The organism is Caballeronia sp. 11_S32, assembly GCF_056930355.1.
Window position 1 is genome coordinate 1,644,382 of record NZ_JBXOWH010000004.1, and the last position, 56,253, is coordinate 1,700,634.

52 protein-coding genes (2 of these 52 cut by a window edge) are annotated in these 56,253 nt (G+C 65.3%); 26 read left to right on the forward strand and 26 right to left on the reverse strand.

Annotated features, from left to right (window positions below; genetic code table 11):
- Both hpnN and AC1Z32_RS33760 read left to right on the forward strand, forming a co-directional pair.
- Positions 1-721: the 3' portion of a hopanoid transporter HpnN gene (gene hpnN / locus AC1Z32_RS33755; RefSeq protein ID WP_483483150.1), read on the forward strand. 1,940 nt of this gene lie to the left of the window's left edge; the window shows 721 of its 2,661 coding nt (coding positions 1,941-2,661); the start codon falls outside the window, past its left edge; the stop codon is at positions 719-721.
- A gap of 32 nt (positions 722-753) precedes the next feature.
- Positions 754-1,713 (forward strand): MlaA family lipoprotein, encoded by a 960-nt coding sequence (locus AC1Z32_RS33760; RefSeq protein WP_483483378.1) that lies wholly within the window; start codon positions 754-756, stop codon positions 1,711-1,713.
- 45 nt (positions 1,714-1,758) lie between these two features.
- Here AC1Z32_RS33760 and AC1Z32_RS33765 read toward each other — a convergent pair whose 3' ends face one another.
- From AC1Z32_RS33765 to AC1Z32_RS33800, 8 genes are all read right to left on the reverse strand, one after another.
- Positions 1,759-2,232: an acyl-CoA thioesterase gene (locus AC1Z32_RS33765; RefSeq protein ID WP_483483151.1), complete on the reverse strand. Its 474-nt coding sequence runs from the start codon at positions 2,230-2,232 to the stop codon at positions 1,759-1,761.
- A gap of 127 nt (positions 2,233-2,359) precedes the next feature.
- The gene (locus tag AC1Z32_RS33770; protein ID WP_483483379.1) at positions 2,360-3,016 is read right to left on the reverse strand and encodes a phosphorylase; all 657 of its coding nucleotides are present in this window, start codon (positions 3,014-3,016) and stop codon (positions 2,360-2,362) included.
- Between the two features lie 26 nt (positions 3,017-3,042).
- Positions 3,043-5,022 carry a squalene--hopene cyclase gene (gene shc / locus AC1Z32_RS33775; protein WP_483483152.1) on the reverse strand — a complete coding sequence of 660 codons (1,980 nt, stop codon included), beginning with the start codon at positions 5,020-5,022 and terminating at the stop codon, positions 3,043-3,045.
- Complete coding sequence (hpnE, locus tag AC1Z32_RS33780; RefSeq protein WP_483483153.1) at positions 5,022-6,296, reverse strand: hydroxysqualene dehydroxylase HpnE; 1,275 nt, start codon at positions 6,294-6,296, stop codon at positions 5,022-5,024. Before hpnE ends, shc begins: the two co-directional genes overlap by 1 nt.
- On the reverse strand, positions 6,296-7,144 hold the full coding sequence (hpnD, locus tag AC1Z32_RS33785; RefSeq protein ID WP_483483154.1) for a presqualene diphosphate synthase HpnD: 849 nt from the start codon (positions 7,142-7,144) through the stop codon (positions 6,296-6,298). Before hpnD ends, hpnE begins: the two co-directional genes overlap by 1 nt.
- A gap of 221 nt (positions 7,145-7,365) precedes the next feature.
- Complete coding sequence (locus AC1Z32_RS33790; RefSeq protein ID WP_483483380.1) at positions 7,366-8,307, reverse strand: GGDEF domain-containing protein; 942 nt, start codon at positions 8,305-8,307, stop codon at positions 7,366-7,368.
- A gap of 19 nt (positions 8,308-8,326) precedes the next feature.
- Positions 8,327-8,950 (reverse strand): chemotaxis protein CheC, encoded by a 624-nt coding sequence (locus tag AC1Z32_RS33795; protein WP_483483155.1) that lies wholly within the window; start codon positions 8,948-8,950, stop codon positions 8,327-8,329.
- Entirely contained in the window at positions 8,943-9,311 is a 369-nt protein-coding gene (locus tag AC1Z32_RS33800; RefSeq protein ID WP_062605125.1) for a response regulator, read from the reverse strand. Before AC1Z32_RS33800 ends, AC1Z32_RS33795 begins: the two co-directional genes overlap by 8 nt.
- Positions 9,312-10,112: 801 nt before the next feature.
- Here AC1Z32_RS33800 and AC1Z32_RS33805 point away from each other — a divergent pair.
- The gene (locus tag AC1Z32_RS33805) at positions 10,113-12,371 is read left to right on the forward strand and encodes a hybrid sensor histidine kinase/response regulator (RefSeq protein ID WP_483483156.1); all 2,259 of its coding nucleotides are present in this window, start codon (positions 10,113-10,115) and stop codon (positions 12,369-12,371) included.
- A 179-nt stretch (positions 12,372-12,550) separates the two neighbouring features.
- Positions 12,551-13,999, forward strand: coding sequence for a hypothetical protein (locus AC1Z32_RS33810; RefSeq protein WP_483483157.1), 1,449 nt, complete (start codon positions 12,551-12,553; stop codon positions 13,997-13,999).
- Between the two features lie 71 nt (positions 14,000-14,070).
- Here AC1Z32_RS33810 and AC1Z32_RS33815 read toward each other — a convergent pair whose 3' ends face one another.
- Positions 14,071-14,622, reverse strand: a complete 552-nt coding sequence (locus AC1Z32_RS33815; protein ID WP_483483158.1) for an NADPH-dependent FMN reductase — start codon at positions 14,620-14,622, stop codon at positions 14,071-14,073.
- 332 nt (positions 14,623-14,954) lie between these two features.
- Positions 14,955-15,089, reverse strand: coding sequence for a hypothetical protein (locus tag AC1Z32_RS33820; protein WP_483483159.1), 135 nt, complete (start codon positions 15,087-15,089; stop codon positions 14,955-14,957).
- 281 nt (positions 15,090-15,370) lie between these two features.
- Between AC1Z32_RS33820 and AC1Z32_RS33825 the strand changes: the two genes are divergently transcribed.
- Complete coding sequence (locus tag AC1Z32_RS33825) at positions 15,371-15,613, forward strand: DUF4148 domain-containing protein (RefSeq protein ID WP_483483160.1); 243 nt, start codon at positions 15,371-15,373, stop codon at positions 15,611-15,613.
- Positions 15,614-15,724: 111 nt separating this feature from the next.
- On the opposite strand, the gene AC1Z32_RS33830 is transcribed toward AC1Z32_RS33825, so the two are convergent.
- Positions 15,725-16,729, reverse strand: a complete 1,005-nt coding sequence (locus AC1Z32_RS33830; protein WP_483483161.1) for an AEC family transporter — start codon at positions 16,727-16,729, stop codon at positions 15,725-15,727.
- Between the two features lie 511 nt (positions 16,730-17,240).
- Here AC1Z32_RS33830 and AC1Z32_RS33835 point away from each other — a divergent pair.
- Positions 17,241-17,810, forward strand: coding sequence for a lipocalin family protein (locus tag AC1Z32_RS33835; RefSeq protein ID WP_483483162.1), 570 nt, complete (start codon positions 17,241-17,243; stop codon positions 17,808-17,810).
- Between the two features lie 8 nt (positions 17,811-17,818).
- Here AC1Z32_RS33835 and AC1Z32_RS33840 read toward each other — a convergent pair whose 3' ends face one another.
- On the reverse strand, positions 17,819-18,085 hold the full coding sequence (locus tag AC1Z32_RS33840) for a hypothetical protein (RefSeq protein WP_483483163.1): 267 nt from the start codon (positions 18,083-18,085) through the stop codon (positions 17,819-17,821).
- Between the two features lie 105 nt (positions 18,086-18,190).
- A complete protein-coding gene (locus tag AC1Z32_RS33845; protein WP_483483164.1) occupies positions 18,191-19,645 on the reverse strand; it encodes a sigma-54 interaction domain-containing protein in 1,455 nt (484 codons plus the stop codon).
- A gap of 308 nt (positions 19,646-19,953) precedes the next feature.
- On the opposite strand from AC1Z32_RS33845, the gene AC1Z32_RS33850 reads away from it, so the two are divergent.
- The 4 genes from AC1Z32_RS33850 to AC1Z32_RS33865 all read left to right on the forward strand — a co-directional run bounded on the left by AC1Z32_RS33850 (position 19,954) and on the right by AC1Z32_RS33865 (position 25,089).
- On the forward strand, positions 19,954-21,354 hold the full coding sequence (locus AC1Z32_RS33850) for a GntP family permease (protein WP_483483165.1): 1,401 nt from the start codon (positions 19,954-19,956) through the stop codon (positions 21,352-21,354).
- Between the two features lie 936 nt (positions 21,355-22,290).
- Positions 22,291-23,085, forward strand: coding sequence for a 3-hydroxybutyrate dehydrogenase (locus AC1Z32_RS33855; protein WP_483483166.1), 795 nt, complete (start codon positions 22,291-22,293; stop codon positions 23,083-23,085).
- A 153-nt stretch (positions 23,086-23,238) separates the two neighbouring features.
- Positions 23,239-24,801 (forward strand): methyl-accepting chemotaxis protein, encoded by a 1,563-nt coding sequence (locus tag AC1Z32_RS33860; protein ID WP_483483167.1) that lies wholly within the window; start codon positions 23,239-23,241, stop codon positions 24,799-24,801.
- 54 nt (positions 24,802-24,855) lie between these two features.
- The gene (locus tag AC1Z32_RS33865; protein WP_061120011.1) at positions 24,856-25,089 is read left to right on the forward strand and encodes a hypothetical protein; all 234 of its coding nucleotides are present in this window, start codon (positions 24,856-24,858) and stop codon (positions 25,087-25,089) included.
- Between the two features lie 26 nt (positions 25,090-25,115).
- On the opposite strand, the gene AC1Z32_RS33870 is transcribed toward AC1Z32_RS33865, so the two are convergent.
- Positions 25,116-27,116: an AI-2E family transporter gene (locus AC1Z32_RS33870; RefSeq protein WP_483483168.1), complete on the reverse strand. Its 2,001-nt coding sequence runs from the start codon at positions 27,114-27,116 to the stop codon at positions 25,116-25,118.
- A 317-nt stretch (positions 27,117-27,433) separates the two neighbouring features.
- Here AC1Z32_RS33870 and AC1Z32_RS33875 point away from each other — a divergent pair, with 317 nt between their 5' ends.
- The 6 genes from AC1Z32_RS33875 (at position 27,434) to zwf (ending at position 33,595) form a co-directional block, all read left to right on the forward strand.
- Positions 27,434-27,616, forward strand: coding sequence for a DUF1289 domain-containing protein (locus AC1Z32_RS33875; protein ID WP_483483169.1), 183 nt, complete (start codon positions 27,434-27,436; stop codon positions 27,614-27,616).
- A gap of 104 nt (positions 27,617-27,720) precedes the next feature.
- Entirely contained in the window at positions 27,721-28,017 is a 297-nt protein-coding gene (locus AC1Z32_RS33880) for a hypothetical protein (RefSeq protein ID WP_483483170.1), read from the forward strand.
- Positions 28,018-28,174: 157 nt separating this feature from the next.
- Complete coding sequence (locus tag AC1Z32_RS33885; RefSeq protein ID WP_483483171.1) at positions 28,175-28,795, forward strand: glutathione S-transferase family protein; 621 nt, start codon at positions 28,175-28,177, stop codon at positions 28,793-28,795.
- 71 nt (positions 28,796-28,866) lie between these two features.
- Positions 28,867-30,954, forward strand: coding sequence for a 2Fe-2S iron-sulfur cluster-binding protein (locus AC1Z32_RS33890; protein WP_483483172.1), 2,088 nt, complete (start codon positions 28,867-28,869; stop codon positions 30,952-30,954).
- A gap of 90 nt (positions 30,955-31,044) precedes the next feature.
- Positions 31,045-31,944 (forward strand): LysR family transcriptional regulator, encoded by a 900-nt coding sequence (locus tag AC1Z32_RS33895; RefSeq protein ID WP_483483173.1) that lies wholly within the window; start codon positions 31,045-31,047, stop codon positions 31,942-31,944.
- A 175-nt stretch (positions 31,945-32,119) separates the two neighbouring features.
- Positions 32,120-33,595 (forward strand): glucose-6-phosphate dehydrogenase, encoded by a 1,476-nt coding sequence (gene zwf, locus AC1Z32_RS33900; RefSeq protein ID WP_483483174.1) that lies wholly within the window; start codon positions 32,120-32,122, stop codon positions 33,593-33,595.
- A 14-nt stretch (positions 33,596-33,609) separates the two neighbouring features.
- On the opposite strand, the gene AC1Z32_RS33905 is transcribed toward zwf, so the two are convergent.
- Complete coding sequence (locus tag AC1Z32_RS33905) at positions 33,610-34,902, reverse strand: FUSC family protein (protein ID WP_483483175.1); 1,293 nt, start codon at positions 34,900-34,902, stop codon at positions 33,610-33,612.
- An 88-nt stretch (positions 34,903-34,990) separates the two neighbouring features.
- The gene (locus tag AC1Z32_RS33910) at positions 34,991-35,629 is read right to left on the reverse strand and encodes a LysE family translocator (RefSeq protein WP_483483176.1); all 639 of its coding nucleotides are present in this window, start codon (positions 35,627-35,629) and stop codon (positions 34,991-34,993) included.
- Between the two features lie 183 nt (positions 35,630-35,812).
- Here AC1Z32_RS33910 and wrbA point away from each other — a divergent pair, with 183 nt between their 5' ends.
- Positions 35,813-36,415, forward strand: a complete 603-nt coding sequence (gene wrbA, locus AC1Z32_RS33915; RefSeq protein WP_483483177.1) for an NAD(P)H:quinone oxidoreductase — start codon at positions 35,813-35,815, stop codon at positions 36,413-36,415.
- Between the two features lie 10 nt (positions 36,416-36,425).
- On the opposite strand, the gene AC1Z32_RS33920 is transcribed toward wrbA, so the two are convergent.
- The 3 genes from AC1Z32_RS33920 to AC1Z32_RS33930 are packed head-to-tail and all read right to left on the reverse strand — an operon-like array spanning position 36,426 to position 39,036.
- Complete coding sequence (locus tag AC1Z32_RS33920; RefSeq protein ID WP_483483178.1) at positions 36,426-38,042, reverse strand: alkaline phosphatase D family protein; 1,617 nt, start codon at positions 38,040-38,042, stop codon at positions 36,426-36,428.
- Positions 38,000-38,614 carry a universal stress protein gene (locus tag AC1Z32_RS33925; protein ID WP_483483179.1) on the reverse strand — a complete coding sequence of 205 codons (615 nt, stop codon included), beginning with the start codon at positions 38,612-38,614 and terminating at the stop codon, positions 38,000-38,002. The genes AC1Z32_RS33920 and AC1Z32_RS33925 overlap by 43 nt, the downstream gene beginning before the upstream one ends.
- 32 nt (positions 38,615-38,646) lie before the next feature.
- Positions 38,647-39,036: a TerB family tellurite resistance protein gene (locus AC1Z32_RS33930; protein WP_483483180.1), complete on the reverse strand. Its 390-nt coding sequence runs from the start codon at positions 39,034-39,036 to the stop codon at positions 38,647-38,649.
- A 212-nt stretch (positions 39,037-39,248) separates the two neighbouring features.
- On the opposite strand from AC1Z32_RS33930, the gene AC1Z32_RS33935 reads away from it, so the two are divergent.
- From AC1Z32_RS33935 to AC1Z32_RS33950, 4 genes are all read left to right on the forward strand, one after another.
- On the forward strand, positions 39,249-40,586 hold the full coding sequence (locus tag AC1Z32_RS33935) for an MFS transporter (protein ID WP_483483181.1): 1,338 nt from the start codon (positions 39,249-39,251) through the stop codon (positions 40,584-40,586).
- A gap of 287 nt (positions 40,587-40,873) precedes the next feature.
- Positions 40,874-41,356, forward strand: a complete 483-nt coding sequence (locus AC1Z32_RS33940; protein ID WP_483483182.1) for a glycoside hydrolase family 108 protein — start codon at positions 40,874-40,876, stop codon at positions 41,354-41,356.
- Entirely contained in the window at positions 41,356-42,045 is a 690-nt protein-coding gene (locus AC1Z32_RS33945) for a hypothetical protein (RefSeq protein WP_483483381.1), read from the forward strand. Before AC1Z32_RS33940 ends, AC1Z32_RS33945 begins: the two co-directional genes overlap by 1 nt.
- Before the next feature lie 278 nt (positions 42,046-42,323).
- Positions 42,324-42,857, forward strand: coding sequence for a nucleoside deaminase (locus tag AC1Z32_RS33950; RefSeq protein WP_483483183.1), 534 nt, complete (start codon positions 42,324-42,326; stop codon positions 42,855-42,857).
- Positions 42,858-42,860: 3 nt separating this feature from the next.
- Here AC1Z32_RS33950 and AC1Z32_RS33955 read toward each other — a convergent pair whose 3' ends face one another.
- Positions 42,861-43,628, reverse strand: coding sequence for an IclR family transcriptional regulator domain-containing protein (locus tag AC1Z32_RS33955; protein ID WP_483483184.1), 768 nt, complete (start codon positions 43,626-43,628; stop codon positions 42,861-42,863).
- A gap of 269 nt (positions 43,629-43,897) precedes the next feature.
- Between AC1Z32_RS33955 and AC1Z32_RS33960 the strand changes: the two genes are divergently transcribed.
- The gene (locus AC1Z32_RS33960) at positions 43,898-45,307 is read left to right on the forward strand and encodes an MFS transporter (protein WP_483483185.1); all 1,410 of its coding nucleotides are present in this window, start codon (positions 43,898-43,900) and stop codon (positions 45,305-45,307) included.
- Positions 45,308-45,366: 59 nt separating this feature from the next.
- Here the strand turns inward: AC1Z32_RS33960 and AC1Z32_RS33965 are convergent, their stop codons facing one another.
- Complete coding sequence (locus AC1Z32_RS33965; protein WP_483483186.1) at positions 45,367-46,140, reverse strand: SDR family NAD(P)-dependent oxidoreductase; 774 nt, start codon at positions 46,138-46,140, stop codon at positions 45,367-45,369.
- Between the two features lie 107 nt (positions 46,141-46,247).
- Here AC1Z32_RS33965 and AC1Z32_RS33970 point away from each other — a divergent pair, with 107 nt between their 5' ends.
- Positions 46,248-47,207: a LysR family transcriptional regulator gene (locus AC1Z32_RS33970; protein WP_483483187.1), complete on the forward strand. Its 960-nt coding sequence runs from the start codon at positions 46,248-46,250 to the stop codon at positions 47,205-47,207.
- On the opposite strand, the gene AC1Z32_RS33975 is transcribed toward AC1Z32_RS33970, so the two are convergent.
- Together AC1Z32_RS33975 and AC1Z32_RS33980 are read right to left on the reverse strand one after the other, a co-directional pair.
- Positions 47,158-48,042, reverse strand: a complete 885-nt coding sequence (locus AC1Z32_RS33975; RefSeq protein WP_483483188.1) for a bifunctional helix-turn-helix transcriptional regulator/GNAT family N-acetyltransferase — start codon at positions 48,040-48,042, stop codon at positions 47,158-47,160. The two genes, AC1Z32_RS33970 and AC1Z32_RS33975, sit on opposite strands and share 50 nt — an antisense overlap.
- Before the next feature lie 72 nt (positions 48,043-48,114).
- A complete protein-coding gene (locus tag AC1Z32_RS33980) occupies positions 48,115-49,128 on the reverse strand; it encodes an AraC family transcriptional regulator (RefSeq protein ID WP_483483189.1) in 1,014 nt (337 codons plus the stop codon).
- 180 nt (positions 49,129-49,308) lie between these two features.
- Between AC1Z32_RS33980 and AC1Z32_RS33985 the strand changes: the two genes are divergently transcribed.
- Positions 49,309-50,160 carry a class I SAM-dependent methyltransferase gene (locus tag AC1Z32_RS33985; protein ID WP_483483190.1) on the forward strand — a complete coding sequence of 284 codons (852 nt, stop codon included), beginning with the start codon at positions 49,309-49,311 and terminating at the stop codon, positions 50,158-50,160.
- A 60-nt stretch (positions 50,161-50,220) separates the two neighbouring features.
- Here AC1Z32_RS33985 and AC1Z32_RS33990 read toward each other — a convergent pair whose 3' ends face one another.
- The 3 genes from AC1Z32_RS33990 to AC1Z32_RS34000 all read right to left on the reverse strand — a co-directional run bounded on the left by AC1Z32_RS33990 (position 50,221) and on the right by AC1Z32_RS34000 (position 53,698).
- Complete coding sequence (locus AC1Z32_RS33990; protein WP_483483191.1) at positions 50,221-51,267, reverse strand: Gfo/Idh/MocA family protein; 1,047 nt, start codon at positions 51,265-51,267, stop codon at positions 50,221-50,223.
- A gap of 392 nt (positions 51,268-51,659) precedes the next feature.
- Positions 51,660-53,039: an ATP-binding protein gene (locus AC1Z32_RS33995; protein WP_483483192.1), complete on the reverse strand. Its 1,380-nt coding sequence runs from the start codon at positions 53,037-53,039 to the stop codon at positions 51,660-51,662.
- Positions 53,036-53,698, reverse strand: a complete 663-nt coding sequence (locus AC1Z32_RS34000) for a response regulator (protein WP_483483193.1) — start codon at positions 53,696-53,698, stop codon at positions 53,036-53,038. Before AC1Z32_RS34000 ends, AC1Z32_RS33995 begins: the two co-directional genes overlap by 4 nt.
- Before the next feature lie 565 nt (positions 53,699-54,263).
- Between AC1Z32_RS34000 and hpnI the strand changes: the two genes are divergently transcribed.
- Together hpnI and hpnJ are read left to right on the forward strand one after the other, a co-directional pair.
- Complete coding sequence (hpnI, locus tag AC1Z32_RS34005) at positions 54,264-55,466, forward strand: bacteriohopanetetrol glucosamine biosynthesis glycosyltransferase HpnI (RefSeq protein ID WP_483483194.1); 1,203 nt, start codon at positions 54,264-54,266, stop codon at positions 55,464-55,466.
- Positions 55,467-55,503: 37 nt separating this feature from the next.
- Positions 55,504-56,253, forward strand: the 5' portion of a protein-coding gene (gene hpnJ, locus AC1Z32_RS34010) for a hopanoid biosynthesis associated radical SAM protein HpnJ (RefSeq protein ID WP_483483195.1). The gene runs 675 nt beyond the window's last position; only the first 750 of its 1,425 coding nucleotides appear in the window; the start codon lies at positions 55,504-55,506; the stop codon falls past the right edge of the window.

Consider the following 56,253-nt stretch of genomic DNA (forward strand, 5'->3'; position numbering starts at 1 on the left):
GCGTGCGACGCTGCCGCCGCAGATGGTCGGGTCATTCGTGACGCCGCAGGGCCAGGCGCTCGTCGACGTATCGCCGAAAACGCCGCCGGGCGTCGATCCGAACGACGACACGCTGCTCGCCCGTTTCGCCGATGCCGTGCAGAAGGCCGAGCCCGATGCGATCGGCGGGCCGATTTCCGTGCGCCATTCGGCGGAGACCATCATCAAGGCGTTCGAGCAGGCCGCGCTCTACTCGCTCGTCGCGATCGCGGTGCTGTTGTGGATTGCGCTGCGTCGTTTTGGCGATGTTCTAAGAACTTTGGTACCGTTGCTCGTTTCCGCGATCGTCACGCTCGAGTTGTGCGTCGTCTTCAGAATGCCGCTCAACTTCGCGAACATCATCGCGCTGCCGCTCATGCTGGGCGTCGGCGTCGCGTTCAAGATCTATTTCGTGATGGCGTGGCGCTCGGGCCAGACACGGCTCCTGCAGTCGAGCCTCACGCACGCCGTCATGTTCAGCGCGGCCACCACCGCGACGGCATTCGGCAGCCTGTGGTTCTCGCATCATCCGGGCACATCCAGCATGGGACGCCTTCTGGCGCTGTCGCTCTTTTGCACGCTGATCGGCGCGGTGGTCTTCCAGCCCGTTCTGATGGGCAAGCCGCGCAAGGTGCGCGCGGCCGACCGGGCGAAACTGCGGGCGGCGCAACGACATGACAACCTAAGAGGAATTGAAGAATGAAGTGGGGATCGACGGCCATGACCGCTCGTGCAATGCGCAAACTGGGGATGAGTCTGGCGATCGCGGGCGCGCTCGCGACCGCGGGCTGCGCGACCGGCCCGGACCGCAATCCGAAAGACCCGCTCGAGCCGATGAACCGCAAGATCTTCATCTTCAACGACACGCTCGATACGTATGTCGCGAAGCCGGTTGCGCAGTTCTATGTCGATTACACGCCGAGTCCGTTTCGCACGGCCGTCAGCAACTTCTTCTCGAACCTGGGCGATTTCTCCAACTTCGCGAACAACCTGCTGCAGTTGAAGATCACCGACGCGACGCAAGACCTGATGCGGATCGCGATGAACTCGGTGTTCGGCATCGGCGGTCTGATCGATATCGCGTCGCCGGCGGGCCTGCCGAAGCATCATCAGGATTTCGGGCTGACGCTCGGGCACTACGGAATGCCGTCGGGACCGTATCTGGTGCTGCCGCTGCTCGGGCCGAGCTCGTTCCGCGATTCGACGACCTGGCTCGTCGACTGGCGCGTGAATCCGTTGAGCTATTCCGATGCCGAGATTCGCTGGCCGCTGTTCGGCCTGAACTTCGTGAGCGCGCGCGCGGATCTCATCGGTGCGACCGATCTTCTGTCGGCGGCCGCGCTCGACAAGTACGCGTTCGTGCGCGATGCGTACACGCAGCGTCGTCAATATCTGCTGACTGGCGGAGGCGCGGCCTCGCTGCCCGATTACGGCGACGAGGGCGCTGCGGCGCCCGAAGGTGCGAGCGCGCCCGAGGGTGCGAGCGCGCCGGGCGAAAGCGGCGGAAGCAGCAAGCAGCAAGGCCTGCCGACGTATGTCGATCCGGGCGCAGCGGCATCGCCTGCGGGCGGCGTCGGGGGGAAATCGCCCGCGCCGGAAGAGAAAGCGCCGAAGGGCCAGCCGTCGCCGAGCTCGAGCAAGGGGCAAGGGTTGCCGCAGTATGACGATCCGGCGGCGCAGCCTGCGGGGAAGTGAACTATTCCAGATTGAAAAACGGGCGCCGAGGCGCCCGTTTTGCTTTTAGTGTGCGGCTTCTTCGACCTCTTCCTCGACGAGATCATCGCCCGACAACTTCGGCGCCTCCACCGCGCGCTGATCGCGGCGATACGCTTCGAACAGCTCATCGGCATAACGGATCTGCGTGCGGCCATGCGGCGCCGGCTCGCCCTGCTCGTTCAGGTTCACGAACACCATCTTCTCGACGGTCAGAATGCTCTTGCGCGTGATCTTGTTGCGCACTTCCGCGCGCAGTGCGATCGACGTACGGCCGAAATGCGTCGCCGTGATGCCGAGTTCGATGATGTCGCCCTGACGCGCCGAGCTCGCGAAGTTGATCTCGGACATGAACTTGGTGACGACGCGCTGGTTGCCCAGTTGCGAAATGGCGTAGATCGCGGCTTCCTCGTCGATCCAGCGCAGCAGACTGCCGCCGAACAAGGTGCCGTTTGGATTCAGATCTTCCGGCTTGACCCACTTGCGGGTGTGAAAATTCATTTGCGGTACCTCACTTTCCTTGCTGCGCGCGTCGTGAGACCTGCAAGGACACGCGCGTTTGATTAGGGTTTTCCCTGATTATACCGAGGTGAGGGTTAACCCGCAGAAAGCAAGGCCCGAAGACAATTCAAGCCACCACCAGCGCCCGCGCCGTTTCAAGCGCATGCCGCGCCTGCACGAGCGTCGCGCGCGCTTCACGGGCGTCGGACGCGAGGCGCAGCAGCGCGCCCAGTTGCGACGGATCGCGCAGCAGTTCGCGCAGGATCGGACCGATCGCGGTCGTGCCGTCGTCGCGCAGGCCGGCCGTCGCGGCAGGCGGCAACGTCCGCCAGGCCGGATCGACCACCGCCCGGCACACCGCGAAGGGCAAACCGCGCGCAGTCGCGATGGCCCCGGCGATATGCGATTCCATATCGACGGCAAGCGCGCCCGTGGACGAATGCAGCGAGCGCTTTTCCGCCTCGCTCTTGACGGGCGCCATGACGCCCGCCATCTTGCCGCGCCGCGCGACGCGCTCGACGGGCGTGCCCGCGAACGCATCGACGATGCGCGCCGACCACGCCGCATCGGTGCGCAGTTCGCCGAACGGGCCGCACACGCTCTCGGCGACGATCAACGCGCCCGGCGCGAGATCCGGCGCCAGGCCGCCCGCAGTGCCGAAGCTGACGATGCCCGAACAGCCGCGCGCGATCGCGTCGGACAGCGCGCGCTCCAGCCAGTCGGCGCGGGCCGCGAATACGACATCGACGCCGCGCCCGCGCACGATCTTCGCCTCGAACGCCATGCCGGTCACGGCGACGACGGGCGCGTTCACATCGCCGCCGTCACGCGCGTAAGACCGTCGCGCGTCAGATTGCGGTAGCGCGCGAGCGCCCACAGCGGGAAGAACTTGCGATAGCCGTGATAGCGCAGATAAAACACGCGCGGAAAGCCGGTGGCGGTGAAGCGCGTTTCGTCCCACAAGCCGTCTTTCTGCTGCGCGCGAATCAGATAATCGACTCCGCGCGCAACCGCCGGATGCTCGACGAGCCCCGCCGCCATCAGCCCGAGCAGCGCCCACGCGGTCTGCGACGACGTGCTCGGCGCCTGCTCGTAACCGCGATAGTCGAGCTTGTAGCTCTCGCCGTCCTCGCCCCAGCCGCCGTCCGCGTTCTGAATGCCGACGAGCCAGTCCGCCGCGCGTTGCATGCGCGGATCGGTCGGCGCGACGCCGGCCGCGTTCAGCGCGGACATCGCCGACCAGGTGCCGTAGATGTAGTTCATGCCCCAGCGGCCATACCAGCTTCCATCGCGTTCCTGGCCCTTCACGATGTAATCGAACGCGCGGCGCGCCGGCTCGCTGTTGAGCGACGTCTCGCCGAGCTGCGCGAGCATCGAGAGGCAGCGCGCGGATACGTCGACAGTCGGCGGATCGAGCAGCGCGCCGTGATCCGAGAACGGAATGTTGTTGAGGTAGTACTGCGTGTTCTCCGGCTCGAACGCGCCCCAGCCGCCGTCGCTGCTCTGCATGCCGACGACCCATTCGCGCGCCCGCGCGATCGACTCGCCGTACATCGCGGTGCCGTTCTCGCGGTCGGCGCGCTCCATTGCCATCGCGACGACTGCGGTGTCGTCGACATCGGGGTAATGCGGGTTCGCGAACTGGAACGCCCAGCCGCCGGGCCGCACGTTCGGGCGGCGCGAGATCCAGTCGCCGCGCACGTCGAGAATCTGCAGCGGCAGCAGCCATTCGAGGCCGCGCGTCACCGCCGAGCGCGCCTTCGGCATGCCGGTTTCGAGCAGCGCGTGCGCCGCGAGCGACGTGTCCCACACCGGCGACAGACATGGCTGGCAATACGCTTCGCCGTCGTCGGCTTCGTCGATGATGAGCAGCTTGTCGAGCGATTTGCGCGCGATCGCGCGGTTCGGATGCTCGGGCGGGTAGCCGAGCACGTCGTACATCATGACGGAGTTGGCCATTGCCGGGAAAATCGCGCCGAGGCCGTCCTCGCCGTTCAGACGCTCGTCGACGAAGCGCACGGCTTCATCGATCGCGCGCTCGCGGCCGGCGTTCGGCAACAGCGGATCGGCGACGCGCAGGATCGCATCCACCACGCGGAAGAACGCGAACCAGCCGCGGCTCTGATGCCCGGAGCGCGACGGCATGCCCGTATTGACCGGCGGATTCGTGAACACTTCGTCGATGCGCACGCCGCGCGGATTGCGCGCGCGCGGGCGCTTCGCGTTGAGCACGAGCATCGGCACGATCACCGTGCGCGCCCAGTAGGACACCTTCGACAAGTGAAACGGGAACCACATCGGCAGACGCATGATCTCGACGGGCATCATCGGCACTGCGCGCCACGACACCACGCCGAACAGCGCGAGCAGGATGCGCGTGAACACGTTCACCTTCTCCGCGCCGCCGGCTGCGAGAATCGCGCGGCGGGCGCGCTGCATGTGCTCGGCTTCGGGCGAATCGCCGATCATCTTCAGCGCGAAGTACGCCTTCACGGTGGCGGAGACGTCCATCGCGCCGTCGGCGAAGAGCGGCCAGCCGCCGTCCTCGCGTTGAATGCGCCGCAGATAGCGGCCGATCTTCGCTTCGAGCTTTTCATCGGCGGTCTCGCCGAGATAGTGGACGAGCAGCACGTATTCAGCGGGAATGGTTGCGTCCGCTTCGAGTTCGTAAAGCCAGTAGCCTTCGGGATGCTGCGCCGCGAGCAGCGCGTCGGTGGCCCGGTTGACGGCGGAATCGAGCGAGGCGCCCGACACCTGCGCGCCCACGGCCGACAGGGATAAATCGTTCATCAGCGTTCCATCGATGGGTTCAACAGCACGTCCGCGGCCTTCTGGCCGGAGCGGATCGCGCCTTCGATCGTCGCGGGCAGACCGGTCGCCGTCCAGTCGCCCGCGAGCGTGAGGTTGTGCCAGCGCGTGCGCGTGGCGGCCCGCAAGCCTTCCTGCGCGGGCACGGCGGCAAACGTCGCGCGAGGCTCCGAGACGACTTGCCAGGGCGGCATCGGCATGGCGGGCAGGCGCACGGCCTTCGCCGCTTCCTGCCACACCCTCGCCGCGAGTTCCTCGTGCGGCGTCGCGAGCCAGGCGCCGGCATTCGCCAGCGTGACGGACAAACGCCCATCGGCCACGAAGATCCGGTCCGACATGCCGTTGACGAGACACGTCAGCGGTGCGAATGCGTCCGGCGCGTCGACGACGAAGTGCACGGTGACGATCGCGCGCCACTCGTCCGGCGCGCTCAGGTCCGGCACCAGACCGCGCGCCGCATCGGGCGGCACGGCGAGCACGATGCCATCGCCCGGTGCGAGCGAGACAGGCTCCGCACTCTCGAAAGCCAGCGAGCTTACACGCTCGTGCGAATCCGTGCCCGAAACCCCGATGCCCGCGACGCGCGAGCCGAGCCGGATCTCCGCGCCGCCGTATTGCAGAAGCCGCAGCGCGGGCTCGACGAACGCATGCGATAGCCCGCTTCTCGCGACGAGCGGACGGCATGCCTCACCACCCTGCGCCACGGTCTCGCGCAGCAGGCCGGCGGCGAGCGCCGCGCTCGCCTCGGCGGGATCGGCGTTGAGCATCGCGCGCAACAGCGGGCGCACGAGCAGGTTCCACACGCGATCCTTCCGCTGCACCGATTCCTCCACCGTGCGGCCCGGTTTCGCGAAGAAGAGCGGCAGGAACGGCAGGTAATCGGCCGGTTGCGTGCCGGGCACGCGCGCGTCGGCGTCGAAGATCCAGCGCGGCAGGCGTCCGGACGACATGCGGATCGTCCATGCGTCGCCGGCCGCGAGATCGAAGAACGGATACTCGGCCAGTGTCGGGCCGATCAGCGTGCCCGCCGCGCCGATCGTGCGCAGATAGGCCGTCGTCGATTGATTGCCGGACAGCAGCAGATGATTGCCGTTGTCGAGCGTGGCGCCGAGTCGGGCATCGAAGTAAGAGCGGCAGCGGCCGCCCGCGTGGGGCGCCGCCTCGTGCAGCACGACGCGCGCGCCGCGCCGTTGCGCTTCCACTGCGGCGGCGAGGCCGGCAATGCCCGCTCCGACGACGAAGACCCGCCGGGACATCAGATCAGATTGCGCGCCACGATCCACAGCAGGCGCGAACGCGGCGTGCGCACGCGCGTGCGCGGCAGGTCGAAGCCGCGTTTGAGATTGGCGTCGAGCACGGTGCGATACGCCGCCGACATGATGCGCGGCGCGCGCACCTGAGCGCGCGGCGACGCCGCCATGATCGCCTCGGACTGGGCGTAGTGGCCCTTCGCGCGCTCGGCGAGCACGGCGCACACGCGCGGCAGGCGCGCATCGGCGACGATGCTGGCCGGATCGCTGGTGGAAATGCCTTCGCGCGCGAGCAGTTCGCGCGGCAGATACACGCGGCCGATTTCCGCGTCTTCGTCGATATCGCGCAGGATGTTGGTCAGTTGCAGCGCGCGCCCGAGATGGTGCGCGAGGCGCCGTCCGGCATCCTCGTGCATCCCGAAAATTCTCACCGATAGCCGCCCGACGGCGCTCGCCACGCGATCGCAGTAAAGATCGAGCGTGGCTTCGTCAGGCGCGACGATATCGCCGGCGGCATCCATCGCCATGCCGTCGATCACGGCCTGGAAGTCGTCGCGGGAAAGGCGGAAGGCCTGGATGTGACGCGCGAGCGCCTCGAGTGACTGTTTCGGCGTGCCGGCATAGCACGCGTCGATGTCCTCGCGCCACTGGTCGAGCGCGAGCGCACGCTCACGGCGCGGCAGCGTGCCTTCGTCAGCGATATCGTCGACCGCGCGGCAGAACGCGTAAATCTGGTACATCGCGTCGCGCTGCGCGGCGGGAAGGATGCGCATCGCGAGATAGAACGAGCTTCCCGACGACGTTTTCGCGGCGTCGGGAGCAGGATCGTCGGCGATGATGTTGGAAACGGCCAAGACGAACTCCGCTGTGGCGCCCCCACGGGCAAATTAAGAGATCAGGCGCCGGTCACGATGCAACCCGATGCGCGCGGAACCACCTTGGCGCTGTGAAGGATGATCGACGAGAAAAGCCGGCGCGAGCCGGCTGCGAGTGCGCCGGAAGCGGCAAAGAGTATATCAATACTTTGCCCGATTGCGCCGGTGCGGGGTGCGGCCCGGGCCGCCCGAAACGACCGTCAGGCGAAGCCCACCGCCCGGTTGCGCCCTTCGCGCTTGGCCGTATAAAGCGCCGCATCGGCCTCGTTGATGAGCGCCTCGTACGACGACGTCAGGCCGGTGCGCGCCCGCGCCGCCCCGACGCTCGCCGTGACCGGCACGCGCGCGCCCTGCACGTCGACGGGCGTCTCGCAAATCTCACGGCGCACTTTCTCCGCAACGATCATCGCGTCCTCGAAGTTCGTGCACGGCAAAAGCAGCGCGAATTCCTCGCCGCCGAAGCGCCCGAACACGTCCTGCACGCGCACGCTCTTCGCGACGCGTTCCGCCATCACGCGCAGCACCGTATCGCCGACGAGGTGGCCGAGATCGTCATTGATGCGCTTGAAGTGGTCGAGATCGAAGAGCAGCATCGACAGCTCGCCGCCATAGCGCTGCCAGCGCGCGAATTCATCGGCGAGGCGCAGCTCGAAGTAGCGCCGGTTCGCGATGCCGGTCAGGCCGTCGCGGTCCGCGAATTCCTGCAGCTTCGCGACGGCTTCGTCGCGGGCGCGCTGCATCATGCTCGCGTGCGTCGCATCGGAAATCGTCACGCACACGGCGCGCACCTCGCGATCGAGCGTGAGCGGCATGAAGGTGCAGTCCTGCTGCATGAAATCGACGCCGCCGGTGATCGGCCGGTCGTGATCGAACTTGAAGAGATAGGGGCGCTGCTCCCACGAGCTGAACGCGAAACTGCCGAGCTGGAACACGCTCTCGACCTTGCGCGTGAACCACACGCGCGGCAGTTCCGGAAAGCTCGCGAAAATCGATTTGCCGATCACCTGCTCGGCCGTCCTGCCGCTGTGGTCCTGCATGAAGCGGTTCCACATCAGCACGTTCAGGTCGCGGTCGAGCACGAAGATGCCGAAGCCCACGCGCTCGACCACGAGTTCGGAAAGCGCGTGCCGCAGTTCGTCCATGCTCACGGTGGCGTCCTGATCAGAGGCTCGACAGAAGCGCGTCGAGCGCTTCGTTCAGATGCGCGATGGCGTCCTCGGCCATCAGCATCACGAGATGCGCGCGGAAGCTGTGGTCCTCGAGCGCGAAATTCACTTCGAGCAGGAGCGCCGTCTTCCAGGCGAGCATCGCGGGCTGGAAGACATCGTCGAGCCCGATTTCCGAGCCGAGCATGCCCGGCGGCGAAAAGATCGGCGAGCGGCCCAGGCGGTCGAGAATGCACGACACGCACGCGCCCATCAGCACGGTTGCGACATCGAAGATGAGCTCGGTGCGCGTCGTCGCTTCGTAGGTGGATTTGGTGTACGGATCGTCGACGAGCGCGCACAGTTGATCGACGCTGCCGCTCTTGCACAGCACGATCGCCTCGCCCTTGATGTCCGAGCGGAAACCCTGGCGCACGGCTGTGACGGTATCGGTGATGCCGGTCATCTCAGCGAGCGCGGCGGACGCCTCGGCCACGCTCACGACGCGCACGCGCGGCACCGAAAGCTCGATGAACGTGCCGAGCAGCTTCGAGAGGCGCGTCGCGGCCTGGCCCATCGCCATGTTGGCGACTTCCTGCAGCGCGTCGCGCTGATCTTCGTTCAGGGCGGGTTCAACCATGGAGTCCGTACTCCTTCAAAACGGGACGCAGCGCTTCGGGCGTCACCGGCTTCGGCAGGAAGGCGATCGCGCCAAGCGCGCGCACCCGCTCCTGGGCCAACGGCTGCACGTCGGCGGACACGACAATCACAAAGGTGTTCAGGTCTTCGTGCTGCAGAGCGTCGAGCACCTGATAACCCGTCATGTCGGGCATCGTGAGATCGAGGAACATCACCGACGCGCGGCCCGCCCGATAGTGCTCCAGCGCCTCGCGCCCGTTGGTCGCGTAGGAGATCTCGACGTCCCAGTCCGGAGGCAGCGAGCGCGTCAGCACCTTGCGCGCTAGCAGTGAATCATCGGCAATGACAATCGGCAACGGCATGGTCGGCAGGATCTCTTGAGCGGTTTTCGGGCTGGGACGGTGTTGTCGGCACGCACGGCATGCTCTCGCATGTGATTACGGCAGCCGCGCGGCGATCTTTAGGCGATATTCACCGCGCTATCGGCGTAAGTCCCTTCGCCCGGCGGGAATGCGGGCGCTGCCGGAGATTCAGTTCGGCCGCGACGAGCCAGGCGCGGCGCTTGTGGACGTAGGCGCGCCATGCGGCGGGCGTACGCTGAGCAATCAGCGTGCCCGTGGCGCGCGGTGCATGTTGAATCCCGATCGGCGTCATGTTGACTGCCCCGTGCATGATCCGGACATGCCGGATCGTGGCCTTTTCTCCTCGCTCGGTCGCGCTGCGCGGCGGCGCTTTCGCCGCAGCGTTACTGCTCCCCCGGCGCGCGCCGCGAGGCTGCTTTTGTGTTCCGAAAACGCTCTGGCGGCGTATATGTCGGACGATTCCATTGTCTGACTATCAGAATGTCAAAGCAACTCGCCAGAGCCGCAAGCTGGAATAGATATAACTAAAGATTCGCTTAAATAGGAATGATCTACTCGACAATCTACGCAGAAGGCACTTTTCATGCTTTTGTGTACGTTTGCGCTTCCGATAATCTCGCTAACTGCGCGCCACGACTGAGGTTTTACTCAATCGCCTCGCGCGCCATGACCGCCGCACCGGCACGCTTCGTGCGTGCCAATTGCGGTTGCACCGCTCGCTCCCGATGCCTCGCGCCCGCACGCTCGTCGCGACGTACGAAGGCGTGGGCTCAGGGTAAGTTTTCCAATTCGCCGCCAAAAATGACGCTGCAACGTGAGGAGTCCGACGCCCGCCCTGCTGCGCAGTCATGGCAGGAGGACCCGCCTTTTGCGGTGGTTCCCGAGCGCAACTTCGCAGCGCAGCGCATGACGCTGTACGCGCTGCTCGTCGCCGCGATCGTGCTGCCGTTCGTGTACGTCGCCGTCACCGCGTTCACCGATTACCGCGCGCGCGTCACCGATGCCACCGAGTTCGTCGCGCGCAATGCCCGCGTCGCCGAGGAGCATGCGCTCAAGGTCTTCGACCTGAACGTGACGCTGAACGAGCGCATCGTCGATCTGCTCGGCGGCCTCGACGCCGAAGCGATCCGCCGCGAGAGCGCGACGATCCACCAGCGCCTCCGGGCGATCAGCACCACCTATCAGCAGGTCGCGGCGGCGTCGGTGTTCGGCCCGGACGGCAAGCTGCTCGCGACGAGCCGCGCGTACCCGACGCCCGACGTCTCCGTCGCGGACCGCGCCGACTTCGGCGGGCTGCGGGCGGGCCGGCAGATCGAGCAGATTTCCCGGGTGACGACCGGCCGCGTCGCCGGCGAGCAGGTGTTCAACACGACCACGGCGCGCCTCACGCCCAAGGGCAAGTTCGATGGCATGGTGTCCATCGCGCTGCGGCCGTCGTACTTCGCCGCGTTCTATCGCGAGCTGATCGGCGACAACCCGAGCGTCTCGCTCGGCCTTTCGCGCTCGGACGGTGAAGTGCTCGCGTGGTATCCGCCGCGCCCTCCCGAGCGCATGACGCTCGCGCCCGGCTCGCCGCTGCGCGACGCGTTCGGCACGGGACGCAGGAGCGGCGTCGTAAGGATCGTCTCCGGGCTCGACAATCAATTGAAGATCGTCGCTTATCGCCGCGTGGGCACGTATCCAGTCTATGTGTCGAGCGGCTATCCGATCGCAACGATCTGGGACGCCTGGTACCGGCATCTGAGCGTGCTCGCGCTGTCGATCTTCGCGCCTTGCGTCGTGCTGTGGGGCGTCATCGGCCTGTCGCTGCGGCGGCTCGCGACGGAAGAGGAAGCGTGGGAGCGCTGGCAGGCCGAAGCGTCGATGCGCCGCTCGATTGAATCCGCGTATCGCCAGGCGCGCAAGATGGAGGCGCTCGGCAATCTCGTCGGCAGCGTCGCGCACGACTTCAACAACCTGCTGATGATCGTCTCGACCAACGTGCAGATCGCGCGGCGGCGCGGCGCGCCCGGCCTCGACCGCGAACTGACCGCGATGGAGCGCGCGCTGAAGAGCGGCCAGTCGCTCACGCGCCAGTTGCTCGGCGTTGCGCGCAAGCAGCCGTTGAGGAGCGAGACCATCGCCATCGGCAAATGGGTTCCGGCGGGGCGTGAGCTGCTGCGCGCATCGCTCGGGGCGAAGGTCGCGCTCAACGTCGAGGTCGCGCCGGACGTGTGGGCGATCCGCGTCGATCCGGCCGAACTGGAGCTCGCGCTCATCAACGTCGCGGTGAACGCGCGCGACGCGATGCCCAACGGCGGCACCTTCACCGTGCGCGCCGACAACGTGCGCTTTCGCCATGAGGACGGCTTTCCGATCACCGGCGAATTCGTGCAGATCACGCTGGAGGACAATGGCGTCGGCATGAACTCCGAAGTGCTCGGGCGCGCGTTCGAGCCGCTTTTCACGACCAAGCCGAAAGGCATGGGCACCGGACTCGGCCTGCCGCAGGTGTTCGCGTTCTGCGAGCGCGCGGGCGGGCTCGCGACCATCGACAGCGCGATCGGCGCGGGCACCGCCGTGCGTCTGTATCTGCCACGCGCGGCGGCGACGGGCGCGCCGGGCGCCGACGTGACGCCGGAAGAGGCGGCCGCGCTGGAAGCGGACGGCCTGCGCGTGCTGCTGGTGGAGGACAACGAAGAAGTCGCGGCGGGCACCGAGGCGCTGCTCACGATGATGGGCCACCACGTCACCTACGTCTTCAACGCCGATGCCGCCGCCGCCGTGCTCGAATCCGCGCGCGCCGGCGCCGCGGCCGATTTTCCCTTCGACGTCGTGCTGTCCGACATCCACATGCCCGGGCAGATGAACGGCATCGATCTCGCCGAGATGCTGCAGCGCTTCGAGCCGCACCTTCCGGTGATCCTCGTCACGGGCTACGCGGAAGAGCTCGACCGCGCGCGGCAGGTCGGCGCGCGCGTGCTGTCGAAGCCGTTCGACATCGCGCTGCTCGATTCGCTGCTGCGCGCGATCCGCGAGCGCAGGCAGGACACGCGCACCGCGCGGTCCGTCGAACGTTGAGGCTGTCGCTTTTTGTACGCGCGGTTGTAAAAGCGCCGTCTGATTTCCGCAGGCTTTCATGCCCGCGCAAGCCCTTCGCGACTTGCGCGCATCCGGCACGCGAGTTGCGTGAATGAGCGGTACGTGCGGCAATCGAACGTTGCCGATCCCGGAATTCCGCCCATCCGCAGGAGGCGTAAATGCGACACACCGTCATCGGAGTTTTCGACACTTTCGCGCAAGCCGAGGACGCGCGCTCGGCCTTGATCGCCGCAGGCTTCCCGCGCGCGGATATCGAACTGCAAGCGAACCCCAAGCGCGACGATGCCGCCGCGCCTTCCGACCTCTCCGATGCCGAGACGCATCGGGAGCCGGGCATACTCGCGAACATCGAGCGCTTTTTCAGCATGCTTTTCGGCGGACGCGATCAGCCACCCGAAGTCGCGCATTATTCGGAGGCTGTGCGGCGCGGCGCGGTGCTCGTCGCGGTCGATACGCCTAGCGTCGAGCAGGCCGACATCGCGCGCGCGACGCTGACCGACCAGGGCGCGATCGATATCGACGAACGCGCGGCAAGCTGGTCGACGCTCGAGCACGGCACGCCTGCGACGCCTGCCGCCGCGGACGACCGCGATCATTCGATACTGGACGAACTCGGTCTCGGACGCGGCAGCGCGGTGCCGGGACGCGATGCGGTGAACGAGCCGGATCTGACGTCATCGCGCGCGCGGGCTTATCCGCGCGCCGATGTCGGCGATCCCGCCGAAGTGCCGCTCGGCGATCCGTACTCGCGGACCGACCCTGCGACGCTCGCGCCGCGCGATTACATCAGCGACCCGGCCGACGATCCGCTGATGCCGCGCGGCGGAATGCAGTCGCAATCGCAGTCCCAGGCGCAATCCCAGGCGCAGTCCCAGTCGATGATGAGCGAAAACGAGCGCGCCGCCCGCGACCCGCTCGCGGGCCGCGATCCCGTGACGGGCCGCGATCCGATGGCGACCACCGGCATCGACCCGCTCGCCGGCACACCCGCCGATCCGCTCGCGGCGCGCACCGAGCTCGCTGGCGAATCGATCTCCGAACGCGATGCGCTCGCGGGGCGCGATCCGTTGCGCACGACGGGCGCCGTCCCGCCCGAACGCGCCGCGATGAACGAGCCCTTGAGAGATCCGCTGCCGGGCGTGCGCACCGACACGGCTTCCGAATGGCGCTCGGTCGAGCCGCTCGGCCCGCTCGACGAGCCGGCGGCGCCGTATCAGTCGAGCGCGGCGCGCGCGGCGGGATCGTCGCCCGATCCGGTCGCGGCTTCCGCCGGAACGCAGGCAACCGGCCCGATTGGTCCTGCAGCCGCGACGAGTCCGCAAACCGTGCCCAACGAATACATGGAGTACGAAGAGGACTTCCGCGCCGATTACGAATCGAAGTATTCGGCGACGGGCGCGCCCTACGAGGACTATCAGGGCGCGTATCGCTACGGCGCGACGCTCGGCAACGACGACCGTTTCCGCAGCCGCGCATGGGACGATCAGATGGAATACGAGACACGCCGCGACTGGGAAAGCAGGCATCCCGAAGGCGATACGTGGGATCGTTTCAAGGCGGCCATACGCCACGGCTGGGATCGCGTGACGGGACATCATCACGTCTGACCCGAAGACAGCAGCACTCAATGCACACGGCCCGCTCGCGCGGGCCGTTTTTGCTTGTGAAAGGTGAGCGCTCAAGCCGCCCGGTCGCGCACCCAGGCAACGTACTTGTCCATGAACGTCTGCAGGTACTTGCGCGTGTCCTCGCTCACAATGTTCCCGTTCGCGTCGATCCGCTTTTCGTCGTGCTTGATATACATCTCGGGCTGGTTCATCAGCGCGATATCCAGATACGCGCACACGCCGCGCAGATGCGATTGCGCTATCGCCGTGCCGATCGCCCCCACCGACGTACCGATGATCGCGCCGGGCTTGCCACCCCACGCACTGTGCCCCCACGGGCGCGAGCCCCAGTCGAGCGCGTTTTTCAGCACGCCCGGAATCGAGCGGTTGTATTCCGGCGTGACGATCAGGAGGCCGTTCGCATCGGCGATCTTCTGCTTCAACGTGCGCGCGGCTTCGGGAAAGTCGCTGTCGTAGTCCTGGCTATAGAGCGGCAGGCTGCCGATGTCGAGAAACTCGAAGGAAAAATCGCTCGGCGCGAGCGACACGAGCGCATGCGCGAGCTGCTTGTTGAATGAATCCCGCCGCAGGCTTCCGACGACCACCGCGATCTTTAAGGCCATGACAACTTCCCCCGTGAAAGGACGAAAAGGTGGATGACCCGGACGATGAACCCGGTCCGGAGCGCCGTCCATGAGACGGCGCGCGTGCACATGATAGAGGCATCGGGGGGAAATCGTCTTCACTCCCGCCCACGTCGCACGGACTATTTTTGCGACGAATTGAGCAATCTACTTCCAGCCGCGTCGCCACGCGGTTCCCGGGCAGCTATCCCCACGTTTATCCACAGAATCTGTGGATAACTCTTGGGTAAGTGCAATTCGGCTTAGTTTTTGATTCGTAAACGAAACAAGGCGCCCCCGGAGTGGGCGCCTTGCGTCTTTCAGGGGCGATTTTACTGGCCGAAGAACACATTGCATTGCGAAGCCGGCCCCTGGCAGGTCGACGGCTGCGATTCCGCCGCGTGAGCCGCGCCAATAGTGGCGAACAGCGCCAGCGATGCGATCAATGTCGTGAGAATGCGCTTCATGTGACACCTCCAGTTCGATTTATTTGCCCGATCGCGTTGGATCGATGACTCAACTGTAGCTATGGAGGATTCGCATAAAAAGCGCGCAAGACGGAAAGCGTTTTTACGAATATCGTAATAATCCGCAATTAAACCAGCAATTACTTGTCAGACGCGCGCCAGCATTCATCCACTCTGAACAACAATGTGTTGGTTCAATCGGTATTTTTGGCCAATAGGTTTCCTCCTAGACTGCTTCTCAGGCGTCGGTTCTGACGCAAAACGCATCCAGGAGGTGTCCCATGAAAAACACGCTGATCGGCGGTCTGGTTCTGTCCGCGCTTCTCGCCACCGCGCCCGCCTTCGCTCAATCGACGTTCGATGGCAAATCGCGCGCTGAAGTCAAGGCGGAACTCGCGAGCGCCCGTCGCGCGGGCGATCTCGATGCCGTCAATTCGTTGAGTTATCCGCAACTGCGTCCGTATCAGGAGCGCCACGCGCAGTTGCGCGCCGCCGACATGCGCGACGGTGGCAGCGCCCGGTAATCAGCAGCATTCCCAAAGAATCAGAGGCAGCAGTCTCAACTGGCCCTCCTCCACCGTCGAACAGAAGGTGGTTTCGCCCGACGCGCCCGCGCCGGGCATTTTTTTGCGCGCTCAAAGCATCGCGGTCAGGCAGAACGTGACCGTGACGAGCGATACCACCGTCGAGAAGAGAATCGTGCTCGACGTCACGCCGCCGTCGCGCCGATAAAACTCCGCGAGCATGAACGGGCCGGTGCCGGTCGGGAGCGCGCTGAGGATCACCGCGGATTTCGCCCAGAGCGGCGGCAGGCCGAACACGTGGAACGCGAGCCACCACGTCAGCAGCGGCTGCGCGAGCAGCTTGAGACTCACGAGCGCGCTCGTCGTGCCGCTCGTCGTGCCGCTCGTCGTGCCGATCTCGCGCGCCTCGCCCTTCGCGCCGAGAAAGAGCCCGAGCGCGACGAGCGCACATGGGCTCGCCGCGCCGCCCAGCAGCTTGAGCAGAGCCTCTGCGCCTTCCGGCACATGCGCGCCCGAGCCGCTCAAGAGCGCGCCTGCCAGCGGCGCGATCAGCAGCGGGTTCTTCACGAGCGACTTGGCGACATGCCCGAGCGTCGCCGCGATGTGCTTCTCGGTCTGCAGCCCGAGCTCGATCAACACGATAGCGACGGCGAACAGCACGCACACGGTGATGATCGTCGCGATCACGGCGGGAGCGAGACTTTCCTTGCCGAATGCCAGCAGGCAAAGCGGCAGGCCGACGAAGCCGGTGTTCGGATAAGCCGCGTTTAATCCGTCGATGCTCGCATCCGCGAGATGACGCGACTGCATCAGACGCACGACGAGCGTCAGAAGAAAAATCACCGCCGAGCCGATGCCAAACGCGGCGATGAACGCGGGCTGATCGAGCATGCTCCAGGGCGTCTTCGCCATGATGTCGAAGAGCAGCGCGGGCAACGCGAGATAGACGACGAAGCGATTCAGCTCGGATGCGGCGCCCGGCCCCAGCTTGTTCAGCTTGCGGCATGCGTAGCCCGCGAAGATGAGGCCGAAGACCGGCAGGATGATCGTGAAGAGCGGAGTGAGCAGCGAAGGCAGGGACGCGAATGCGTGAGGCAGGGAGACCGGCGAAGGCATGATGCAGCTGCTTGGGGCGTGAGAGGGAAAGAGCGAAGGATACCCGCAGTCGAAAAGGTGAGGCGATTCGGGAGCGGCTCGACGGTGAGCGGCCCGATGCGCGCGCGGCTCACTCTTCCCGGTTCATCGGGATCGCGAAGCAAATCTCCGATCTCGATCAGACCGTTAAGTCGTTGATGCAAGCCTTTGTTCCACAAGATGTTTATGTTTAATCATATTATTGCACCGCAACAGTCGAGCGCGCTTTCGAGCAGTGAGCCGCGCCCGTTCGCAGGACGGCAAATCGACGCGCACGCAGCAAAGGTGAGGCGATACGGGAGTTGGAGGGCGGGCACATCCACTGGCCGTTTCCACGGAACAAAACCCAGTCCTGACAGGCACTTGCGCGTTGCGCCGCATGTTGCACGCACCAGCGCGGGCAGCTTGAGGTGAGAAAGTTCGGGAGCCCGTTCAGGACGGAACGACACTTGCTGCTCCGTCTTCCCTCGCACTCCTCGAACACTCAGGCAACATGAAAATCAGAAGACCTTGGGCATATGGCGCCGCGACGCTGGCGTTGCTCGGCGGCATCGCCACGCTGGTCGCTTACGCATCGAACGGAGCACGCAGGAGCGGCAACGACAACGTGCCCGAACCGTCGAAGGCCGTCGATCTCGATCGCTATCTCGGCCACTGGCACGAGTTCGCGCGCTACGAGAATCGCTTTGAGCGCAACTGCGAAGCCGTGACCGCGAACTATGCGCGCCGCGAGGACGGGCTCGTCTCGGTGCTCAATGCGTCCAGGCAAGGCGGGATGACCGGGCCGTACCGTTCGGCGGAAGGGCGCGCGAAGATCGTGCCGGGATCGAACGGGACGAAGCTGAAGGTGTCGTTCTTCGGTCCGTTCTATGTCGGGGACTACTGGATTCTCGATCACGCCGACGATTACACCTGGTCCATCGTCGGCGAGCCGAGCGGGCGTTATCTGTGGATTCTGACGCGCGAGGCGAAGCCTTCTCCCGAGCTGCGCCGTTCACTGATCGAGCGCACGCGGGCGCTCGGTTACGACGTCACGATGCTGCGGGAGACGCAGCAGGGCTGATCTCGCGCTCAGCTTCCCTTGCACGCGATAAGCAGCGAATTCTGGTTGTTCTCGGTCGACTGCCCGAGCACGTCATAGCCGCTCGGACAAAGCACTTTCGCGTTATCCGTGCAGTTGCGCCAGCCGTCGTACGCGGGGCACTGGACCTGTTGCGTCGGACGTCCATCGGCGGAGAAAAGCGGCGGCGCGCTGCTGCATCCGGCAAGTGCCCACGCGCAGCCCGCGAACATGACTGAAAGGCCGATCGCGCGGCCGAGTTTCATCCCGCTTTTCATCCCGCTTTCCATCCGATACCCCTTTGATTCTTGGTCGTTATTTTCGATGTCGGGAGTATGCCACGCGAAGCTTTCGCGCCCGTTTGGCCCGTTCGCGAAAGGGCGTCAGACGGCAATGCCGAGCGCGGCGATTTTCTTGTACAACGTCGCCCGCCCGATGCCGATTTTCTCCGCCGCGTCCGCGACGCGTCCGCCGCTCGCGCGCAGTGCGTCGGAGAGAAAGCGTCGTTCGAAATCGGCCATCGCGTCGGCATACGACAGGTTCGCCGGACCGCCCGCTTCCTGCGCGGCCGGCTCCGCCTGCGCCGCGAGCGCGACACGCCCCGCGTCAATGAACGCGCTCAGCGCGCGGGCATCGATATGCTCGCTTTCCGAGAGCATCAGCGCGCGCTCGAGCGTGTTGCGCAACTCGCGCACATTGCCCGGCCACGAATAGGCCATGAGCAGCCGCAGCGCGTCCCGGTGCAGGACGAAGTGGCTCACGTGGCCCGGGCGCGCGTCGCCCGACAGGTCTTCCAGAATCGAGTATGCGAGCGCCTCGATATCGGCGAGACGCTCGCGCAGCGGCGGCGCGTGGATCGTCAGCACATTCAGGCGATAGAACAGGTCCGCGCGAAAGCGTCCCGCCGCGACGAGCGCGGGCAGATCCGCGGAAGTCGCCGCGATGATGCGCACATCCGCGCGCACGATGCGGTTGGAGCCGAGCGGCTCGAACTCCTTGTCCTGCAAGACGCGCAGCAGTTTGCCCTGCAGCGGCAGCGGCATATCGCCGATTTCGTCGAGAAAGAGCGTGCCGCCGTCGGCCAGTTCGAACTTGCCGACGCGTCCTTTGCGCTCCGCGCCCGTGTACGCGCCCGGCGCCGCGCCGAAGAACTCGACTTCGAGCAGCGTGTCCGGAATCGCGGCAACGTTGACGGTCACGAGCGGCTTGCCCGCGCGCGTCGATGCGCCGTGGATCGCGTGCGCAAGCAGTTCCTTGCCGGTGCCGGTTTCGCCGAGCAGCAGCACGGGCGAATCGACGAGCGCCGCGCGCCGCGCCTGGCGCTTCGCTTCGAGACTCACCGGACTCGTGCCGACGAAGCTCGAAAACGTGTACTTCGCGCGCCGCGCCTGTGCGAGCGACTGGCGCGTCGCGATCAGCTCCTGCTGCACGCGCGAGTAATGCGCGAAGAGCGGCGTGAGCGCCTTCATCTCGTCGAAGAGCGCGAAGCCGATGGCGCCGATGGTCGCGCCCGACTCGTCCTTGAGCGGCAGACGCGTGACCACGAGCGGTTCGCGGTCCGTTTCGAGCACGTCGAGCAGGATCGGCTTGCCGGTCGCGACGACTTCGCGCATCAGGCTGTTCGGAATCACCGCTTCGCAGTCGAGGCCGATCGCATCGAGCGGATCGGAAAAACCGAAGCGCGCCGCATAGCGCTTGTTGATCCACACGACGCGGGCGTCCGCATCGACGATGAACGTGCCTTCGCTCAGATTCTCGAAGGTCTTGAAAAGCGACTCCATCGCGCGGCGCATCACGTCGCTGTAGTCCGCGGGGACGTTGATCCAGTCGTTGCGCATGGCGCCCTGTGTCTCCGATATCTCTTATTCGAGACGAACTATCTCAATTTGGAGACACGGCGACAATCCGCATCTGCACTGATTTTCAGGCGACAATCGGCGTTGCGCGGCATCTTCGGGCGTCTCGATTTCGAGACATCAGGCTGAAACGTTGCGATGTCATGCTTGCCCGACGCCCGCCACGCCTGGGTTTTGGCGTCCTGGCATGAAAGCTGCGTTTCGCCGCGCGGCGCTTACCCGCGCATAGGAGGCGCTTCCAGAAGAAGCGCGCATTACGTTTCAAAGAACAAACCACTCACGGAGACTCAATGTCGTTCATCATCGTGCTCGCCGCCCTGGCGTTCCTGATGCTCGCCGCCTATCGCGGCTACAGCGTCATTCTTTTCGCGCCGATCGCGGCGCTGGCGGCGGTCCTGCTCACCGACCCCGCCGCTGTCGCGCCGGTGTTCTCCGGCATCTTCATGGAGAAGATGGTCGGCTTCGTGAAGCTCTACTTCCCCGTGTTCCTGCTCGGCGCGGTGTTCGGCAAGGTCATCGAGCTATCGGGCTTCTCCGAGTCGATCGTCGCCGCGGCGATCCGTTACATCGGCAAGGCGCGCGTGAATGCGGTGATCGTCGCGGTGTGCGCGCTGCTCACCTATGGCGGCGTGTCGCTGTTCGTCGTCGTGTTCGCGGTGTATCCGTTCGCGGCGGAGATGTACCGCCAGAGCAATATTCCGAAGCGCCTGATGCCGGGCGCGATCGCGCTGGGCGCGTTCTCGTTCACGATGGATTCGCTGCCGGGCACGCCGCAGATCCAGAACATCATCCCGACGACGTTCTTCAAGACGACCGGCTGGGCCGCGCCGTGGCTGGGCGTGATCGGGTCGGTGTTCATCATCGTCGTGGGCCTGTCGTTCCTCGAATGGCGCCGCCGCTCGGCGATGGCCAAGGGCGAAGGCTACGGCACGTCGCTCGTGAACGAGCCGGAGCGCGTGGAATCGACGTCGCTGCCGAATCCGATGCTTGCGATCGCGCCGCTGATTCTCGTCGGTGTTGCGAACTTCGTGCTGACGAAGTGGATTCCGACGTGGTACGGCGCGAGCTACACGGTGCCGCCGGAAGTGCTGCCGGGCGTGCATGCGCCGGTGACCACGGCGGTCAAGACCGTTGTCGCGATCTGGGCCGTCGAAGGCGCGCTGCTGCTCGGCATCGTGCTCGTTCTGCTGACGGCGTTCTCGCGCGTGAAGGAGCGGTTTGCGGTCGGAACGCGCGCGGCCGTCGCGGGCGCCTTGCTCGCGGCGATGAACACCGCGTCCGAGTATGGGTTCGGCGGGGTGATCGCGGCGTTGCCGGGATTTCTCGTGGTCAGCGATGCGCTGAAGAGCATTCCGAATCCGCTCGTCAATGCGGCCATTTCGGTGAGTTCGCTTGCGGGTATTACGGGTTCCGCGTCGGGCGGTATGAGTATCGCGCTCGCCGCGATGTCCGATACCTTTATCGCCGGGGCGCAGGCTGCGCATATTCCGCTCGAAGTGCTGCATCGGGTTGTGGCTATGGCCTCGGGCGGCATGGATACATTGCCGCATAACGGTGCAGTTATCACGCTGCTCGCGGTGACGGGACTCACGCATCGGGAGTCTTATCGCGATATCTTCGCTGTTACCGTCATCAAGACTCTGGCCGTGTTCTTTGTTATCGCTGTGTATTACTTGACTGGGATTGTTTGAGTTTTTTTGCCGGCGTGGGGGTCTGGTTTTCGCGCCGGTCTATTGTCGTTTTTGCTTCGCCCTCCGGCGTGGGATCCTGTTTTCGCGTCGGTCTATTGTCGTTTTTGCTTCGCTCGCTGGCGTGGAATCCTGTTTTCGCGTCGGTCTATTGTCGTTTTTGCTTCGCCCTCCGGCGTGGAATCCTGTTTTCGCGTCGGTCTATTCGCGTTGCCCCTGTGCGGGGCGGCAGTCACTTTCTTTGCTGCTGCAAAGAAAGTAACCAAAGAAACAGCTTTCCCCATCCAAAGTACTTCACACCGGCCCCGGCACAGAACTGCGCAAGTGGTCCGGCAGTAGCGAGTGCCCTCAAAGGCCTAATCGGGCTTGGACCGCGCACGGTCTGACAAGCTAGAACATTGAGGGCACTGGTTCAGCACCAAATAGCTCCGGCACAGCGCTACGCGCTGCCGTTAGGTATGCAAGGGAAACCAACTTGCGGCAATTGCGGAGAGATAGAAGCCTTAGCAAGGAAGTGTGCGCCGACCCAATTGACCCGTCGGCCGCGAAGCGGGCCGGAGCTTTTTGGCGCCTTACCAGTCAGTTGAGTGGCGCGATGTGGCAGACCGTGCGCGATCCAAGCCCGATTAGACCTTTGAGGGCACTCGCTACTGCCGGTCCACGTGCCATCTTCTGTGCCGGGGCCGGCCTGAAGCACTTTGGATGGGGATAGCTGTTTCTTTGGTTACTTTCTTTGCAGCAGCAAAGAAAGTGACTGCCGCCCCGCATAGGGGCAACGCTAATAGACCGGCATGAAAACGGGATCCGGCGAAACGAAATGAAAACCGGACCCGGCGAAAAGCGAAACGAAAGGCAAAACAAACCCTAATTTACGCACAACAAACCGCCCCTCCAAACTCGCGCAGTACCGCAACCCAACCCGAAGGAAAAAACCCGCGTATGACTCAAACCGCATCGAACAAATCCCTCGCCGGGAAAACGGCGCTCGTCACCGGCTCCACGAGCGGCATCGGTTTAGCCATCGCCACCTCGCTGGCCCAGGCGGGCGCGAACCTCGTGCTAAACGGCTTCGGCGACATCGACAGCGCCGTCAGGCAAATCGAGGCCACCGGCGTGAAAGCCGCCCACCATCCCGCCGACATGACCAAGCCGGCAGAAATCGAAGCGATGATCGCGTTCGCGAACGAGACCTTCGGCGCAGTCGATATCCTCGTGAACAACGCAGGCATCCAGCACGTCGCGACCATCGACGAATTCCCGGTCGACCGCTGGGACGCGATCATCGCGATCAATCTGAGCTCGGCGTTCCACACGATGCGCGTCGCGCTGCCGCAAATGCGCGCGCGCAACTGGGGCCGCGTGATCAACATCGCGTCGGTGCATGGGCTCGTCGGCTCGGCGGGCAAGTCGGCCTATGTCGCCGCCAAGCACGGCATTCTCGGCCTGACGAAGGTCGCGGCGCTCGAAAACGCCCGCACCGGCGTGACCATCAACGCCATCTGCCCGGGCTTCGTGCTCACGCCGCTCGTGCAGAAACAGATCGATGACCTCGCCGCCCGCGACTCGCTCTCGCCCGACGCCGCGCGCGCCAAGCTGCTCGGCGACAAGCAGCCCTCCGCGCAGTTCGTGACCGCGCAGCAAATCGGCGACATGGCGGTGTTCCTCTGCTCCGACGCCGCGAGCGAAATGCGCGGCTCGGCACTGCAGATCGACGGGGGATGGAGCGCGCAGTAAGCGATGCGCCCAGACGGCGACATTCCGCCGCACTTGAGCGTTTCACTCGGATTCCCCTAAAGAATGTGGGGACAAAGGCCGTTATGTCCTTGTAATTCGAAGCGCGCCGCCCTTCGTCCGGGCGGCGCGCGCATCGAAAGGAACAAGGACATCATGCGCAACAACCAGCCCGTCACCCAGCAAGAGTTCGATTACCCCGCCTCGGAGATGCTCGTCTCCGCCACGGATCTCTCCGGCAACATCCAGTACTGCAATCCGGCGTTCGTCTCGGTGTCCGGCTTCTCGCGCGAGGCGCTGATCGGGCAGCCGCACAACATCATCCGCCATCCGGACATGCCGCGCGAAGCCTTCGCCGATCTCTGGTCGACGGTCCGCGCCGGCCGCTCATGGACCGCACTCGTGAAGAACCGCCGCAAGAACGGCGACCATTACTGGGTGCGCGCGAACGTCACGCCCGTGATGGAGCACGGCAAGGTCGTCGGCTATCTCTCCGTGCGCGTGAAGCCGACGCGCGAGGAAGTGCGCGAAGCCACCGCGCTGTATGCGCAGATGAAGGCGGGCAACGCGCCGCACAGGCTCGTGCGCGGGGCGCTCGTGAAGGGCGGTCTCGCTGGACGGCTCGCGGCGCTTGCGCACATGCCGGTGAGCGCGCGCTTCGGCGCGGCCTTCGCCGCCGTGCCCGTCGCGACACTGATCGCGGGCCTGGCAGGCTGGCGCGGCGCGCCGCCGCTGCCCTTCTGGTGCGCGTTCGGCGCGAGCGCGGCGGTGAGCTTCGCGGCGTGGCTCGCACTGTCGCGTCAGGTCGATACCCCGGTGCGCACGATGTCCGGCTTCGCGGCGCGCATGGCCGCTGGCGATCTGACCGTCGAGATGCCCGATATCGCCCGCCGCGACGATCTCGGCGATGTGCAGCGCGCGCTCGGCCAGCTGAAGGCGAATCTCGCGGCGATCGTGTTCGACGTGCGCGGCCAGATCGGCGGCATGCTCGAGGCCGCGAACGAGATTTCGAGCGGCAACACGGACCTGTCGCGCCGCACGGAGATGCAGGCGGCCTCGCTCGAACAGACCGCCGCGACGATGGACCAGCTCACCACGACCGTCCAGGGCAACGCCGACGCCACCGTGCGCGCGCTCGAGCTCGTGAAGGAAGCGCAGGCCGCGGCCGACGACGGCGGGCGCATCGCGAGCCAGGTCGAGCAGACGATGGCGGGTATCACGGCGGCGTCGCGGCGCATCGCGGACATCACCGATGTCATCGACGGCATCGCGTTTCAGACCAATATCCTTGCGCTGAACGCGGCGGTCGAAGCAGCGCGCGCGGGCGAGGCCGGCCGCTCGTTCGCGGTCGTCGCGACCGAAGTGCGCAACCTGGCGCAGCGCTGCGCGGCATCGGCGAAGGAAATCGAAGGCGTGGTCGCGACGAGCGTCGCGCAGATCGCGGAAGGCACGAACCTCGTCTCGCGCACGACGAGCCAGATGCGCGCCATCGATGAAGCCGTGAACCGCGTATCGGCGATCATCATGGAAGTCGCGAAGGCGAGCGGCGAGCAGGCCGACGGCATCGCGCAGGTGAATCAGGCGGTCGCGCATCTCGACGACTCGACCCAGCAGAACGCCGCGCTCGTCGAACAGGCGGCGGCCACCGCCCAGCGCCTCGCGGAACGCGCCGTGGTGCTGGACGAAGCCGTGCGCCTCTTTACCGTGGCGGAGGCTTAAGAAAGCGCGCGTCGCTTGGTACTATCGGAGCATTGCCAACGAGGAGTGTCTCCGATGACCGCTGAGAACAATCGCGCGGAAGAAGCGCGAGCGATGGAACGTATCGTCAACGCGACGCGCCAGGTTCAGTCCGCCTTTCTCGCCCTGCAGACGCAGTTTCCGCCCGAAGGCGACGGCCGCCCGTCGCAGATGGCGCTGCAGACCTTCGACGCCGCGCTCCAGGAGCTCGAAGACGCGCAGGCGGCCTTCGACACCATGCTCAACGATCTATTCGACGGCAACCGCTGACGCGTGAAGCCAGCATCACGCCGGCTTCACGCATTCCGCAGCTCGGGCACGTCTTCCTGCGGGCCGCTCAGCGCGGCTTCGCTGCCCGTGTCGGTCAGGCCCGCCCACGGCACGCCGTCGGTGGATTGACGACGCGCGGCGGCCACGCACGCTTCGACCAGTTCCTTGAACGACACCGCCGCCGAGCTCGTGCGCACGAGCACTTCGCCTTGCAGCGGGCTTTCGGGAAACACCAGTCCGACGATCAGTTCGGCCGATGGCGCGCGCTGGTGCAGGCGCCGCAGCAGATTGCGCAGATACGGCGGCGACTCGGCCGCATCGAACGACACCACGCAGATGATCGACACGCCCGCGAGATCCACTTCGCCGAAGCGCCCGCGCGAGAAGCGCTCGTAGCCCGCGAGGTCTGCGTAGAGGCCGTGCTTGCGAAAGAGCTGCACCGCGATGGTCGCGGCGAGATCGTCGAGTTCGCTTCGTCCCGCGATGCACAGCACCGACGCCGTGTGCCCTTCCTTCTCGGCATCGAAGCGCGCGGGCGGCATTTCGGGCGCGAGCTTCGACGCTTCGTCCGACGACTCGAAGCTCGCGGGCAACTGTTCCTTCGGCGCGACGGTGACAGCCGCGTCTTCCGCATCCTCCAGCCCTTCGATGATGTCCAGCGCCGACTCGTTGATGCGCCGAAGCTGGTCCGCCGTCACGACGCCGCGCAGCACATCGTTGTGGGCGTAACGCAGGCCTTCGAGCGCGACTTCGTCGTAGTAGGCGATCAGCGCGCGCTCCTTCAGCAGCGTCTCGGCCTGCACGAGCGCTTCGTCGGGATCGTTGGCGAGCAGGCGCTGATAGAAGTTTTCGGCAGGCGTGAGCGCGGGCCGGTCGCCGAACAGCACGTCGAGAAATTCGAGGCGGTCCACATGACGGCCCAGAATCACGAGGCACAGCGTGAGCGGCGTCGAAAGCACGAGGCCGATCGGCCCCCAGATCCAGCTCCAGAAGATCGCCGCGACGATCACCGCGAACGGCGACAGCCCCGTGCTGTGCCCATAGAGCAGCGGCTCGACGACCTGGCCCGCGACGATATCGGTGACGCCGAAGAGCACGATGGTCCACACGAGCATCGCCCAGCCCGGCCCGACCGCCGCCGCGAACACGACCGCGATGATCGCCGCGAGCCACGTCCCGACATAGGGCACGAAGCGCAGCAGCGCGGTCATCACGCCGAACAGCAGCGCGCCTGGCACGCCGATGATCGCGAGCCCGATCGAAATGACGATGCCCACGCCCACATTGATGCCGAGCTGCGCGAGAAAGTAGCGCGACAGGCGCCGCGCGGCCTCGTCCATCGCGGTGGTCGCGCGATGCAGGTCGCGCGAGCCGAAGAGGCGGATCAGCCGGTCGCGCAAATCCTCGCGCTGCAAGAGGATGAACACCGCGACCACGAGCACGATGCCGGTGGTTTCCAGCGGGCTGATGACCGGCGACAGAAAGCGTTGCGCGAGTTCCAGCGGCGTCGGCGTGGGCTCGTGCACTTCGACGGGCATCGGCTGATCGATCGGCGATGCCGCCGGATTGTCCTCGTTCTTCGGCTCCTGCTCGCGCGCGGGCGACAGGCGCTTCAGCGCACGCGATGCGCGGCCGAGAAACTCGTCGGCGCGGCCGACGGTCATCTTCTGCACGGTGTCGATCTTGCGCTCGACCGCGACCTGATACTTCGGCAGATCGCCCGCGAGCTGCGCGACCTGCGCGCCGATCAGCGCGCCGACCGCCGTCAGCACGGAAAGCGCGATCACCACCGCGACGATCACCGACGGCACCTGTCCGAAGCGCATGCGCCGCAGGAAATCGACGAAAGGCGCGAGCAGAAAGCTCAGCAGAATCGCGAGGATGATCGGAATCATCACCGCGCGCCCGAAGTACAGCGCGCAGATGACGACGACGCCCGTCACCAGCGACGCCAGCGCGCGCACGCCGGGCGCTTCGGGCGGCAGGATCTTTGCGGGTGGCCGGCGCGGCCCGGGTGCTTGCGGCATGGGTAACGGCTCGCTTTCAGGATGAAGTCGCGCGGCGCACGGCATGCCGTGGCGCGGCCGGCTTGGATTGCGGGAGCAAGGAACGATCAAGCAAGGCACGTGCCGTCATCGACGCGCCGCTCGTCCCTCAGGTGAGTTTATTCGGGAGCCGAATTCTACTTCATCGCCGAAACGGTGAGGAAATTCGGGAGCAATGCGCAGCCTGGCCGCCGGTCTATCGGCGTCATCGAAACAAACAGTTGGATGCGCGGGCACGGCGCGTGCGAAATTGACGGTCCCGCATCGAGGCTCGCCGCAGCCGTTCACGGAAAATCATCATGGGAGTGGATTCACCCTGCATCAACATCTGCAAGTTCGACGAGAAGACCGGCTTCTGCATCGGCTGTCTGCGCACAAAGGACGAGTGCAAACAATGGAAGAAGATGAAGGACAAGCATCGCGTCCGCATCATCGATGAAAGGCCGAAGCGCAAGGCGAAACTCAAGAAGCACGGGAAGTAGGCATCGCGAAAGAACAAATGCTGGACTGGTCGGCGTCAGGGTGATGACGCCTCCAGTGCCACGCGCGGACTACACTGAATTGGACTTTGCAGGGAGTTCCAGCCATGAAAGTGACCGCCTTCGTTTTGGCATCGGCCTTGGCTTGCGCGCCGGCTTTCGCGCAATTGCATCCGAGCGTAGAAACCGACATGTACGCGCCGCAGAACAGCACGAAGCTCATGCCGAACGCACCGCTCGGCAGTCAGTATCCGACGCACGGCAACGCGCAAGCCGGTGAACTCAATCTCAATCCGAGCGATCCGCGCGCTCAACTGGTCAACGGCCTGCCGAACAACGCGAACAGTGGCGGCTACGGCTCGCCGCTCGCGGGCAACAAGGCGAACGTGCCTCGCGGTGAATGAAGACAACGTGAGACCAAGCCCGCCAGCTGCCTCACCGTTCTCGTTTCGAGAACAGTGATTTGAATTTGCCTGCCATTCAGCTTTTTCGCGCAAGAACCCATACTTGATTCACAGGACGGGAACCTCTCCCGCCGACGATCAACCAAGGGAACTTGCCATGAAGCTCTACTATCATCCGCTGTCCGGGCATGCGCACCGCGCACGTCTTTTCCTGAATCTGCTTGCGATCGACCATGAAGAAGAATTCGTCGATCTCGCGGCCGCCGCGCACAAGACGCCTGAGTACCTCAAGCTGAACCGGTTCGGGCAGATTCCCGTGCTCGTCGATGGCGACACCGTCATCGCCGATTCGAACGCGATCCTCGTCTATCTCGCCAAAAAATCCGGCGACGCGAAATGGCTGCCCGAAACGCCCGCCGAAGCCGCCGCGGTGCAGCGCTGGCTGTCGGTCGCGGCGGGCCAGATCGCGTTCGGCCCCGCCGCCGCGCGTCTCATCACCGTGTTCGGCGCGAAGTTCAATGCGGAGGAAGTCATTGCCCGCGCGCACAACGTGCTCAAGGTGATCGATTCGGAACTGGCGAGCCGCGCATGGATCGCCGATATCGGCAGCGCGCATCCGACCATCGCGGACATCGCGCTCTACAGCTACATCGCGAGCGCGCCCGAAGGCAACGTCGATCTCTCCGCTTACGCGAGCGTGAACGCGTGGCTGAAGCGCGTCGAGGCGCTGCCCGGCTTCGTTCCGTTTCAAAAGACGGCCGCGGGTCTCGCGGCGTAAAGTGAGCGCGGCGGCTGCGCGCTGTTCACCTTGCGCCCTGCCGCCGCGCACGAATCGAAAAGGCATCGATCATGTCCGCTTCCACGCTTGCTTCCGTTACGCCCGCCGCCGCGCCCGCGCCGTGGCATCGCGGCGAAATCGCCATTCAGAAGGCCTTCGGCGTCGATGAGCGCATGGACGGCGTCGGACGGCGCGTCGTGCGCGATTACATGCCGGATCAGCATCGCCAGTTCTTCGCGCAACTGCCGTTCATCGTGGCCGGCGCGGTCGACGAGCACGGCGACCCGTGGGCGACGCTCTTCGCCGGCCACCCCGGCTTCATGCGCACGCCCGATGCGAAGACGCTGTCGATGAGCCGCGCGCGCGATCCGCTCGATCCCGCCGATGCCGGCATGCACGACGGCGCATCGGTCGGCCTGCTCGGCATCGAGTTGCACACGCGGCGGCGCAATCGCATGAACGGCGTGATCCGTCGCGATGGCGCGAGCGCCGCATTCGACGTGGCCGTCGAGCAGAGCTTCGGCAATTGCCCGCAGTACATCCAGTTGCGCGATTTCGAGTTCGTCCGCGATCCGGCCGCGCCCTCGCCCGTGCAGCCGGTTTCGCTCGACGCGCTTTCGCCGCGCGCGAAGGCGATAATCGCGGGCGCGGACACGTTCTTCGTCGCGTCGTATTTCGACGCCGACGACGGGCATCGGCAAGTGGACGTGTCGCATCGCGGCGGCAAGCCGGGCTTCGTGCGGCTGTCGGACGACGGCTCGCTCACCATTCCCGATTTCGCAGGCAATCTGTTCTTCAACACGCTCGGCAACATTCTCGTGAACGGCCGCGCGGGACTCGTGTTCGCGGACTTCGAAACGGGCGACATGCTGCAACTCGCGGGCGAGGCCGAAGTGCTGCTCGACTCACCGGAAACCGCCGCGTTTCAGGGCGCGGAACGTCTGTGGCGCTTCACGCCGCGCCGCATCGTGTACCGCGCCCAGGCGCTGCCGTTGCGGTGGAAGGCGCGCCGCGACGGCGCATCGCCGAACTCGCTGATGACCGGCGACTGGCACGAAGCGGCCGAGCGCATGAAGGCCGCCGCGCTGGCCAATGCATGGCGCCTGTTTCGCGTGAGCAGGATCGTCGACGAAAGCGATGCGATCCGCTCATTCCATCTCGAACCCGCCGATGGCGCGGGCATCGTGCCGCACAAGGCAGGACAGCATCTGCCGATCCGCGTCACGCTGCCGGGCGAGACGAAGCCGCAGATCCGCACGTACACGCTGTCGGTCGCGCCATCGGACGGCGTGTATCGCATCAGCGTGAAGCGCGATGGCCGCGTATCCGCGCATCTGCACGACACGCTGAAGGCGGGCGGTACGATCGAAGCGCGCGCGCCCGCGGGCGATTTCACGATCGATCCGTTCGAGCATCGTCCCGCCGTGCTGATGGCGGCGGGCGTCGGCATCACGCCGATGCTCGCGATGCTGCGGCACGTCGTCTATGAAGGCTTGCGCAAGCGCCGTGTGCGTCCGGTGTGGATGATCGTGTCGGCGCATTCGCTCGCGAGCCGCGCGTTCTCGCACGAAATCGATGCCCTCGCGCAAAGCGCGGGCGGCGCGGTGAACGTGATCCGCCTGTTGAGCGACACGAACGGCGCGCAGTTCGAGCGCGATTACGACGCGTCGGGCCGCATCGATATCGATCTGTTGACGAGCCGTCTGCCCTTCAACGACTACGACTTCTATCTCTGCGGGCCGGGCACGTTCATGCAGTCGATCTACGACGGCCTGCGCGCGCTCAACGTTGCCGACGCGCGCATACACGCGGAGGCGTTCGGTCCATCGGCGCTGAAGCGCACAGCCGATCGCGGCGCGGACGTGAAGCCGATGCGCCCTGCCGCGACCGAGCCGGTGAAGATCGAATTCCTGAAGTCGGGCGCGAGCGCGCAGTGGAAGCCTGGCAGCGGCACGTTGCTCGAACTGGCGGAAGCGAGCGGCCTCTCGCCGGAATTCAACTGCCGAGGCGGCACGTGCGGCACATGCAGGACGCGCATCGTGCAGGGCGCGGTGTCGTATGAAAGCGAGCCGGCGTTCCACGTAGACGACGATGAAGCGCTGATCTGCTGCGCGCTGCCCGCCGCGGATGAAAGCGGCAAGCTCGAACTGGCGCTTTGATTTCCCCTGAAGCGGTTGCGGATTGTGCGTGGCGCGCATATCCCCGAGAATGCACGGCATCTTTCAAGCTTGTATGCCTCGTGCTTTCCCATGGACCGTTTACAGGCAATGACGACCTTCGTCACGGTGGTCGAAACCGGCGGCTTCGCGTCCGCCGCGCGCAAGCTCGATGTCTCGCCTTCCGTCGTGAGCCGCGTCGTGACGGAACTGGAAGAGCACCTCGGCGTGCGGCTGCTCACGCGCACGACGCGCGTCGTGCGTCTCACCGACGCGGGCAGCGGTTATTTCGAGGACTGCCGCCGCATACTCGGCGAAGTCGAAACCGCCGAGCTTTCCGCAACGGGCACGCATTCATCGCCGCGCGGGCTGCTCTCGATCACCGCGCCGGTGATGTTCGGCCGGCTGCACGTCACGCCCATCGTGCTCGACTATCTGCAACGCTATCCCGAAGCCGATGCAAGCTGCTGGTTCGTCGATCGCGTCGTGAATCTCGTCGATGAAGGCATCGACGTGGCGGTGCGCATCGCGCAACTGCCGGACTCGTCGTTGCAGGCGATCAACGTCGGACGCGTGCGGCGCGTGCTGTGCGCGTCGCCCGCGTATCTGGAGAAGCACGGCACGCCGCGCCATCCGGACGCGCTCGCGGAGCATGTGATCATTGCGTCGACGGGCTCGTCGTCGCCGCCGGAATGGCGTCTGCACGACGGCGAGCGGCAGTTTCTCGTGCGCACCCATCCGCGCTTCACGACGACCACCAACGATTCGGCCATCGCCGCCGCGCTCGCGGATTTCGGCATCGCGCGGCTCATGTCCTATCAGGCCGCACAGCATGTGAGCGAAGGCCGCCTCGTCGTGGTGTTGCGCGAATTCGAGCCGCCGCCCCTGCCGATTCATCTCGTGCATCGCGAGGGCCGTCATGTGACGCAGAAGGTGCGCGCGTTTCTCGATCTCGCCGTGTCGACACTGCGCGCCGACGAATCGTTGCGCTGATCGCGCTAAACACACGCGCCGCCGGGGGAAAACCGTCGATCGGAGGCCGAATCGAACGCCCGTTTGGCACGTGCGCCGTGCAAAATGCCGGCAAAACATGCAACATAGCTGTCTCGAACGATCGCTCCGATCGCCGCGCTTTCGGCTTTTCCGAACCTTTACCGGCTCACGCACCATGACGAATCCAACTTCTCCCGTGAACGACCGCCCGCTCGACATGATCATCTTCGGCGGCGGCGGAGACCTGGCGGCGCGCAAGCTGCTGCCGGCGCTCTACATGGCGCACACGCACTGCAACCTGCCCGCCGACACGCGCATTCTCGCCATCGGCCGCAAGGACTGGACGCGCGAGGATTACCTGAAGAACTTCATGGAAGAGCAGTCGCGTCCGTTCATCGACGCGAAGGCCTTCGATGCGCAGTCGTGGGACAAATTCCTCGCGCTCTTCGATTACGTGCGCGTCGATGTCGAAAACCCGGGCGACTTCCAGCGTCTCGCGCAAGCCGTGCGTCCGGGCTCGCAGCGCGTGATCTATCTGTCGACCTCGCCCGAGCTCTTCGTGACCATCTGCGACAACCTCGACAACGCCGGCATCCTCGACGAGCAGGCGCGCGTCGTGCTGGAAAAGCCGCTGGGTCACGATCTCGCCTCGGCGGTGGCGATCAACGATGCGGTCGGCAAGCACTTCAAGGAAGAGCAGATCTATCGCATCGACCATTATCTCGGCAAGGAAACGGTGCAGAACCTGATGGTGCTGCGCTTTGGCAACGCGATCTTCGGGCCGCTGTGGCAGGCGCCGTATATCAAGAGCGTGCAGATCACGGTGTCGGAGACGGTGGGCGTCGGCAGCCGCGCGGGCTTCTACGATCACACCGGCGCGCTGCGCGACATGGTGCAGAACCACTTGCTGCAACTGCTCTGCATCGTGGCAATGGAGCCGCCCGTGTCGCTCGATCCGGACGCCGTGCGCGACGAGAAGCTGAAGGTGCTGAAATCGCTTCGGCCAATGACCGTCGCCGATATCGCGCGCGACACCGTGCGCGGCCAGTACACGGCGGGCGCGGTGGGCGGCGAGGCGGTGAAGGGTTATCTGGAGGAACAGAACGTGCCGGCCGACAGCCGCGCGGAAACCTTCGTCGCGTTGCGCGCGCATATCAACAACTGGCGCTGGGCCAATGTGCCGTTCTTCCTGCGCACGGGCAAGCGCATGCAGAACCGCCGCTCGGAGATCGTCATCGACTTCGCGGATCTGCCGTTCTCGATCATCCCCGAAGGTCCGCGTCACTACGGCAACCGGCTCACCATCACGCTGCAGCCCGAAGAGTCCATCCAGTTGCAGATGATGGCGAAGGAGCCGGGCAGCGGCATGCACATGCAGCCGGTGACGCTCAATCTCGACCTGCAGCAGGCCATGACGCAGCGGCGCGCCGAGGCGTATGAGCGCTTGCTGATCGATGTGATTCGCGGCAGGCTCACGCACTTCATGCGTCGCGACGAGTTGGAAGCGGCGTGGAAGTGGGTCGAGCCGATCCTCAACGGCTGGAAGGAACTGGGCGACCGTCCGCGCGGATACACGGCGGGCACGTTCGGGCCGGCGGCTTCGAGCGCGTTGATGGCGCGCGAGAATCTGGCCTGGGCGGAAGAGGCTTGATGCGCTAGCCGAAGTCAGCGCATCGCGGCGTTGGGCGCTCGTTTCGAAGCCCACGCCGCGCCCGCCACCATCACGCCGGACAACACCACGATCCCGCCGAGAATTCCCACGAGCCGCATCAGCGCGGGCATCGGGTCGGAGGACCAATGGTGATCCTGCACGAACACCATGATGAACGCGATGCTGAACTGCCGGCCGACATAGCTCGCGCCTTGCGTCCCCGTCTGCACATGACAGCCGGTCCACACGCCCGCGCACAGCGCAATCATGCAGGCGAACGGGTTGTCGCCGAGTAAGGGCAAGAGCGCGAGACTCACCGCGCCCGCGAGCAGGCAGCCGAGCAAGCGCTGAATCATGCGCTCCGCGACCGGCATGTGCGTCGGCTTGCCGAGCGCCGCTACGGGCAGGATCAGCACGGCGACCGCCGTCACCATTGCCTGCGCGAAGCCGGGCAGCTTCCACGCATACGCGAGCGATGCCAGGATCATCACCGACCACGCGCTTTGCCACGCGAGGCGCAAGCGCCTCGCGTGCGCCATCTGCTCGGCGCGCGCGACGTGCGACGCGTCCAGCGCCTGCACGGCCCGGGCGGCATCGGACGGCATGACGGTGATGACCGGCGCATTGGCGCCATCGACGCGATCGACCGTCGATGCCGCCTGCGCGCGCGGCACCGGCGCCGCCCCGCGCGACTTGCGATAGTGCTGCAGGCCCGCATGAAACAGCGCCGACACGGCCACGCAAGCCACCGTCCCGACGACCACTTCCGCGACACGCAAGAGCGCGAACGACGCCGTCGCCGCCGCCGACACGAGCCGATGCGCCTCGAAGATCACCATCAGCGACGTGACCGCGCCCAGCACCCACGCATAGCCCGCATCCGACACGAGCGCGCGATACACCGCCACGCCGGTTATCGCGCCGAGGAGCGGCACGAAGATCCACGGCACGTCGCCGATCATGGGCCCGGCCACCGCGCCGATGATCGCGCCCGCGATCGTGCCCACCACGCGCTGCACGCCGCGTTGCGCGCATGCGGAGAACTTCGACTGCATCACCGCGAAGCCGCTGATCGCGGCCCACCAGATGTTGCTCAGGTGGAAGGCATAGGCGAGCGCCACGGCGAGCCCGACGGAGAGCATCGCCTGTGTCGCGAAGAGCGCGCGGGCGGGCGTCGGTCTGATCGCGATCAGCTCGCGCCCGAGCGAGACGAATGCATCGCGGACGATATGCACAAGCGCGCCCAGGATTGCGGCGCTTTGCTGCGGGATCGGTGAGGCGCTTCGCGGAGGATCGTCGGTGGGCATCTTCTGGCGGTTGATCGGGCGTCTGGCTTGAGCGTAGCCGCCGATCGGCGAGAAGCAAAGCCGAACCGCGCGAGATGCGGCAAATCCGCTACACGCGCGACGTGAGCAAGCGAAGGCCCGCCGCGCCGAACACGAGCGCGAGGCACGCATCGAGGCCGCGCTGGATGCGCTTGTAGATGCGCCGCGCGGAGGCCATCGAGAAGAGCGCGGCATAGCCGCCGAACACGCATGCGCCAATGCACAGGCAGCCCGCGACCACCACGAGCATATGCCCCGGCCCCTCGCCCGCCGACGACCCGAGCGCCGCCACGGACATCCACACGAGAATCGCCTTCGGGTTCGTGAGATGCAACAGCGCGCCGCGCGCATACAGCTTGCGGCCGCTCTGCCCTTGCGCATCCGCCGACGACGCGCGCACCGGCGGCTTCAACGCCGCGCGCCCCGACTTGAACGCGAGCCACAGCAGATACAGCCCGCCGCAGATCTTCACGCCGATGAGAAAGCCCGAGTAGGCCGTCAGCGCGGCGGAGAGGCCGAGCGCGGCGAGCATCGCCCAGAAGAACGAGCCGGACATCACGCCCGCCGCGAACGCGAACGCCGCGCGCCGGCCCGACGTGCTCGCGATCGACATGATCGCGAGATTGCTCGGCCCGGGGCTCGCGGTGCCGACGAAATAGGCCGAATAAGCGATAAGCAGATTTGCGCTGAGCAAGGCGTGACCGTTCATGGCGGTGGCGTCTCCATCCTGGATTTTCGACATTGTCGTGCGCGCGGCGCGCATGCGTCCATGAACGCTTCGCATTTGCGCGGGCAGGCCAGTTCCTTGCGCATCGCTTCGCCGGTGCTATCTTTGAATGCGCGCAAGGAACCGCGCATCTCCATCGGATGCACCCTCACACAAGGACACATCATGGCGAAAGTACTGGTTCTCTATTATTCGATGTACGGCCACGTGGAAACAATGGCGCAGGCCGTTGCCGAAGGCGCGCGTGGCGTCGCGGGCGCCGAGGTGACGCTCAAGCGCGTGCCCGAAACGATTCCCGCCGACCAGGCCGCGAAAATCGGCGTGAAGCAGGATCAGCAAGCGAGCGTCGCGACCGTCGACGAACTCGCGAATTACGACGCCATCATCTTCGGCACGCCCACGCGCTTCGGCAACATGGCCGGGCAGATGCGCACCTTTCTCGATCAGACGGGCGGGCTGTGGGTGAAAGGCGCGCTCGTCGGCAAGATCGGCAGCGTGTTTTCATCGACGGCTTCGCAGCACGGCGGACAGGAAACCACCATCACTTCGTTTCACACGACGCTGCTGCATCATGGGATGGTGATCGTCGGCGTGCCGTATGCGTGCGCGGGGCTCACGAACATGGGCGAAGTCTCGGGCGGCACGCCCTACGGCGCGACCACGCTCGCGAGCACCGACGGCAGCCGTCAGCCCTCGCAGAACGAGCTCGATATCGCGCGCTATCAGGGCAAGCACGTCGCCGAACTGGCGGCGAAGCTCGCGGGCTAGGTACGCTGGCTCAGGCCTCGACGTCGAGCTTTACTTCGTAAAGTGACTTGCCGTCGAGGTCATGCAGTGAAACGGTCATCGCGCGGCTCGCGGGATCGATCTTCGCGCGGCCATAGAACTGTTGCAACGAAGCCGGCGAGCGGTTCTGCGGATTGTCCTTCGGCACGCTCACGTAGCGCAGTTCCGGGCCGAAGGTCATGTCGAGATCGTTCGGGCCGAACGTGCCCGCGTTGATCGGCCCGCCGACGAATTCCCAGAACGGCTTGAACTCGGTGAACTTCGCGCGCGACGGATCATAGTGCGTGGCCTGCGCGTAGTGCACGTCCGCCGTGATCCACACGACGTTCCTGATGTTCTCCTGCTTGATGAAGCGCAGGATCTCCGCGAGCTCCAGTTCGCGGCCCGAGGGCGCGCCGTTGTCCGCATTCGCCCAGGCTTCGAACGTGCCCTTCGGCACATCGGGGTTCGCATCGGGGACGACGAGCGAAATCGGCATGTCGCTCGCGATCACCTTCCACGTCGCGCGCGACGCCTTCAACGATGCCTTCAGCCACGCCGTCTGCTGCGAGCCGAGAAACGCGGAATCCGCATCGAGACGTGTCTGCCGGTTCGGCGAGTTCGCGCCGCGATATGAACGCTCGTCGAGCATGAACACATCGAGCAATGGCCCGAACTGGAAGCCGCGATAAACCTGCTCCGGATCGAGCTGATTGATGCGATACGGGTTGTATTCGAACATCGCCTGCCTGGCGCGCGCTTCGAGCAGGTTGATCGAACGCGTCTGATAACGCTTCTCCGCCTCGCCGATGATCTCGCCCGGATACCAGTTGTTGCGCACTTCGTGATCGTCCCATTGCACGAGGAACGGCACTTCGGCGGCGAAACGGCGCTTGTTTTTATCGAGCTGGTTGTAGGCGAAAGCCGCGCGGTAATCGTCGAGCGTCTGCGCGACATGCGACTTGCCTTCGGTGACGATGTTGGTCCACATCGTGCCATCGGGCAGACGCACTTCGGGTTCGATCACGCTGTCCGCGTAGATCTGATCGCCCTGATGGATGAAGAAGTCCGGCGACTCGCGGCGCATCGCTTCATAGATGCGATAGCCGCCGAAGCGCTCGTTGATGCCCCAGCCCTGCCCCGCTTCGTCGCCGGAAAAGACGAAGCAGACGGGCTTGTCCGCATCGAGCGATGCGGTGCGCAGGCGTCCCGTCACAGGTTCGCTATACGCCTTGCCATCGACGAGATCCTGAAAGCGCACGCGATAGAACACGTCTGCGGCGGGCGGCAGACCGGTCAGATCGACGCGCGCCGTGAAACCGCTGCTCTCGAGCGCGGCTGGCCCGATGCGCCGCTGAAACGTCTTGAAGCTCTCGCTCGCCGAGTACTCGACGATCATGCGCGCGGGCCGGTCCGTGCGGCTCCAGACGATGCCGCTCGTCGCGGTGACATCGCCGCTCATCACGCCGCCGGGTAGTTGCGGACGCAACTTGTCGGCGGTGACGACGGCGGAAGCGACACCTTGCGCGAGCGCATCGGCGAGACCCGCGCCCGTGAGCGCGAGTCCCGTGCCGGAGACGAGCCCCTTCAACAACGTGCGTCGGGACGGTTTGACGATGCGGTCCGGCATGGCGAGCTTCCTCTCGAACTGTACGATGGCGCAGGTGTGCGCTGCGTGAAATCGACGATGGTAAAGCGCAACGGTGTCGCTTTTGTTTCAACGGCCGCTTCATTGCCCGCTTTATTGCCCGCTTCATTGCCCGCTTGGTTCGATGCGATCAGCACGCGGCGATTGCTGTGGCGGCTCACCGCATCCGATACGCGCTCTTCCCAGAAGCGCCAGTTCGCGGCCTTCGTGCGGCCAATCACGATGAGGTCCGCATCGAACTCGCGCGCCGCCTGCGCGATCACGCGCGAGAGCGTCATGCCGTTCGGCAGGTCCATCGTCACGCAGGCGCCGTCGATGCTCGATGCGCGTATCGCCTGCAGCGTGCGCTTTTCGACCTGGCGCGCCTGCTCTTCGAGATACTGAAGCGCCGCGCCGCAGTCATACGGCACCGACGATACCGCCCAGAACGGCATGCGGTCCACCACATGAAGCGCCGTGAGGCGTGCATTGCATTCGCGGGCCCGCGCGATGCCGAGCGTGAGCGCGGCATGGCTGAATCCCGGTCCCACCGCGACGAGAATGTGCTGTTGCATGATGTCGTCTCCAGTTGATGTATCACGCGTTTTCAGTGCATGCGCCATGCGCGCTTCACCGCATCGATCACGGCGGCTTCGGTGCAGGTCATGACGCCGTCATCCGCGACGACCGCCGTTTCGCACAGCATGAGCACGTCGCGTCTCATGCGCTCGTCGCGCACTTCTTCAGCGAGCGCCTGCACGACGCGCGCATCGACACGGCACACGTCGTCCCAGGTGAGATATGAACAGCGCGTGAGGTCCTCGCACACCTCGCGCACGACTTCATGCAGCTCGCCGGCGCAAAGCCCGAGCCGCGCATAGAATCCGCGCCGCTCGAGCTCCTCGATTTCGACGCTGCCGATATGCCCGTCCGCGATCAGCGACATCACGACGATGCGCGCCGCCGCGCGGGGACTGTCCGATGGATAGTGGCGCATGGCTTTTCTCCTCGATGAAACGTCATCAACGAAAGGCAGTGCGAATGCTTCGATGAGACCGCGCCGCCCTGCATGCTTCGCATCGTAGGAGCGGAGAATGAGCATCGAATGAGCGGGTCATACCCGCACGGTATGGCGTCAGTCCGCAACGGTATTGGACGTGACGTGCATGGCTCTCGTACTCTCCGACGGACACAAAAAACGGAGACACCATGACCACGCCTCTCGACATCGCGTCGCTGATCGACAGGGAACGCATCCGTCCTTTTCAATGGACGATCTTTCTGCTGTGCTTCGCGACCACGCTCTTCGACGGCTTCGACACGCAAGCCATCGCGTACACAGGCCCGGCGATCGTCGCGGCCTTCAATCTCGCGCCCGGCGATCTCGCGCCGATCCTGATCGCGGGCACGCTCGGCATGACCATCGGCGCAATGACGCTCGGGCTCGTCGGCGATCGCGTGGGAAGACGTCCCGCGCTGCTCGGCGGCGTGGCGGTGTTCAGCATCGCATCGCTCGCCACCGCCTTCGCGAGCGGCACGGGCCAGATTCTCGTATTGCGCTTCATCGCGGGACTGGGCATGGGCGGCTGCACGCCGGTCCTGCTCGCGCTTGCCGCCGAGTATGGACCGGCGCGGCATCGCGGCGCGATCATGACGGGCGTGCTGCTCGGCCTGCCCGCCGGCGCAATGCTCGGAGGCCTGCTGGCCGCCCGCATGATGCCCGTGATCGGCTGGGAAGGCGTGTTCGTCATCGGCGGGGCGGCGCCGCTCGCGTTGCTCGTGCTGCTCTGGTTCGTGCTGCCCGAATCGCTGCATTACCTCGTCACGCGTGCGGGCAACGATCAACGCGCCGTGCGTAACGTGCTCGCGCGCATCGTGACGTGGCCACTCGCCGATGACGCGCGCTTCGGCGTGCGCGAAGCCGCCGCACGCGCGAGCGTCGCCGCGCTCTTTCGCGAAGGCAACGCGCGCAACACCGCCGCGATCTGGGCCGTCTACTTCTTCAACTGGATCGCGTGGTTCATGTTCCTCTCGTGGCTGCCAACGGTGCTGAAGGCCTCGGGCCTGCCCGCCGCGCAGGCGCCGCTCGGCACGGTGGTCGTGAACGCGGTGTTCATCGTGTGCGCGATTCCGCTTTCCATCGCGTTGCCGAGGATCAGCACGCGGCGCCTTCTGATCGCGTTGCTTGCGCTCGGTATCGCGATCGCCATTGGGCTCGCGTACGCACAGACGTCGTGGGGACTCGTGTTCACGCTCGCGGGCGCGGCGGGGCTCGGCATCGGCGGACAACAGATCGCGCTCAACTATCTCGTCGTCGGCGCCTATCCGACGACGCTGCGGGCGACCGCCACCGGCTGGGCCATTGGCATGGGACGCGTCGGCGCGATCGCGGGATCGGCTGTCGGCGGGACGTTCCTGAACATGGGCGGCCCAAGCGGCTTCTATCTGACGCTCGCCGTGCCGCTCGCGGCGGCGCTCCTTGCCGTCATCGCGATCCGCACGAACGAGCCCGAAGCCGGCCCCTCTCTCGCGACAGCCGCGCACTGATCGATGTCTGCGCCGCCCGAACAGACGCGCTGAGAAAGCGTTGGCCGGCGCACGACAGTTCGCTTTTCTTCCTTCCTCTCCCTGCGCCTCGCGAGCCTTGCCGCACAAGCCTCGCAGGCGATCGCACGCCGGCTGGCACAGCCGATGCATAAGCCCTTGCCGTCGCATCATGACTGCCTGCCACTGACGTGACGCGACCGGGCCGGCCGCCTCGTGCGCCGGCCCGTTTCTTCCGGCGCCGCGATGACGAGGTTCCGGCGGCACGCGCAGGCGCCAGGGAGATCACCATGAACAGCTTCGATGAGGCCTTCGACGCGCTGATCGGCAGCGAAGGCGGCTACTCGTTCCATCCGGCGGACCCGGGCGGCGAAACGATGTGGGGCGTGACGGCGCGCGTCGCGCGCGGCTACGGTTATGCGGGCGCGATGAAGGACCTGCCGCTCGAACTGGCGAAGCGCATCGCCAAGCAGAAGTACTGGGACCCGCTGCATCTCGACGAATTCGATCCGCGTGTCGCGTTCCAGATCTTCGATGCGAACTACAACGGCGGACTCGTCGTGCTGTGGATGCAGAAGGCATCGGGCGCGAAGGAAGACGGCAAGTTCGGCCCCGATACCGTCGATGCCGTGAAGGCCGCCGACCCGATGCGCTTCGTGTTGCGCTTCATTGCGTATCGATTGCGATATCTGAAGGGCCTGCACGCATGGCCGACGTTCAGCCGCGGCTGGACCGAGCGCATGGCGACGAATCTTCTTCTGGGAGCAGCATGATGGACTGGTCGAAAGTAGCGGCAACGATCGGCGCGAAGGCGCCTCTTCTGGCGGGTCTCATCGGCGGGCCGGTCGGGCTCGGCGTGACGACGGCGGCCGCGATCATCTCGCATGCGCTCGGCACGCCGAACGATCCGGCTGTCGTCGAGACCGCGCTCAACGATCCCGCCGCGCTCGAAAAAATCAGCCAGGCCGAAAGCACGAACTCGTTGCAGCTGCAGCAACTCGTCGTGGCGGCGGCGCAGGCGCGGCTATCGTTCGAAGCGGACATGGCGCGCATCGCGGCGGGCGATCGCGCCGATGCGCGCGCGATGGGCATCGCCAACAAGGACTGGGTGCCCAGAGTGCTCGCGATGAGCGTGACCGCGGGCTTCTTCGGCATCCTGTTGTTGATGGCACTGCGCGCGTTGCCCGAGGCGAATCGCGATCTCGTGAACGTCGTCGTGGGCGCGCTCGGCACGGCGTGGATCAGCATCATCGGGTATTACTTCGGGACGTCGGCGGGCTCGATGCGCAAGACCGAACTGCTCGCGCAACCGAGCGTGCCGATCACGGCGGACAGCGCGGTCACGTTGCGCGACCCGGCGATGGCATCGGCTGCGCGCGATCAGTCCGGTGCGAACGGCGAGCATGCGCCTCGCGCATTCGTGCCCGGGGGACAAGGCCCGATCTTCACGGGCGGGGTCTGAGGGGTATTGTGTCGGAGTGCGGTCGAACCGCGGCCGCGTCGCATCGCTGAACGTGATTTTCTGCTGATCGTGAAAGTCCCGAAAAACCTCACCTTAACCATGCGCGAGCCGCTCGAAGAGCCCTGAATCAAGGGCCTCGAGCGGCATCCGAACCGGGCGCTCCCGCAAACCCTCACCTTTACGCTTATTCCCGCCATCGTCACACGCATGACCACGCGCGTTTTTGCCGCGCTATCCTGCCCTTCCATCCGACATCGACATGCGAAGGAGACACCTTGATGCCCATCACCGCACCCGCCCCTCGACGAGACGATCTTCCGCCGCAAGGTCTCACGCCCACGCGCGAGCAGATCGTGCGGCATCTTCGGCACGCGAGCGCCGTCGCAGAGCGCGCGACGCTGCTGGGCCATCATCCGTTCGGCGCGATTCTCGTCGGCCCGGATCAGGAGACGGTGCTGATGGAGCAAGGCAATGTCGATACGGTGAATCACGCCGAGTCGGTGCTCGCGCGTGTCGCGGCGCTCAACTTCACGCCGGAGTATCTGTGGGGATGCACGCTCTACACGTCCGTCGAGCCGTGCTGCATGTGCGCAGGCACGGCGTACTGGGCCAATATCGGCCGCGTGGTGTATGGACTCACCGAGGCGCACCTGCTCGAAGCCACCGGCAATCACGCCGAGAATCCGACGATGAGCGTCTCATCGCGCTATGTCTTCGATCATTGCCAGAAGCCGGTTGAGTTGATCGGTCCCGTCGAAGAAGTCGAAGATGAAGTGCTGCGCGTGCAGCGCGAGTTCTGGTCGAAGCGATAAAGCTCAGATCACGTTCAACATCGACAACGCCGTCTCCTGCAACGGCTGCAGCACGCGGGCGAGCGCGGCCTCGCCCGTTTCCTTTCCGATCGGCATGTTCGCCGACAGCGCCGCCACTACTTCGCCATGCCGGTTCTTCATCGGCACCGCGACGCCGCGCACGCCCGTCTGCAACTGCTGCTCTATCGCGACGTAGCCATCCACGCGCGCCTGCCGGATCTTCTCGTAGAGCTTTTCCTTGTTCGTGATGGTGAGCGGCGTGAAGGGCTTGAACTCGGTTGCCTCGAGCCATTCGCGCACCGATGCCTCGTCCTTGTACGCGAGCATCGCGATGCCGCCCGACATCAGCGCGGCCGGCACGCGCGCGCCGAGCACGAAGCCCGTTGTCATCACGCGCGTGGAACCGTTGCGCGCGATGATCACGAGATCCCAGTCATCGAGCACGCTCACGTACACCGATTCGTGGATCAACGCGCTCAACTGCTGCAAGTAAGGCTGCACGATGCGCGGCAAGCGCGCCGATTCGAAGTACGACCAGCCCATGCGCAGCACGCGCGGCGTGAGATTGAAGAGCTTGCCGTCGGTCTGCACATAGCCGAGATGCGCGAGCGTCAGCAGATAGCGGCGCGCGGCGGTGCGCGTCAGACCAGTGCGCATCGCGGCCTGCGTCGGGGTCATGCGCGCGTGCTGATCGTCGAAGGCTTCGAGGACGGCGAGACCCTTTTCCAGCCCGGCGATCCAGTCGCGCTTGTCGAGTTCGGGTTTAGTCATGCTGACATGCTTGTTTAGTTATGGATCATGGGATGTTTCGGCGTTCTACCCGGGCCAATGGCTAGTGCTAACCCCCAAAGTGATCGATTATCGGACACACGCGTGCGATAATCGCGCAAAATTTATCACAGTATGTTGATCCAAAGGGGTTGCGCTTTTATTCTCCAATCACTTTCAGAGCGACGCGCAATTCCGGTGATTCGAATGCCCCGCCGCTCGGCCCAGTTCCCAGGCTCAACTCCATAAACCCATTGTTCGGAGACATCTCTATGGCTAGCCCTAAGGAAGACGCACACAGCGGCCGCCAGGCTAAAAAAGCGACGGCGAGCGGCTGGATCGGCTCGGCGCTCGAGTACTACGACTTCTTCATTTACGCCCAGGCAGCAGCACTCATTTTCCCGCAGTTGTTCTTCCCGTCGGGCAATCCGAAGGTGGCGATCATTGCTTCACTCGCGACGTACGGCGTGGGCTACGTTGCCCGTCCGATCGGCGCATTCGTGCTCGGCCATCTGGGCGACACGCACGGCCGCAAGAACGTGCTGCTCATCTGCATGTTCCTGATGGGCATCTCGACCATGGCAGTCGGTCTCCTGCCGACGTATCACCAGATCGGCATGGCGGCGCCCGCGCTGCTCGTCGTGTTGCGCCTGATCCAGGGCTTCGCGGTGGCCGGTGAAATCTCCGGCGCGAGCTCGATGATTCTGGAGCACGCGCCGTTCGGACGCCGCGGCTACTACGCGAGCTTCACGCTGCAAGGCGTGCAGGCCGGCCAGATTCTCGCCGCCGCCGTGTTCCTGCCGCTCGCGACGTTCATGCCGGAAGACATGTTCAACTCGTGGGGCTGGCGCGTGCCGTTCCTGCTGTCGGCCTTCGTGCTGGTCGCGGGCTACATCATCCGTAAGGAAGTGCATGAGACGCCGGCCTTCACGTCGGAAGGCGCGCACGGTGATCTGCCGAAGTCGCCGATCAAGGAAGCGTTCGCCAACAGCACGCCCGACATGATCCGCGTCGTCTGCATGGCGCTGATGAACGTGATTCCCGTCGTCGCGACGATCTTTGGTGCGGCTTACGCGGTGCAGTCTTCGTACGGTATCGGCTTCCACAAGAGCGTGTATCTGTGGATTCCCGTGGTCGGCAACATCGTCGCCGTGCTGGTGATTCCGTTCGTCGGCAATCTGTCGGACAAGATCGGCCGTCGTCCGATGATGATCGGCGGCTCGCTGATCTCGGGTGTGCTCGCCTTCGGGTATCTCTATGCGATCAGCATTCACAGCGTTCCGCTCGCTTTCCTGATGTCGCTGCTGATGTGGGGCGTCGTGTATCAGGGCTACAACGCGATCTTCCCGAGCTTCTATCCCGAACTCTTCCCGACCCGGACGCGTGTCTCCGCCATGGCGATCTCGCAGAATGTCGGCACGACGATCACCGCATTGCTGCCCGCCCTGTTCGCAGCGGTTGCGCCGCCGGGATCGAACAACATCCCGCTGACGGTCGGCGCCATTGCGTTAGGCGTGACGATTATCGCGGCGATCGCAGCGTACACCGCACGTGAGACGTACCGCATCCGCCTGAACGATCTGGGCAAGAAGGACGCCGTGCCGATGAGCGAGCAGGAGTACGAGCGTCTGCGCGCCGACTCGATTTCCGTGGACAAGGTCGCCAAGGCGCACCACGCATGAAGTTGACCGTGTTGGAGTGATTTGGCGGGCCCTTCGGGGCCCGTTTTTTTTGCGCTCGCTCAGCGTTCGAGCTTCACGCGCGCGAGGCGCTCGCATGCCGCGATCAACGCATCCTGCAACGCTTGGTCGCGCGCCGCCGGATCGCAGGCGCGCTCGCGCATGTGAAAGAAGTAGCGCCCCGTCACGCGCGCGTCTTCGTCGTCGCTCACGGCGAGCCACGCCTGCGTGCGATGCGCCTTGTCGAGATCGTCGGGCGCCGATGGCCCGCCCATCTTCGTCGGCACCCAGCCGGGCTCAAGCGTGTTAGACAGCACATCCGGCCAGAAACGCGCGACGGCAAGCGCGAGCAGCACGTCCATGAACTTGCTCTCCGCATACGCCTGCGCGCCGTTCCAGTGACGCGCTTTCCATTCGATATCGTCGAGATCCGCGCGCGATCCGTGATGCATGCCCGAGCTGAGATACACGAGCCGCCGCGGTTTTTCGATCAGCGCCGTCAGCACATAAGGCGCGAGCACGTTGATCGCGAACACATGCGGCAAGTCGTCGACAGTCTCGATGCGCCGCGGCTCGCGATATCCGATGCCCGCGTTATGAATGACCGCATCGAAGCGCCCGAGCCTGTTCGCCTGGTCCGCGACATCACGCATCGCTTCGATGCCCGACAGATCGCCGATGACGACCGCCTCCGCTTCGGGCAATGCGTCGCGCGCATCGTCGGCACGCGCGGCGTTGCGCGCATGCAGCACCACGCGATGCCCTTCGTCGATCAAAAGGCGCGCCGCCATCGCGCCGAGCCCGTCCGTCGAACCTGTGATGAAAACACGCGCCATGTGCATCCCCCTTTCGTCATAACCGGTTGAACGATGCCCATTCTGCGCGTCCGCGCATCGCTTCGCGATAACATGAATGCCATTTCATCCATGACGCGGAGGCATGAATGGCCGGCTTCAACGAACGCATCCTCAACGGCATCAGCGTGTTCGCCGCGATCGTCGATGCGGGCACGTTCGCCGCGGCGGGCGATCGGCTCGGCATGTCGCAGCCCGGCGTGAGCCGTGCGATCGCGCGTCTCGAAGCGCGTCTGAAGATTCGTCTCTTCGACCGCACGACACGCAGTGTCTCGCTCACCGACGATGGCCGGCGCTTCTTCGAGCACGTCATGCCGCATCTCGCGGGCCTGGAGGAAGCGGCCGCCACGGCATCGGGCAGCGCGACGGCCGTGCGCGGGCGCTTGCGCGTGAATGTCGATCCGATCTTCTCGCGGCTGCTGCTCGGCCCGAAGCTCGACGCGTTCCTGAAAGCGCATCCCGATCTGCAGCTCGACCTCATCACGAGCGACCGGCTCGGCGACATGATCGCGGACGGCTTCGATCTCGCGATCCGCTTCGGCGAGCCGCGCGATTCGAGTCTCGTCGCGCGCAAGCTGCTCGATACGCCGGTGCGCACGGTCGCCGCGCCTTCGTATATCAAGCGATGCGGCAAGCCCGTGACGCCGCAAGCGCTCGGCGAAGACACGCACACGTGCATCGAGTTTCGCGATCCCGAAACGGGGCGGCCGTTCGTGTGGGAGTTTCACAGGAAGAAGAAGCGCATTACCGTGGAAACGCGCGGCCGTCTCACGCTCAACGATCCCGGCACGATGCTGAGCACGCTTCTCTCCGGCTATGGCGTCGCGCAGATTCTCGCGCTCGGCCATGAACAACTGCTCGCCGATGGCAAGCTGATCGACCTCTTCCCCGACTGGCCAGACGAGCGCTTTCCGCTCTATGCGTTCTATCCGTCGCGGCATCATCCGCCGGCGAAGACGCGCGCGTTTCTCGATCTCGTCATCGCGTTGACGGGAGGTCTCAACGCAGCGCTTTCTCGAACCAGTGATCCGCGTAAGGCTCGTCGCTGAACGGCGCGACCTCGACATACCCCGCTTGCCGATACAGCGCGATCGCTTCTTTCAGCGCATCGTTGGTTTCGAGACGCACGGCCTTTGCTTCGCTCCGCCGCGCGTGCCTTTCCGCCTCCGCCAGCAGGCGCCGCCCCACGCCGAGGCCGCGAGCGGACGCACTCACCCACATTCTTTTCAGCTCGGCCGCGGACTTGCCGTGAAACTTGAGCGCGACGCAGCCCATCGCCGCGCCATGAAGCCTCGCCACGATCAACGCGCCATGCGGAGGCGTCAGTTCGCGTGCATCGGCGGACAGGCTGAGCGACGGATCGAAGCCCGCGGCGAAACGCGTGTTCAACTCCTCGAAATACTGACCGATGCACCATTGCGCGTCTTCGCCCGCAGGATCTTCGATCGCGAAGCGCATCAGCGAGGGTTGCAGCAAACGCTCGACTTCCGCCATCGCGCCGATCAGCCGCCGGCGCTGCGCTTCGCTCAATGGCGCGAGCATGCCGCCCGCGACCGCATCCGAGAGCCGTTCGAGTTCGGCGCGCTCATCGCTGCCCGCTTCGGTCAGACAGGCGCGACGCACCCGGCGGTCGTCAGGACGGGAATCGACCGCCACCAGGCCCTGCCGCTCCAGCGACGCGAGCGTGCGGCTCAGATAACCCGAGTCGAGACCGAGACGCTCGCGCAGCACGCGAAGATCGACGCCTTGCGGCCCGATCTCCCACAAAAGCCGCGACTCGCCCATGGGCCGGCCGCGTCCGAGAAAGTGATCGTTGAGCGCGCCGATGCCCTCGGCGACCGTGCGATTGAAACTGCGGATCTGGGTGATATCGGCCGGGTTCATCTCTGTCACCGAGGCGTGATTCAATATCTCTGACCTTAGTCAGAGAACCGGTCGAAGTCAATCCGATTTCGCCTAGTGCGCGTGCATCTCGGCTTCCGCACGGCTCTTTTCGCGGCGCCACGTGGCCGGCGGCTTTCCGACGAGACGCTTGAATGCGCGAATGAACGCCGCTTCCGATGCATAGCCCACGTCCAGCGCCACGGACGCGATCGTCGAGTTCGTATTGCGCAGGAGCCCGGCCGCGACCTGCATGCGCCAGTTGACGAGATATTGCATCGGCGGCAAGCCGATCATGTCGACGAAGCGCTCATGCAGCGCCGAACGCGACAGGCCGACGCGCTCGCCCAGCTCTTCGACGGTCCACTCGTGCGCGGGCGCGTCATGCATCACCGCGAGCGCGCGGCCGACGAACCGGTCGCGCAATCCCGCGAGCCAGCCGCGGCTTTCATCGGGCAGCACATCGACATAACGGCGCACCGCATCGACGAACATCATTTCGCTCATGCGCTCGAGCATCGCCTCTCCGCCCGGCCGCTTGTGGCGCGACTCGATCACGGCCTGCTGCATGAAGTGATTAATCCAGCCCTGAGTGCCGGTCTCCGTGAGATGCAGAAGCCGCGGCAAGGTGGCGATGAGCGGATTGAACGGACGCAGATCGCAGCCGAGAAAGCCGCATACCAGCATTGTTTCGTATGCATCGTTCGGGCACGGATTGTTGCGCGCTTCTACCGCGTCATAGGTCAGTGTGAAGGGCAACTGATCGATCTTCGCCGAGAGCGCCGTCATATCGACCTCCGCGCGAATGCCGGGCGCGCTCGAAATCACATGCGCGTCGCCATGCGGAAACACGATGATGTCGCCGCTCGCGAGGCGCACCGGCGCTTCACCGACAATCGCGCCCCAGCAGTTGCCGTGCGTCACGACGTGATACTCCATCACGTGCTCGCAATCCGGCATGACGATGCTCGCAATGTCACGCGCGGGCGGCGCCTCCGCCGCCCAGTTGCGGTTGCCGCTCACGTGAAAGAAGAGCGCGCCTCGCAGGCGCACCGTGCGCAGCACATCGGAAAGGATGTCGTGGCTCATTTCGGCTCCCGATGATCGGAGGCGGCGCCAGCGCGGCGAACGTGGAGCGGGCGCGAAGCGGACGAACGGGCAATTCGCGGCGACGCGCGGGCAGGCGTCGATGCGATGGTAACGGGATACTGCACCTGCCCGCCATCAGGGCGATGCTCGACACATCATCTGGAATCTGGAGAAGGAACCATGCATGCGTTGAATACATCCGCGGTTCGCGACGAACCGACCCAAGCACAACCCGACTTCGCCGCGATCAAGGCGCGGCAGCAGGCCACCTGGGCCAGCGGAGATTTTGCGGTTATCGGCACGACCTTGCAGATTGTCGGCGAGACGCTCGCCGAAGCGATCGACGTGCGCGCCGGCGAGCGCGTGCTCGATGTCGCCGCCGGCAATGGCAACGCGACGCTCGCCGCGGCGCACCGCTTCGCTCACGTGACCTCGACCGACTACGTTCCCGCGCTGCTGGAAAAGGGCTGGGCGCGCGCGCAAGCCGAAGGGCTCGCGATCGATTTCAAGGTGGCCGATGCGGAAGACCTGCCCTTCGACGACGACAGCTTCGATGTCGTCTTGTCCACGTTCGGCGCGATGTTCACGCCGGATCATAGGCGCCCCGCGGGCGAGATGCTGCGCGTGACGAAGAGCGGCGGACGCATCGGCATGGCGAACTGGACGCCCGAGGGCTTCATCGGCCAGCTCTTCAAGGTCATCGGCGCTTACGTGCCGCCGCCCGCGGGACTGCAATCGCCTGCGCTCTGGGGCACTGAGCCGCATGTGGTCGCGCTCTTCGGTTCCTCTGCGGCGGACATTCGTTGCGTGCGCAAGCACTTCAACTTCCGCTATGAATCGAGCGCGCACTGGATCCAGGTGTTCCGCGATTTCTACGGGCCGACGCATCGCGCGTTCGCCGCGCTCGATGCCGCGAAACAGGCGGATCTCGAACGCGACATCACGGCGTTGCTGGAGCGCTGCAATATCGCGGGAGCGTCGTCGCTCGTGGTGCCGAGCGAGTATCTGGAAGTGGTGATCGTCAAGCGTTGAAACTCGACGCATGACCGGCGATTCACGCGCCACACGCGGCGCGTGAATCGCTTGCGACGATCAGAGCGTGACGGGCTTTTCGCTGCGCGCGCTCTCGATGATCGCCGCGAGCGTCGCGGCATTGTCGAGACTCACCTGCGCGTAGTACTCGATCGCGGCGGCATCGCGCGCCGCGACCATGCGCGCGAAGCTTTCCGCCGCGAAGAAGAAGCCGCTGCCCGCCTCCGACGCGACCGGCTCGAACGGCACCGAATTGGGAATGCCGCGCCGCACGCGCAACTGGCTCGGCAGATAGCCGTACTGGTCGCCCGCCGCCTGCGCGCTCGTGTGATTGAGATACTCCGTGTCGATGGTGCCCTGCGTGCCGATGATCGTCGCGTGCCGGTGATTGGCCGCGTCCATCGAGCACGAGACCTGCGCGCGGCGGCCATCGGCGTAGATCAGCGTGGCCATGAGGCTGATGTCGACCTTGCTGTCGGCCCAGGTCGCGATCGCATCGACGCGTTGCGGCGCGCATCCCATCACGAGGCGAATGAGGCTCAGCGGGTAGCTGCCCGCATCGAGCAGCGCGCCGCCGCCGAGCTCGGGCTTCATGCGGATGTTCGCGCCGGGATTGCCCACCGTGAAGCCGAAGCTTGCCTGAATCGCGCGCACGTCGCCGATCGCGCCTTCGCCGATCAGCGACATCATCGCGGCGGTCTGCGGCTGAAAGTAATACGGGAACGATTCGAGCAGCATCACGCCGTGGCGGTCGGCGGCTTCGAACATGCGCGCGGCTTCATCGCGATCGAGCGCGAGCGGCTTCTCGCACAGGATGTGCTTACCGTGCTCCGCGGCCTTGATCGCCCACTCGGCATGCAGGCTGTTGGGCAACGGAATGTAGACGGCGTCGATATCCGGGCTCGCGAGCAGCGCTTCATAGCTGCCGAACCACGTTTCGATGCCGTTGGCTTCGGCGAACGCTTTCGCGTTCTCGTCGCTGCGACTCGCGACCGCGACGACGCGCGCGCGCTCGCTCGGCCTCACATCACGCGTGAATTGTTTTGCGATGTTCGCGCCGCCGAGAATGCCGAGGCGCAGGACGGATGAAGCTTGAGTGGAAGACAAGGCGGGCTCCTTGAATTTGTACCAAATGGTTCACCCGCTAAAGGTACCACAATTGCGCGCGCTTCAGGGCGTGCACTTGTCGGGACGAACCTTCGTGCCGCGCTGATCGGCGGGAACGTGGCAATTGTCTACGCGTTGCTCACCCCCCAAGGGGGCTTCCTTCGGGGCGTCACTCGCCTTGTCGCCGAGACGTTCTTTCAAAGTCCTCGGTTCGGATGCCGGAGCCGACGCCGCATCCGGCGCGGCCGCATCCGTCGCATGCGCGGTGCAAATCCACGCAAGACATGCGCATGAAAGAAAGCGCTTCTTCATGATCGTCTCGACATGAAGGAATGAAAGCAGCCAGCTTCGTCCCGCAAGCAGCACGGCACGCCCGCTTCTTGCGCTTTCATTCACGCATGCATTCCGCTGACGATATCCTTCGTGCGCGCCGGCGATGCAAGCGCGCGCAGGCCGTGCACCGATACGCTGAGCCCGCTCGCGCCTGCGCGATTCCGGATATCGAGCGTCGCGTGATGCCGCTGCGCGACGCGCAGCGCGATGGCGAGCCCGAGGCCGCTGCCATGTCCCGTCGTGCCGACGCAGCGATAAAAACGGTCGCATACGCGATCGATCTCGCTTTCCGGAATGCCTGGTCCCGAATCGAGCACGGTCAGCACGATGCCGTCCGTTTCGCGCCGCAGCGTCACGTCGACGCGGCCGCCGGTCGGCGTATGGCGAATCGCGTTTTCGAGCAGGTTGTTGACCAGCACGGCGAGCGCGTGCATGTCGCCCATGATGGTGAATGCGTCGTGATCGTCACGCGCATCTTCGAGCTCCAGGCCGAGATCGATCGACCGGGCTTCGGCCAGCAACGAAAAATCGCTCACGCGAATCTCGCAGAGCGTGCGCAGGCTCATCGGTCCGATGGCCGCTTCACGCGCGGCATCTTCGCGCGCCATGCTGAGCAGTTGCTGCGCGAGATGAATGAGGCGGTTCAGGCGGCCATCGATCTTCGCGAGCGTCACGGCATCGACCTGAAGCGAGCCGTCGCCGATCGCGGCCTGGATCTGCAGCTTGAGCGCGGCGAGCGGCGTGCGCAGCTCGTGCGCCGCATCCGCGACGAACGTGCGCTGTGCCTGCGACGATTCGTTCAGGCGCGCGAGCAGATCATTCAACGCATGCACGAGCGGGCGCAATTCCACGGGCATCGGCTTGTCGAAAGCAATGGGATCGAGCGATTCCGGCGAGCGGATGGCAAGCGATTGCGACAGCCAGCGCACCGGCGCAAGCCCGCGCGCGACCACGAAGAGCACGATCACGACGATCACCGGAATCAGCAGCGCGAGCGGCCAGATCGTGCGCAGCGCGAGCGAAACGGCGAGATCGTCGCGAACGAAATAAGGCTGCGCCACTTGCACGAAGCGGTCCGGCTGCGCGACGCCGAACGCGCGCCAGCGATAACCTTCACGCTCGGCGGATTCGAAGCCCTCGCCGAAGCGCGGCAGCGCGGGCTCGCGCGGCGAGTGATAAATGAGGCGGCCCGACCGGTCCCATATGTCGATGACGAGCTGGTCGTCGGCGATGTCGTGCAGTTCGTGACTGCGCCCCTGCGCGATATCGTCGGCGAAGATGTTGTGGGGCAGCGAGAGCGCAACGGTGCGCAATTCGTAGTCGAAAAGCTCGCCCGCCTCGAGGCGCGCCGCGCTGAATATGCCGATGCCCGCGATCAGGCAAGCGATGCCGAGCCCGCAGATGAGCCAGCCGAGCAGCCATCTGCGTATCGATGTCATCCGATCCTCTTCAGCCGATAACCCACGCCGCGCACCGTCACGATCTCCTCCGCACCGATCTTGCGCCGCAGGCTGTGCACATGGACTTCGATCGCATTGCTGCCCACTTCCTCGCCCCAGCCGTACAGCTTTTCTTCGAGCTCCGAGCGGCGGAACACGCGCGAAGGCTCTTCGATCAGCGCCTGCAGCAACGCGAACTCGCGCGGCACGAGATTGAGCACGACGCCGCCCTTGGTCGCTTCGTGCGCGGCGGGATCGAGCGAGAGTTCGCCGTGCGAATACACCGGATGCTTCTGCCCGGTGCGGCGTCTCAGGAGCGCGCGCACGCGGGCGGCGAGCTCGTCGAGATCGAAGGGCTTCATCAGGTAATCGTCGGCGCCGGCGTCGAGGCCGCGGATGCGGTCATCGACGGCATCGCGCGCGGTCAGGATCATCACCGGGGCATCGCCGCCGTTCTTGCGATAGCTGCCGAGCACGTCGAGGCCGTCGCGCTTCGGCAGATTCAGGTCCAGCAGAACGAGGTCATACACGCCGTTGCCGAGCGAAAGCTCTGCCGCACGGCCGTCCTGCGCCCAGTCCACGGTATAGTTTGCGCGGCGCAACGCGGCGAGCACGGTCTCCGCGATCATCTCGTCGTCCTCCACCAATAACAGGCGCATGCACTTCCTCCAGGCTCGCAACACGTCGCAGCCGATTCTCCGGCCCGCATGCTTAAGCGCCCCTTAAGCTTTGCGCGTGACTGCACATTATGTCCCCGTTACCGGATTCGCGCGCTCGCTGCTTAAGCTTCGCATAAGCTTTGTCCACGCACTATACCGTCGTGCGCACCGATTCGCGCTCATGCGGACCAGGGATGCCATGCGGGCATCCGCGCCTGCTGGCCGCGCGAATCCGGCGCCGTTCATTTGTGCGTCGCCGCGCCGAATCCGGCGCGGCGTGCCGCGGAGTGCCACGCGGTCGGGCGTGACCTCGGAACGCGCCCGATCCCCTTTAACCCGGCCTCGTTGCCGGGTTTTTTTTTCGCGCGACGGCTTTCTTGCCGCAATGATACGACGCGCTTTCACCCATATTTCAGCGTGCATTCGTTCGATTCCCTAAGCATCCCTTAAGGTTCGGCGATGCAGGCTTCGGGTTCTCGACTCACATTCCAATCGCTACGATGTGCAAGGTAACTGTGGGGATCGACATGCCGTCGTTCATTTGCTGCATCCACGCGAAACGATCATGACGGCGCATTCGGTTCCGTTGTTCGTCTGGCTCGTCATCGCCCTGTGCTGCGCGGCCACCTGCCACGCCACGCTCGCGGCCTTCGTGCATCACGGCTCGCGCGGCACGGCGGGCGCGCGGCGCGGCGGCGCAATTTCCGGCTCCGTCAGCGTGCTGAAGCCGCTTTGCGGCATCGAGCCGCGCCTTTACTCGAATCTCGAGACCTTCTGCACGCAGACGCATCCGTCGTATCAATTGCTGTTCGGCGTGGCGAGCGCGTCCGATCCCGCGGCGGGCGTCGTCGCGCGGCTCGCGCGCGCCCATCCCGGACGCGACATCGAGCTCGTGGTCGGCGGAACCGCGCACGGCAGCAACCGCAAGGTCGGCAATCTGATCAATCTCGCCGCGCGCGCGAAACACGATCTCATCGTGATCGCGGATAGCGACATCGCCGTCAAACCGGACTATCTCGAACGCGTGACCGCGCCGCTCGCCGATGCGGGCGTGGGCGTCGTCACCTGCCTGTATCGCGCGCGGCGCATCGGCGGGTTCTGGTCGCGCATCGGCGCGCTTTTCATCGACGAATGGTTCGCGCCTTCGGTGAACGTCGCCGATGCGTTCGGTCACAGAAGCTTCGGCTTCGGCGCGACGCTCGCGCTCACGCGCGATACGCTCGTGAAGAGCGGCGGCTTCGAAGCGCTGCGCGATTGTCTCGCGGACGACTACTGGCTCGCCGCACATGCGCGCGCGCTCGGCTTGCGCACCGTGCTGTCGGATGTGATCGTCGCGACCGACGTGATCGAGCACGATTTCGCCTCGCTCTGGAGCCGCGAAACACGCTGGCTGCGCACGATCCGCTCGGTCAACCCGCTCGGCTTCGTATTCATGTGCCTGTCGTTCACCACGCCGTGGCTGCTGACGAGCGCATTGCTCGGGCTCGGCTTCGAACACGGCACGAATGTCGCGGAAATCGTGGCCGATACCATTGTCGATCTGAGCACGTCGCTCGGCCTGAGCGCCCGGCTCGTGCTGCACTGGCGCAGCGCGCGCTCGTGGCGCACGTTCTGGCGCGACCTGCCGCTCATTCCGCTGCGCGACGTGCTGATGTGGCTGCAATGGCTCGCCGCCCTGTTCGGCTCCAGCGTCGTGTGGCGCGGCGTGCGGGTTCCGCTCGACGGCGCCCGCGCACGATACGACGCCAACGCATCCGACAGTCGATAAGCATCGGTCAATCGGGAACTCAACGGAACCTCGCAACATGAAGCACACGCTCTTTCTCCAGGCGCCCTCCTTCGATGGCTTCGACGGCGGCGCCGGTTCGCGCTATCAGGCGAAGCGCGAAATACGCTCGTTCTGGTATCCGACCTGGCTCGCGCAACCCGCCGCGCTCGTGCCTGGCTCGCGCGTGCTCGATGCGCCCGCCGACGGCCTTTCCTTCGAAGCGACGCTCGATATCGCGGCGCGCTACGAACTCGTCGTCATTCATACGAGCACGCCCTCGTTTCCCACCGATGCCCTGTTCGCCGAAAGGCTGAAGGCGCGTGCGCCCGGCGTTTCCATCGGCATGGTCGGCGCGAAAGTGGCCGTCGATCCGCATAACTCGCTCGCCGCGAGCGAGGCAATCGACTTCGTATGCCGCGAGGAATTCGACTTCACGTGCAAGGAGATCGCGGAGGGCCGCGCGTTCGCCGATATCAAGGGGCTGAGCTACCGTTTGCCCGATGGCTCCATCGAGCACAACGAGGCGCGTCCGATTCTCGAGAACATGGACGAGCTGCCGTTCGTCGCGCCGGTCTACAAGCGCGATCTCACCATCGACAACTATTTCATCGGCTACCTGAAGCATCCGTATGTGTCGATCTACACGGGACGCGGCTGCCGTTCGCGCTGCACGTTCTGCCTGTGGCCGCAGACGGTGGGCGGGCATCGCTATCGCGTGCGCTCGGTCGAGAACGTGCTCGAGGAAGTGAAGTGGATTCGCGACAACATGCCCGAAGTGAAGGAGATC

Excerpts from the sequence above, each read along its gene's own strand:
- AC1Z32_RS33760 (WP_483483378.1), top strand. The coding sequence starts at position 754 with ATGCGCAAACTGGGGATGAGTCTGGCGATCGCGGGCGCGCTCGCGACC.
- AC1Z32_RS33765 (WP_483483151.1), bottom strand. The coding sequence starts at position 2,232 with ATGAATTTTCACACCCGCAAGTGGGTCAAGCCGGAAGATCTGAATCCA.
- AC1Z32_RS33770 (WP_483483379.1), bottom strand. The coding sequence starts at position 3,016 with ATGGCGTTCGAGGCGAAGATCGTGCGCGGGCGCGGCGTCGATGTCGTA.
- shc (WP_483483152.1), bottom strand. The coding sequence starts at position 5,022 with ATGAACGATTTATCCCTGTCGGCCGTGGGCGCGCAGGTGTCGGGCGCC.
- hpnE (WP_483483153.1), bottom strand. The coding sequence starts at position 6,296 with ATGTCCCGGCGGGTCTTCGTCGTCGGAGCGGGCATTGCCGGCCTCGCC.
- AC1Z32_RS33790 (WP_483483380.1), bottom strand. The coding sequence starts at position 8,307 with ATGGACGAACTGCGGCACGCGCTTTCCGAACTCGTGGTCGAGCGCGTG.
- AC1Z32_RS33795 (WP_483483155.1), bottom strand. The coding sequence starts at position 8,950 with ATGGTTGAACCCGCCCTGAACGAAGATCAGCGCGACGCGCTGCAGGAA.
- AC1Z32_RS33800 (WP_062605125.1), bottom strand. The coding sequence starts at position 9,311 with ATGCCGTTGCCGATTGTCATTGCCGATGATTCACTGCTAGCGCGCAAG.
- AC1Z32_RS33805 (WP_483483156.1), top strand. The coding sequence starts at position 10,113 with ATGACGCTGCAACGTGAGGAGTCCGACGCCCGCCCTGCTGCGCAGTCA.
- AC1Z32_RS33810 (WP_483483157.1), top strand. The coding sequence starts at position 12,551 with ATGCGACACACCGTCATCGGAGTTTTCGACACTTTCGCGCAAGCCGAG.
- AC1Z32_RS33815 (WP_483483158.1), bottom strand. The coding sequence starts at position 14,622 with ATGGCCTTAAAGATCGCGGTGGTCGTCGGAAGCCTGCGGCGGGATTCA.
- AC1Z32_RS33820 (WP_483483159.1), bottom strand. The coding sequence starts at position 15,089 with ATGAAGCGCATTCTCACGACATTGATCGCATCGCTGGCGCTGTTCGCC.
- AC1Z32_RS33825 (WP_483483160.1), top strand. The coding sequence starts at position 15,371 with ATGAAAAACACGCTGATCGGCGGTCTGGTTCTGTCCGCGCTTCTCGCC.
- AC1Z32_RS33830 (WP_483483161.1), bottom strand. The coding sequence starts at position 16,729 with ATGCCTTCGCCGGTCTCCCTGCCTCACGCATTCGCGTCCCTGCCTTCG.
- AC1Z32_RS33835 (WP_483483162.1), top strand. The coding sequence starts at position 17,241 with ATGAAAATCAGAAGACCTTGGGCATATGGCGCCGCGACGCTGGCGTTG.
- AC1Z32_RS33840 (WP_483483163.1), bottom strand. The coding sequence starts at position 18,085 with ATGAAAAGCGGGATGAAACTCGGCCGCGCGATCGGCCTTTCAGTCATG.
- AC1Z32_RS33845 (WP_483483164.1), bottom strand. The coding sequence starts at position 19,645 with ATGCGCAACGACTGGATCAACGTCCCCGCGGACTACAGCGACGTGATG.
- AC1Z32_RS33850 (WP_483483165.1), top strand. The coding sequence starts at position 19,954 with ATGTCGTTCATCATCGTGCTCGCCGCCCTGGCGTTCCTGATGCTCGCC.
- AC1Z32_RS33855 (WP_483483166.1), top strand. The coding sequence starts at position 22,291 with ATGACTCAAACCGCATCGAACAAATCCCTCGCCGGGAAAACGGCGCTC.
- AC1Z32_RS33860 (WP_483483167.1), top strand. The coding sequence starts at position 23,239 with ATGCGCAACAACCAGCCCGTCACCCAGCAAGAGTTCGATTACCCCGCC.
- AC1Z32_RS33865 (WP_061120011.1), top strand. The coding sequence starts at position 24,856 with ATGACCGCTGAGAACAATCGCGCGGAAGAAGCGCGAGCGATGGAACGT.
- AC1Z32_RS33870 (WP_483483168.1), bottom strand. The coding sequence starts at position 27,116 with ATGCCGCAAGCACCCGGGCCGCGCCGGCCACCCGCAAAGATCCTGCCG.
- AC1Z32_RS33875 (WP_483483169.1), top strand. The coding sequence starts at position 27,434 with ATGGGAGTGGATTCACCCTGCATCAACATCTGCAAGTTCGACGAGAAG.
- AC1Z32_RS33880 (WP_483483170.1), top strand. The coding sequence starts at position 27,721 with ATGAAAGTGACCGCCTTCGTTTTGGCATCGGCCTTGGCTTGCGCGCCG.
- AC1Z32_RS33885 (WP_483483171.1), top strand. The coding sequence starts at position 28,175 with ATGAAGCTCTACTATCATCCGCTGTCCGGGCATGCGCACCGCGCACGT.
- AC1Z32_RS33890 (WP_483483172.1), top strand. The coding sequence starts at position 28,867 with ATGTCCGCTTCCACGCTTGCTTCCGTTACGCCCGCCGCCGCGCCCGCG.
- AC1Z32_RS33895 (WP_483483173.1), top strand. The coding sequence starts at position 31,045 with ATGGACCGTTTACAGGCAATGACGACCTTCGTCACGGTGGTCGAAACC.
- zwf (WP_483483174.1), top strand. The coding sequence starts at position 32,120 with ATGACGAATCCAACTTCTCCCGTGAACGACCGCCCGCTCGACATGATC.
- AC1Z32_RS33905 (WP_483483175.1), bottom strand. The coding sequence starts at position 34,902 with ATGCCCACCGACGATCCTCCGCGAAGCGCCTCACCGATCCCGCAGCAA.
- AC1Z32_RS33910 (WP_483483176.1), bottom strand. The coding sequence starts at position 35,629 with ATGAACGGTCACGCCTTGCTCAGCGCAAATCTGCTTATCGCTTATTCG.
- wrbA (WP_483483177.1), top strand. The coding sequence starts at position 35,813 with ATGGCGAAAGTACTGGTTCTCTATTATTCGATGTACGGCCACGTGGAA.
- AC1Z32_RS33920 (WP_483483178.1), bottom strand. The coding sequence starts at position 38,042 with ATGCCGGACCGCATCGTCAAACCGTCCCGACGCACGTTGTTGAAGGGG.
- AC1Z32_RS33925 (WP_483483179.1), bottom strand. The coding sequence starts at position 38,614 with ATGCAACAGCACATTCTCGTCGCGGTGGGACCGGGATTCAGCCATGCC.
- AC1Z32_RS33930 (WP_483483180.1), bottom strand. The coding sequence starts at position 39,036 with ATGCGCCACTATCCATCGGACAGTCCCCGCGCGGCGGCGCGCATCGTC.
- AC1Z32_RS33935 (WP_483483181.1), top strand. The coding sequence starts at position 39,249 with ATGACCACGCCTCTCGACATCGCGTCGCTGATCGACAGGGAACGCATC.
- AC1Z32_RS33940 (WP_483483182.1), top strand. The coding sequence starts at position 40,874 with ATGAACAGCTTCGATGAGGCCTTCGACGCGCTGATCGGCAGCGAAGGC.
- AC1Z32_RS33945 (WP_483483381.1), top strand. The coding sequence starts at position 41,356 with ATGGACTGGTCGAAAGTAGCGGCAACGATCGGCGCGAAGGCGCCTCTT.
- AC1Z32_RS33950 (WP_483483183.1), top strand. The coding sequence starts at position 42,324 with ATGCCCATCACCGCACCCGCCCCTCGACGAGACGATCTTCCGCCGCAA.
- AC1Z32_RS33955 (WP_483483184.1), bottom strand. The coding sequence starts at position 43,628 with ATGACTAAACCCGAACTCGACAAGCGCGACTGGATCGCCGGGCTGGAA.
- AC1Z32_RS33960 (WP_483483185.1), top strand. The coding sequence starts at position 43,898 with ATGGCTAGCCCTAAGGAAGACGCACACAGCGGCCGCCAGGCTAAAAAA.
- AC1Z32_RS33965 (WP_483483186.1), bottom strand. The coding sequence starts at position 46,140 with ATGGCGCGTGTTTTCATCACAGGTTCGACGGACGGGCTCGGCGCGATG.
- AC1Z32_RS33970 (WP_483483187.1), top strand. The coding sequence starts at position 46,248 with ATGGCCGGCTTCAACGAACGCATCCTCAACGGCATCAGCGTGTTCGCC.
- AC1Z32_RS33975 (WP_483483188.1), bottom strand. The coding sequence starts at position 48,042 with ATGAACCCGGCCGATATCACCCAGATCCGCAGTTTCAATCGCACGGTC.
- AC1Z32_RS33980 (WP_483483189.1), bottom strand. The coding sequence starts at position 49,128 with ATGAGCCACGACATCCTTTCCGATGTGCTGCGCACGGTGCGCCTGCGA.
- AC1Z32_RS33985 (WP_483483190.1), top strand. The coding sequence starts at position 49,309 with ATGCATGCGTTGAATACATCCGCGGTTCGCGACGAACCGACCCAAGCA.
- AC1Z32_RS33995 (WP_483483192.1), bottom strand. The coding sequence starts at position 53,039 with ATGACATCGATACGCAGATGGCTGCTCGGCTGGCTCATCTGCGGGCTC.
- AC1Z32_RS34000 (WP_483483193.1), bottom strand. The coding sequence starts at position 53,698 with ATGCGCCTGTTATTGGTGGAGGACGACGAGATGATCGCGGAGACCGTG.
- hpnI (WP_483483194.1), top strand. The coding sequence starts at position 54,264 with ATGACGGCGCATTCGGTTCCGTTGTTCGTCTGGCTCGTCATCGCCCTG.